This window comes from Exiguobacterium sp. BMC-KP, from assembly GCF_001275385.1.
GTDB lineage: Bacteria > Bacillota > Bacilli > Exiguobacteriales > Exiguobacteriaceae > Exiguobacterium_A.
Genome location: NZ_LGIW01000011.1, coordinates 173,015 through 229,620 on the forward strand (window position 1 = coordinate 173,015; position 56,606 = coordinate 229,620).

The 56,606-nt window shown below is 41.0% G+C and carries 61 protein-coding genes and 1 riboswitch (1 of these 62 cut by a window edge); of the genes, 25 read left to right on the top strand and 36 right to left on the bottom strand.

Going from position 1 to position 56,606, the window contains the following annotated elements:
* Positions 1 to 298: the 5' portion of a PCYCGC motif-containing (lipo)protein gene (locus ADM98_RS01255; protein WP_050678841.1), read on the bottom strand. It extends 206 nt beyond the left edge of the window; 298 of the gene's 504 nt are visible here — the first part of the coding sequence; its start codon is at positions 296 to 298; the stop codon falls past the left edge of the window.
* Between the two features lie 432 nt (positions 299 to 730).
* Here ADM98_RS01255 and ADM98_RS01260 point away from each other — a divergent pair, with 432 nt between their 5' ends.
* Positions 731 to 2,737 (top strand): heavy metal translocating P-type ATPase, encoded by a 2,007-nt coding sequence (locus tag ADM98_RS01260; protein ID WP_050678840.1) that lies wholly within the window; start codon positions 731 to 733, stop codon positions 2,735 to 2,737.
* Positions 2,738 to 3,159: 422 nt separating this feature from the next.
* A complete protein-coding gene (locus tag ADM98_RS01270; RefSeq protein WP_082318459.1) occupies positions 3,160 to 3,612 on the top strand; it encodes a JAB domain-containing protein in 453 nt (150 codons plus the stop codon).
* 662 nt (positions 3,613 to 4,274) lie between these two features.
* On the opposite strand, the gene ADM98_RS01280 is transcribed toward ADM98_RS01270, so the two are convergent.
* Both ADM98_RS01280 and ADM98_RS01285 read right to left on the bottom strand, forming a co-directional pair.
* Positions 4,275 to 5,282 carry an LLM class flavin-dependent oxidoreductase gene (locus ADM98_RS01280; protein ID WP_053451896.1) on the bottom strand — a complete coding sequence of 336 codons (1,008 nt, stop codon included), beginning with the start codon at positions 5,280 to 5,282 and terminating at the stop codon, positions 4,275 to 4,277.
* A gap of 102 nt (positions 5,283 to 5,384) precedes the next feature.
* Positions 5,385 to 6,149, bottom strand: coding sequence for an MBL fold metallo-hydrolase (locus ADM98_RS01285; RefSeq protein WP_053451955.1), 765 nt, complete (start codon positions 6,147 to 6,149; stop codon positions 5,385 to 5,387).
* A gap of 330 nt (positions 6,150 to 6,479) precedes the next feature.
* On the opposite strand from ADM98_RS01285, the gene ADM98_RS01290 reads away from it, so the two are divergent.
* The 3 genes from ADM98_RS01290 to ADM98_RS01300 all read left to right on the top strand — a co-directional run bounded on the left by ADM98_RS01290 (position 6,480) and on the right by ADM98_RS01300 (position 8,837).
* Positions 6,480 to 6,824, top strand: coding sequence for a winged helix-turn-helix transcriptional regulator (locus tag ADM98_RS01290; protein ID WP_053451897.1), 345 nt, complete (start codon positions 6,480 to 6,482; stop codon positions 6,822 to 6,824).
* A 338-nt stretch (positions 6,825 to 7,162) separates the two neighbouring features.
* Positions 7,163 to 7,615 carry a MarR family winged helix-turn-helix transcriptional regulator gene (locus ADM98_RS01295; RefSeq protein WP_053451898.1) on the top strand — a complete coding sequence of 151 codons (453 nt, stop codon included), beginning with the start codon at positions 7,163 to 7,165 and terminating at the stop codon, positions 7,613 to 7,615.
* Positions 7,616 to 7,655: 40 nt separating this feature from the next.
* Positions 7,656 to 8,837: an MFS transporter gene (locus ADM98_RS01300; RefSeq protein ID WP_053451899.1), complete on the top strand. Its 1,182-nt coding sequence runs from the start codon at positions 7,656 to 7,658 to the stop codon at positions 8,835 to 8,837.
* Between the two features lie 364 nt (positions 8,838 to 9,201).
* Here ADM98_RS01300 and ADM98_RS01305 read toward each other — a convergent pair whose 3' ends face one another.
* Positions 9,202 to 9,645, bottom strand: a complete 444-nt coding sequence (locus ADM98_RS01305; protein WP_053451900.1) for an Lrp/AsnC family transcriptional regulator — start codon at positions 9,643 to 9,645, stop codon at positions 9,202 to 9,204.
* A gap of 118 nt (positions 9,646 to 9,763) precedes the next feature.
* Between ADM98_RS01305 and ADM98_RS01310 the strand changes: the two genes are divergently transcribed.
* Complete coding sequence (locus tag ADM98_RS01310) at positions 9,764 to 10,318, top strand: cysteine hydrolase family protein (protein WP_053451901.1); 555 nt, start codon at positions 9,764 to 9,766, stop codon at positions 10,316 to 10,318.
* Positions 10,319 to 11,634: 1,316 nt separating this feature from the next.
* On the opposite strand, the gene ADM98_RS01315 is transcribed toward ADM98_RS01310, so the two are convergent.
* Positions 11,635 to 12,072, bottom strand: coding sequence for a hypothetical protein (locus ADM98_RS01315; protein WP_053451902.1), 438 nt, complete (start codon positions 12,070 to 12,072; stop codon positions 11,635 to 11,637).
* Between the two features lie 76 nt (positions 12,073 to 12,148).
* Complete coding sequence (locus tag ADM98_RS01320) at positions 12,149 to 12,355, bottom strand: hypothetical protein (RefSeq protein WP_053451903.1); 207 nt, start codon at positions 12,353 to 12,355, stop codon at positions 12,149 to 12,151.
* A 515-nt stretch (positions 12,356 to 12,870) separates the two neighbouring features.
* Between ADM98_RS01320 and ADM98_RS01325 the strand changes: the two genes are divergently transcribed.
* The 6 genes from ADM98_RS01325 (at position 12,871) to ADM98_RS01350 (ending at position 15,533) form a co-directional block, all read left to right on the top strand.
* Positions 12,871 to 13,074, top strand: coding sequence for a hypothetical protein (locus tag ADM98_RS01325; protein WP_053451904.1), 204 nt, complete (start codon positions 12,871 to 12,873; stop codon positions 13,072 to 13,074).
* Positions 13,075 to 13,286: 212 nt separating this feature from the next.
* Complete coding sequence (locus tag ADM98_RS01330) at positions 13,287 to 13,481, top strand: hypothetical protein (RefSeq protein ID WP_053451905.1); 195 nt, start codon at positions 13,287 to 13,289, stop codon at positions 13,479 to 13,481.
* Between the two features lie 152 nt (positions 13,482 to 13,633).
* On the top strand, positions 13,634 to 14,464 hold the full coding sequence (locus ADM98_RS01335) for a ComEC/Rec2 family competence protein (protein WP_371742171.1): 831 nt from the start codon (positions 13,634 to 13,636) through the stop codon (positions 14,462 to 14,464).
* On the top strand, positions 14,461 to 14,685 hold the full coding sequence (locus ADM98_RS01340) for a DUF3006 domain-containing protein (protein ID WP_053451907.1): 225 nt from the start codon (positions 14,461 to 14,463) through the stop codon (positions 14,683 to 14,685). Before ADM98_RS01335 ends, ADM98_RS01340 begins: the two co-directional genes overlap by 4 nt.
* Positions 14,686 to 14,706: 21 nt before the next feature.
* Positions 14,707 to 15,267 carry a DUF5067 domain-containing protein gene (locus tag ADM98_RS01345; protein WP_053451908.1) on the top strand — a complete coding sequence of 187 codons (561 nt, stop codon included), beginning with the start codon at positions 14,707 to 14,709 and terminating at the stop codon, positions 15,265 to 15,267.
* Positions 15,268 to 15,314: 47 nt separating this feature from the next.
* Positions 15,315 to 15,533: a hypothetical protein gene (locus ADM98_RS01350; protein WP_053451909.1), complete on the top strand. Its 219-nt coding sequence runs from the start codon at positions 15,315 to 15,317 to the stop codon at positions 15,531 to 15,533.
* An 89-nt stretch (positions 15,534 to 15,622) separates the two neighbouring features.
* On the opposite strand, the gene ADM98_RS17290 is transcribed toward ADM98_RS01350, so the two are convergent.
* The 6 genes from ADM98_RS17290 to ADM98_RS01375 form a co-directional block, all read right to left on the bottom strand.
* Positions 15,623 to 15,784, bottom strand: coding sequence for a hypothetical protein (locus tag ADM98_RS17290; protein ID WP_160315907.1), 162 nt, complete (start codon positions 15,782 to 15,784; stop codon positions 15,623 to 15,625).
* A gap of 84 nt (positions 15,785 to 15,868) precedes the next feature.
* On the bottom strand, positions 15,869 to 17,332 hold the full coding sequence (locus ADM98_RS01355; protein WP_053451910.1) for an ArdC-like ssDNA-binding domain-containing protein: 1,464 nt from the start codon (positions 17,330 to 17,332) through the stop codon (positions 15,869 to 15,871).
* A 5-nt stretch (positions 17,333 to 17,337) separates the two neighbouring features.
* Positions 17,338 to 17,616, bottom strand: a complete 279-nt coding sequence (locus ADM98_RS01360; protein ID WP_053451911.1) for a hypothetical protein — start codon at positions 17,614 to 17,616, stop codon at positions 17,338 to 17,340.
* Entirely contained in the window at positions 17,613 to 18,068 is a 456-nt protein-coding gene (locus ADM98_RS01365) for a hypothetical protein (protein WP_053451912.1), read from the bottom strand. Before ADM98_RS01365 ends, ADM98_RS01360 begins: the two co-directional genes overlap by 4 nt.
* Before the next feature lie 11 nt (positions 18,069 to 18,079).
* A complete protein-coding gene (gene mobP2, locus ADM98_RS01370; RefSeq protein WP_053451913.1) occupies positions 18,080 to 19,240 on the bottom strand; it encodes a MobP2 family relaxase in 1,161 nt (386 codons plus the stop codon).
* The gene (locus ADM98_RS01375) at positions 19,233 to 19,484 is read right to left on the bottom strand and encodes a hypothetical protein (RefSeq protein ID WP_053451914.1); all 252 of its coding nucleotides are present in this window, start codon (positions 19,482 to 19,484) and stop codon (positions 19,233 to 19,235) included. Before ADM98_RS01375 ends, mobP2 begins: the two co-directional genes overlap by 8 nt.
* 136 nt (positions 19,485 to 19,620) lie before the next feature.
* Between ADM98_RS01375 and ADM98_RS17295 the strand changes: the two genes are divergently transcribed.
* On the top strand, positions 19,621 to 19,767 hold the full coding sequence (locus ADM98_RS17295) for a hypothetical protein (RefSeq protein ID WP_160315908.1): 147 nt from the start codon (positions 19,621 to 19,623) through the stop codon (positions 19,765 to 19,767).
* Positions 19,768 to 19,988: 221 nt separating this feature from the next.
* Here the strand turns inward: ADM98_RS17295 and ADM98_RS01380 are convergent, their stop codons facing one another.
* From ADM98_RS01380 to ADM98_RS17075, 15 genes are all read right to left on the bottom strand, one after another.
* Complete coding sequence (locus ADM98_RS01380; RefSeq protein ID WP_053451915.1) at positions 19,989 to 20,828, bottom strand: hypothetical protein; 840 nt, start codon at positions 20,826 to 20,828, stop codon at positions 19,989 to 19,991.
* The gene (locus ADM98_RS01385; protein ID WP_053451916.1) at positions 20,829 to 21,386 is read right to left on the bottom strand and encodes a hypothetical protein; all 558 of its coding nucleotides are present in this window, start codon (positions 21,384 to 21,386) and stop codon (positions 20,829 to 20,831) included.
* Between the two features lie 13 nt (positions 21,387 to 21,399).
* A complete protein-coding gene (locus ADM98_RS01390; protein ID WP_053451917.1) occupies positions 21,400 to 22,506 on the bottom strand; it encodes a lysozyme family protein in 1,107 nt (368 codons plus the stop codon).
* A complete protein-coding gene (locus tag ADM98_RS01395; RefSeq protein WP_053451918.1) occupies positions 22,506 to 24,449 on the bottom strand; it encodes a VirB4 family type IV secretion system protein in 1,944 nt (647 codons plus the stop codon). Before ADM98_RS01395 ends, ADM98_RS01390 begins: the two co-directional genes overlap by 1 nt.
* 7 nt (positions 24,450 to 24,456) lie before the next feature.
* A complete protein-coding gene (locus ADM98_RS01400; protein WP_053451919.1) occupies positions 24,457 to 25,092 on the bottom strand; it encodes a hypothetical protein in 636 nt (211 codons plus the stop codon).
* Between the two features lie 4 nt (positions 25,093 to 25,096).
* Positions 25,097 to 25,408: a DUF5592 family protein gene (locus tag ADM98_RS01405; RefSeq protein ID WP_029343412.1), complete on the bottom strand. Its 312-nt coding sequence runs from the start codon at positions 25,406 to 25,408 to the stop codon at positions 25,097 to 25,099.
* A 4-nt stretch (positions 25,409 to 25,412) separates the two neighbouring features.
* Entirely contained in the window at positions 25,413 to 27,317 is a 1,905-nt protein-coding gene (locus ADM98_RS01410) for a pLS20_p028 family conjugation system transmembrane protein (RefSeq protein WP_053451920.1), read from the bottom strand.
* Positions 27,318 to 27,343: 26 nt separating this feature from the next.
* Positions 27,344 to 27,760: a hypothetical protein gene (locus tag ADM98_RS01415; protein ID WP_053451921.1), complete on the bottom strand. Its 417-nt coding sequence runs from the start codon at positions 27,758 to 27,760 to the stop codon at positions 27,344 to 27,346.
* A gap of 175 nt (positions 27,761 to 27,935) precedes the next feature.
* Positions 27,936 to 28,364: a hypothetical protein gene (locus ADM98_RS01420; protein ID WP_053451922.1), complete on the bottom strand. Its 429-nt coding sequence runs from the start codon at positions 28,362 to 28,364 to the stop codon at positions 27,936 to 27,938.
* Between the two features lie 88 nt (positions 28,365 to 28,452).
* Positions 28,453 to 28,695 carry a hypothetical protein gene (locus ADM98_RS01425; RefSeq protein ID WP_053451923.1) on the bottom strand — a complete coding sequence of 81 codons (243 nt, stop codon included), beginning with the start codon at positions 28,693 to 28,695 and terminating at the stop codon, positions 28,453 to 28,455.
* Between the two features lie 12 nt (positions 28,696 to 28,707).
* On the bottom strand, positions 28,708 to 30,921 hold the full coding sequence (locus tag ADM98_RS01430) for a VirD4-like conjugal transfer protein, CD1115 family (protein WP_053451924.1): 2,214 nt from the start codon (positions 30,919 to 30,921) through the stop codon (positions 28,708 to 28,710).
* Positions 30,922 to 31,102: 181 nt separating this feature from the next.
* Positions 31,103 to 32,194 (bottom strand): hypothetical protein, encoded by a 1,092-nt coding sequence (locus tag ADM98_RS01435; RefSeq protein ID WP_053451925.1) that lies wholly within the window; start codon positions 32,192 to 32,194, stop codon positions 31,103 to 31,105.
* Positions 32,195 to 32,287: 93 nt separating this feature from the next.
* Positions 32,288 to 32,512, bottom strand: coding sequence for a hypothetical protein (locus ADM98_RS01440; RefSeq protein WP_050678812.1), 225 nt, complete (start codon positions 32,510 to 32,512; stop codon positions 32,288 to 32,290).
* 14 nt (positions 32,513 to 32,526) lie between these two features.
* Positions 32,527 to 32,715: a hypothetical protein gene (locus tag ADM98_RS01445; protein ID WP_053451926.1), complete on the bottom strand. Its 189-nt coding sequence runs from the start codon at positions 32,713 to 32,715 to the stop codon at positions 32,527 to 32,529.
* A gap of 350 nt (positions 32,716 to 33,065) precedes the next feature.
* Complete coding sequence (locus ADM98_RS17075; protein ID WP_158583708.1) at positions 33,066 to 33,554, bottom strand: helix-turn-helix domain-containing protein; 489 nt, start codon at positions 33,552 to 33,554, stop codon at positions 33,066 to 33,068.
* A 453-nt stretch (positions 33,555 to 34,007) separates the two neighbouring features.
* Here ADM98_RS17075 and ADM98_RS01455 point away from each other — a divergent pair, with 453 nt between their 5' ends.
* From ADM98_RS01455 to ADM98_RS01470, 4 genes are all read left to right on the top strand, one after another.
* The gene (locus ADM98_RS01455) at positions 34,008 to 37,037 is read left to right on the top strand and encodes a DEAD/DEAH box helicase (RefSeq protein ID WP_053451927.1); all 3,030 of its coding nucleotides are present in this window, start codon (positions 34,008 to 34,010) and stop codon (positions 37,035 to 37,037) included.
* Between the two features lie 471 nt (positions 37,038 to 37,508).
* A complete protein-coding gene (locus ADM98_RS01460; RefSeq protein ID WP_053451928.1) occupies positions 37,509 to 38,135 on the top strand; it encodes a DUF4145 domain-containing protein in 627 nt (208 codons plus the stop codon).
* A gap of 63 nt (positions 38,136 to 38,198) precedes the next feature.
* The gene (locus tag ADM98_RS01465; RefSeq protein ID WP_053451929.1) at positions 38,199 to 39,086 is read left to right on the top strand and encodes a hypothetical protein; all 888 of its coding nucleotides are present in this window, start codon (positions 38,199 to 38,201) and stop codon (positions 39,084 to 39,086) included.
* Between the two features lie 1,362 nt (positions 39,087 to 40,448).
* A complete protein-coding gene (locus ADM98_RS01470; RefSeq protein WP_053451930.1) occupies positions 40,449 to 41,468 on the top strand; it encodes a tyrosine-type recombinase/integrase in 1,020 nt (339 codons plus the stop codon).
* 220 nt (positions 41,469 to 41,688) lie between these two features.
* Here the strand turns inward: ADM98_RS01470 and ADM98_RS01475 are convergent, their stop codons facing one another.
* On the bottom strand, positions 41,689 to 42,255 hold the full coding sequence (locus tag ADM98_RS01475; protein WP_053451931.1) for a cysteine hydrolase family protein: 567 nt from the start codon (positions 42,253 to 42,255) through the stop codon (positions 41,689 to 41,691).
* A 118-nt stretch (positions 42,256 to 42,373) separates the two neighbouring features.
* Here ADM98_RS01475 and ADM98_RS01480 point away from each other — a divergent pair, with 118 nt between their 5' ends.
* Positions 42,374 to 42,817, top strand: coding sequence for an Lrp/AsnC family transcriptional regulator (locus ADM98_RS01480; RefSeq protein WP_053451932.1), 444 nt, complete (start codon positions 42,374 to 42,376; stop codon positions 42,815 to 42,817).
* Between the two features lie 167 nt (positions 42,818 to 42,984).
* Here the strand turns inward: ADM98_RS01480 and ADM98_RS01485 are convergent, their stop codons facing one another.
* Positions 42,985 to 43,320, bottom strand: a complete 336-nt coding sequence (locus ADM98_RS01485; protein ID WP_053451933.1) for a winged helix-turn-helix transcriptional regulator — start codon at positions 43,318 to 43,320, stop codon at positions 42,985 to 42,987.
* Between the two features lie 322 nt (positions 43,321 to 43,642).
* Here ADM98_RS01485 and ADM98_RS01490 point away from each other — a divergent pair, with 322 nt between their 5' ends.
* The 3 genes from ADM98_RS01490 (at position 43,643) to ADM98_RS17080 (ending at position 46,259) form a co-directional block, all read left to right on the top strand.
* Positions 43,643 to 44,407 (top strand): MBL fold metallo-hydrolase, encoded by a 765-nt coding sequence (locus ADM98_RS01490; protein ID WP_053451957.1) that lies wholly within the window; start codon positions 43,643 to 43,645, stop codon positions 44,405 to 44,407.
* Positions 44,408 to 44,509: 102 nt separating this feature from the next.
* Positions 44,510 to 45,520 (top strand): LLM class flavin-dependent oxidoreductase, encoded by a 1,011-nt coding sequence (locus ADM98_RS01495; protein WP_053451934.1) that lies wholly within the window; start codon positions 44,510 to 44,512, stop codon positions 45,518 to 45,520.
* Positions 45,521 to 46,067: 547 nt separating this feature from the next.
* Complete coding sequence (locus ADM98_RS17080; protein WP_235504809.1) at positions 46,068 to 46,259, top strand: TIR domain-containing protein; 192 nt, start codon at positions 46,068 to 46,070, stop codon at positions 46,257 to 46,259.
* Positions 46,260 to 46,500: 241 nt separating this feature from the next.
* On the opposite strand, the gene ADM98_RS01505 is transcribed toward ADM98_RS17080, so the two are convergent.
* From ADM98_RS01505 to ADM98_RS01535, 7 genes are all read right to left on the bottom strand, one after another.
* Positions 46,501 to 47,811, bottom strand: coding sequence for an LLM class flavin-dependent oxidoreductase (locus ADM98_RS01505; RefSeq protein ID WP_053451936.1), 1,311 nt, complete (start codon positions 47,809 to 47,811; stop codon positions 46,501 to 46,503).
* Positions 47,812 to 47,866: 55 nt separating this feature from the next.
* Positions 47,867 to 48,619, bottom strand: a complete 753-nt coding sequence (locus ADM98_RS01510) for a 3-oxoacyl-ACP reductase (protein WP_053451937.1) — start codon at positions 48,617 to 48,619, stop codon at positions 47,867 to 47,869.
* Between the two features lie 135 nt (positions 48,620 to 48,754).
* Positions 48,755 to 48,855, bottom strand: a riboswitch (TPP riboswitch).
* A gap of 117 nt (positions 48,856 to 48,972) precedes the next feature.
* Complete coding sequence (locus ADM98_RS01515; protein ID WP_053451938.1) at positions 48,973 to 50,055, bottom strand: hypothetical protein; 1,083 nt, start codon at positions 50,053 to 50,055, stop codon at positions 48,973 to 48,975.
* A gap of 19 nt (positions 50,056 to 50,074) precedes the next feature.
* Complete coding sequence (locus tag ADM98_RS01520; protein ID WP_053451939.1) at positions 50,075 to 50,893, bottom strand: hypothetical protein; 819 nt, start codon at positions 50,891 to 50,893, stop codon at positions 50,075 to 50,077.
* On the bottom strand, positions 50,890 to 51,570 hold the full coding sequence (locus ADM98_RS01525; protein ID WP_053451940.1) for an ATP-binding cassette domain-containing protein: 681 nt from the start codon (positions 51,568 to 51,570) through the stop codon (positions 50,890 to 50,892). Before ADM98_RS01525 ends, ADM98_RS01520 begins: the two co-directional genes overlap by 4 nt.
* A complete protein-coding gene (locus ADM98_RS01530) occupies positions 51,563 to 51,949 on the bottom strand; it encodes a GntR family transcriptional regulator (RefSeq protein WP_053451941.1) in 387 nt (128 codons plus the stop codon). Before ADM98_RS01530 ends, ADM98_RS01525 begins: the two co-directional genes overlap by 8 nt.
* Before the next feature lie 501 nt (positions 51,950 to 52,450).
* Entirely contained in the window at positions 52,451 to 52,696 is a 246-nt protein-coding gene (locus ADM98_RS01535) for a hypothetical protein (protein WP_053451942.1), read from the bottom strand.
* Between the two features lie 286 nt (positions 52,697 to 52,982).
* On the opposite strand from ADM98_RS01535, the gene ADM98_RS01540 reads away from it, so the two are divergent.
* The 4 genes from ADM98_RS01540 to ADM98_RS01555 all read left to right on the top strand — a co-directional run bounded on the left by ADM98_RS01540 (position 52,983) and on the right by ADM98_RS01555 (position 56,254).
* Positions 52,983 to 53,324, top strand: a complete 342-nt coding sequence (locus ADM98_RS01540) for a DUF3139 domain-containing protein (RefSeq protein ID WP_053451943.1) — start codon at positions 52,983 to 52,985, stop codon at positions 53,322 to 53,324.
* 1,265 nt (positions 53,325 to 54,589) lie between these two features.
* A complete protein-coding gene (locus ADM98_RS01545; RefSeq protein ID WP_053451944.1) occupies positions 54,590 to 55,369 on the top strand; it encodes a hypothetical protein in 780 nt (259 codons plus the stop codon).
* A 110-nt stretch (positions 55,370 to 55,479) separates the two neighbouring features.
* Positions 55,480 to 55,893 carry an SRPBCC family protein gene (locus tag ADM98_RS01550; RefSeq protein WP_053451945.1) on the top strand — a complete coding sequence of 138 codons (414 nt, stop codon included), beginning with the start codon at positions 55,480 to 55,482 and terminating at the stop codon, positions 55,891 to 55,893.
* Positions 55,894 to 56,008: 115 nt separating this feature from the next.
* Positions 56,009 to 56,254 carry a DUF2164 family protein gene (locus ADM98_RS01555; protein ID WP_053451946.1) on the top strand — a complete coding sequence of 82 codons (246 nt, stop codon included), beginning with the start codon at positions 56,009 to 56,011 and terminating at the stop codon, positions 56,252 to 56,254.
* The last annotated feature ends 352 nt before the right edge of the window (positions 56,255 to 56,606 follow it).

The following is a 56,606-nucleotide window of genomic DNA, read 5'->3' on the forward strand; positions in this document are numbered from 1 at the left end:
TTTTATGATTGACTGTTTCACCGCAACCGCAATAGCAAGGTATTTTCTCTAGTAGTTTACGATTTTTCCCTACAGCTTGATAAACATTTCGTACATCTTCAGGTTGAGTTTTTAAAAACGTGGGAAGTATCAACGATGATGATGTTTCTTCAATCTTGTCACCGCCCATATGTTTCGCATGATCTACCTCCTTTGAATGATTGGGAGTAGAAGACTTCATCGGGGATTGAGCACAGCCGACCGCAATCAGGGATAGGCTAATAAGACTTACGCTTTTTAAGAGTATGTTAAGTTTCACGATTGGATTCTCCTTAGAGATAATTTTGTAGGTGCATAAAACAAAGCTTTTTAATTGCGTTTTTTGTATTAGCTCATTTGTCTGTTCACGATAGTACCTATTCGTTCATTTGACCATAGTCTTCATCAGTTCAGTTAATTCATGAATTGTCATCAATCATTTGATGTCTACCTCGAACTTGTCCTTTAATTCTTTTTAAAGTTTCAGTACTTGTGATTTTGGCGCTAAATAGTCCTATTCAAACAAATGGTCTCATTTTTTAAAATATATCCTATACTTGTATGATAATTTTTATTTTTTAGTGTGTCAAAATACATTTTATATTTATATATATAAGTTTAACTGGAAGTAAAAACGAGATGTAGCTCTATATAGTCATGATCTCTCTATATACACCATACAGGTATATAGTACGTAAAAGGAGGTTTTCTTATGAATCACCATATCCATCACGAACATACTCATCATGAAGACCAACAAATGAGTGCTTCACATCATGAACATGAAGGAATGATCGGAGACTTCAAGAAAAGATTTCTCGTATCGTTAATGTTGACCATTCCAATCCTGCTACTTTCCAAAATGATTCAAGAATGGTCGGGTATCAACATTAGCTTTCCATATGACGACGTTGTTTTGCTTTTGCTATCCACAATTGTCTACTTCTACGGTGGATGGCCCTTCCTAAAAGGTAGTATTAATGAAATACGCCAAAAAAATCCTGGAATGATGATGTTGATTGCATTAGCGATTAGTGTAGCCTATTTCTATAGTGTCGCTATCATATTCGGTTTCGGACAAGGACATGATTTCTTTTGGGAGTTAGCGACCTTGATCGACATCATGTTATTAGGGCATTGGATTGAAATGAAATCAATCATGGGTGCCTCAAATGCGTTGCAGGAATTAGTAAAGTTACTTCCGAGTGTGGCGCATCGAGTGAAGGATGGGAAGGTTGAAGAGGTGCCGGTCAATGAATTAGAGGCAGGAGATCTCATTCGGATCAAGCCGGGAGAACAGGTACCGGTAGACGGAAAAATCGTCGAAGGAACAACAACGATTGACGAATCAATGCTTACCGGTGAATCACTTCCGGTAGATAAACAGGAGAATGACACCGTGATTGCTGGCTCTATCAATCAAGAAGGTGGTCTGACAGTCGAGACGACAGGTACTGGTGAAGGCACCTACCTTTCAAAAGTCATCGGCTTAGTAAGTGAAGCGCAATCTTCCAAATCACGGACTCAAAACTTAGCTGATCGAGCAGCAAAAATTCTTTTTTATCTCGCGGTGGGAGCAGGTGTTCTGACTTTCGTGATTTGGATTGTACTTGGATATTCGGTTAGTACAGCAATCGAGCGCATGGTAACGGTTATGGTTATCTCTTGTCCACACGCTCTTGGTTTAGCAGCCCCTCTTGTCGTATCCGTTTCTACAGCACTTTCCGCTAAAAGAGGTCTTTTGATTCGAAATCGAACACAATTCGAAGAGGCACGAAAACTAGATGCGGTTATCTTTGATAAGACTGGTACTTTAACGCAAGGTAATTTTGGAGTAACGGATGTGATGGCAAGTACAGGTATAAGTGAGGAAGAAGTATTACGACTCGCAGGAGCCATCGAACAGTCGTCGCAACATCCACTTGCTCGCGGGATCTTGACTGAAGTTCAAAGACGAAAGCTTGATTTACCATCGGTCGCAGGATTTGGATCGATGACAGGCATAGGATTGGAAGGAACAGTCGAAGGAAAGCAAGTCCGCGTCGTTAGTCCGCGATACGTACGGGACAAACAACTCGAAATCGACGAAGTGACATTCGAAGATTTGTCTGAAGAAGGGAAAACGGTCGTCTTTGTCTTAAAGGACACAGAATTAATCGGTATGATCGCCCTTGCCGACCTCGTTCGCGAGGAAGCTAAGAAGACTGTACAGGAATTAAAGGAGAAAGGGATTCAATCCATCATGCTGACTGGGGATAATCAAAAAGTCGCTTCGTGGGTCGCTTCCCAACTTGAGATCGATCAAGTGTACGCAGAAGTATTACCGGATGATAAGTCACGTCAAGTGAGACAGGTGCAAGCAGAAGGAAAAAAAGTAGGGATGGTAGGGGATGGAATTAACGATGCACCAGCTCTCGCACAAGCGGATGTAGGGATTGCGATTGGTAGTGGAACAGATGTAGCTGTAGAAACGGCTGATATTGTCCTTGTCAAAAGTAATCCAAAGGACGTCTTATCTGTCATCGAACTATCGCAAAAAACATATAATAAAATGATTCAGAATCTATGGTGGGCAGCTGGTTACAATATCATCACGATTCCTTTAGCTGCAGGTATTTTAGCACCATACGGCATTATTCTTTCACCAGCGATTGGAGCGGTTTTGATGAGTTTGAGTACGGTCATCGTCGCTATCAATGCGAAAACATTAAGAATTTAATAGAAGTTTGGTGTATTTTACCTTTTTTGTGTATGAACACACCCTATCTCACTTCATGAGTTAGGGTGTGTTCTTTTTTTCAATCAGATAGGATCCCATAGATAAAAGCATGGAACAGAGCGGCCCCGCTCTGTCTGATGGAAAGAGACCGCAAGCCGTCCTGTTTCCGTACTCTAGCTCGCTCCTCGTCGGCGCAAGGGTCATCAAAAAAAGCCGCTGCCGTTCCTTGTCTTCCTCCGCGTTTTGGCTCAAAGCAAAGCTTTTCGCTCGCGGGCTTCGGAAGCCTTCGTCCCGGTGCGCTGTCCGCTTTTTTTGATCTTTCCCTGCGGTCACCCTTGCGCCGTCTCGCGACGCTCGCTGCGTTCCCGTCAACAGGACGGCACCGTGTCGGACTGCATCCCACTCGCGAAAGGAACTTTCCCATGAAACTGACTACACTCGTTGAAATCACTCGTATCCGCCAAGAAGTTCGTGAGCCGGACGTCGCGCTCGAGACGACGCACATCACGTCACCCGAGGACGCGTTCTGTGTCGCCAAACGCTTCATCCAGGACGATGACCGTGAGGTGTTCCTTGTCATCCTACTCAATACGAAGAACCGCGTCATTGCTGTCCATCGGGCACACGTCGGAAGTATCAACTCGAGCGTCGTCCATCCAAGAGAAATCTTTAAGTCCGCCATCCTCAACAATGCGACGTCGCTCATCGTCAGCCATCAGCATCCGAGTGGTGACCCACATCCATCACGGGAGGACATTGAGGTGACCGAACGGCTCGTCGAGGTCGGACGCATCGTCGGTATTCAGTTGCTCGACCATATCATCGTCGGTGCCGGAGAAGAATACGTCAGTTTGAAAGCACAAGGTGTTCTGTAAAGAGGATGATAAGCGTAGACGGACGGGACAACCCCGTCCTGTCCGCGCGCGAGGGCATGGACGAAAAACGACGTCGTTTTTCTTTTGAGAGAGTGCAAGCGAGTAAGGAATGGATTCGTCCCGAATCCAAGTGCATTGAAAGACCCGCAGTGGACGGATCCGCTGCGGGTGAGAAAGTACAGTTGGTCTCTTCTATGTAGAAGGGTGTTATGGAGGATGCAGTAGTGAGACAAGTAGTGGAGTGGATGAAGGTTCGAGGAGAGATAGTTGATTGAAGTGAATCAATCCTCCTGTAGATAGGTAGTGATCTTCTTTCTACTTGATGTACAACATGAGAAGATTTTTCGGGCTCATGCGTGAGGCTGTAGGCTGCACGCAGCAACATCCTCATCGCACCGCTGCCCTCCTGCCGGATCGATAACGAGAGCTGCGACTCGCCTGCGCGAGGCATCTCTACGTTCCTGTTCCTTACGACGGAAGGCACGGAGCGATAAAGAGAATAGAAAACTAGATTTATATTAGTGTATAAAAGTGTACGATACGCCTATTGATTAATGTCTACGGAAACGTGACATGGAATTTTGCAAACAAAGCATGTGTTTTTGATAACGATTTATTTTTTGTATACAGTCTACAAACTACTCAGCTTTTAATCAATATCATTAAATTTCATTGTTTAAAGAGTCGCTTACTTGTTTAAAAATCTTATACGATTGAATCTCTTTTTTACTGTCATGTATATTGGATAAAGCGATGATTTCATCTACTTTATACTTTTCTTGAAACTCGATTACTTCCCGACGAACGGTCTTTGAATCGCCCATAATCGTGTACCCCAATTTATAATGCAAGATTTCTAATTCATACGGAGATAAGGATTCAAGGAAATCTTTCTGTGGCGGAATGAGCTGACTGAGATTATTGGTATAAATATCGATACATACCTGCAGATGGCTAGAGGCAATGAAAGAAGCTTCTTCCATCGAATCAGCGGCAATGATATTGATAGCAGCTAGTACATACGGCTCTTGCAGATATTTCGAAGGTCTGAAATTTTGACGATAGATGTGTAGTGCTTCTTCCATCGTTTCCGGAGAAAATTGCGCACCGAAAGCATATGGTAACCCGAGTCGCGCTGCAATTTTAGCAGATCCAGTAGAGGATCCTAGAATGAACACGGGCACGTGTGTATCAAGTCCTGGATATGCCCGAACCTCACCTTGTTCCTCTTCTGTTCCAACATATCGCAATATCTCTTGAACTTCTTTTTCAAAGAAAAAGACGCCTTTATGATTTGAACGTCGAATCACATCTGCCGTTTGTTGATCAGTTCCTGGAGCACGTCCTAGTGATAAATCAACGCGGTCAGGAAAAAGTGTCTCAAGTGTTCCGAATTGTTCTGCTACGACTAACGGGGAGTGGTTCGGCAACATGACACCTCCGGAACCGACACGAATGCGTTCTGTATGCGTCAATAAATGCTGCACAATCGATACGGTTGCAGCACTGGCATAGGCATCATGATTGTGGTGTTCTGCGATCCAAATACGTTTATATCCCATTGCATCGACAGCTTTTGCTAATGTGACTACAGCATCTATTCCTTCTTTCATGGTTTCTCCTTGTCTTAACGGAGCAATTGATAAAACGGATAGTTCGAATTTTTTCATCATCTCACCTCTATGATTCATCGAGCTCACTGGTGGGCAAGCACGATGAACCCTTTTCTATTATTCAGGGCAGTATTAAAACTGTTAGATATGGTCATAAAGTCAGTATGAGATTGTTTCCCCATCATCAGGAACAAGGACGTTGGATGTGATGCCTTTATCTTTAATGAACGTCTTCAATTCTTTTCTTGAGAGTCCCCAATGGTTGACGGCTTCCATATGACTGACTAAAATTTTAGCTTTTGGAGCGGCTTTGTACACTTGATAGACATCTTCTTTTCCCATGATCAATGGACCACCTTCGAGAAATTGATTTCGACCTCCATTCAAAATGAGTACTTCTGGTTTATACGTATCGATATTTTTTTTCACTTGTGAATACCAAACAGTATCACCCGCTATATATAACGTTTTTTCTTTTGGGTGTTGGAAGACGACTCCCATGACGTTCCCCATAGCCTCTGCCATTTTCCCGTAGCCATGACGACCATTTACTTCGGTCAGTTTGACACCTTTAAAAGTCGTCGCTTTGTCTTCTTTCATGACTTCAATATTAGTAAAACCTGCTTTGCGCGCTAAGTTTGCATCTTTTTCGTCTTGCATGAATAACTTAATATTTTTTGGAAGCTGTTCTTTTGCTGCCTGATCAAAGTGATCCTCATGCGTATGGGTAACGATGACAGCGTCTACGTCATCCATGATCTTATCGACAGAGAACGGTAGATCGACTATTGGATTCCGATCGTCTCTTGCAGCAGGACCGAACGAATCAAATTCACCTTTTTTAGAAAACATAGGATCCACTAAGAATTTTTGTCCTTTATATTCTACTGTTACGGTCGCATTGCGGATTTGTTGGACCACCAGGTCTTCTTTTTTCGGTTGTGTTGCACTCGTCTCATGATTAGACTGTGCATCTTGAGAAGTTCCACAAGCAGTCAAAATACCGCTCAATGTGAGTGTCGTTAATAGTGCTACTTTTTTTAGTTTTGTCATCGTTAAAGATCTCCTTTTCAGATAGCTTGCTTTTGATAGAGAATGTTATATCCTTGCATGAATGTATTTTTATCCTGCTCGTGACGGGATAAAAAAGTTCTTCCCTATTTACTCGCCCTGAGATGTAGTATATGGTCAATATGAAAAATCAAACAAGTATGCACTTTTTTCACACATACTATCAAGGAGGATAGTGTTAATATGAAAATATCCAAAATTAAAGTAGCTGATAATGAGGAAACTTCTTTTGGCTATACACTTTCCATCATCAATGGGAAATGGAAACTGCTGATTATTTACTATTTATCGAACAACAATGCAGTTCGTTATAACGAACTCCAGCGTATGATTGGCAAAATAACTTACAGAACACTTAGTTCGACATTGAAGGAAATGGAAAGTGACGGATTGATTCATCGCAAGGAATATCCGCAAATTCCACCAAAGGTTGAATACAGTCTTACGGAAAAAGGAAAAACTCTCTGGCCAATCATTCAAGAAATGTGTCAATGGGGAGAGCATAATAAAAATACTAAACTGAGATAGTCCGATTTTTAACATAAGTCGGTCGTTAGAATATCACTAACCAAAAATAAAAATGGTTCCAATCATCTTTATTAAATGATTGGAACCATTTTTTCTTGATGTCTTGTTCATTGTCAATTTCTAATTGAGCATTCTTTGAATAGCACTTTTCGGTAATACTTGATAGTAGTCTTTTAAATTTGGTTCATAAGAAGCTCTTCTTATATTTTCAACAGGTCAAATAATCATTTAGACGTTTTGTCGAAAAAGAAAAATAGTTGACAAAGGATTATTTAACGTATAAAGTATAACACGTCAGTTAAGTTCAGTTTACTTAACCAAAAGAAAGGGATGATATTATGCTCGAAGATCAACAAAAAATGCTTAAAGAACTTGCGGTTGTTTTTAGTGAATATTACTTGAATTATCTTATATATAATAAAAACGCAGAAAAGTTTACTGCATTTAATTTAACGACGCAGCAAGACACAATTTTATTTTTTGTAAAAGATAATCCACACATCACAGCAAATGAAATTGCGAAGAAATTCTCGATTTCTAAAAGTGCAGTAAGCCAAGTATTGTCGAAGCTCGAAGCACTAAAATTCATTAAGCGTGAACCTAATCCAACTAACCATCGCGAGTTTTTTATCGCATTAGCAGAAGAAGGTCTCGCTTATCAGGCATTAAGTGAAGAAGCAGATAATGATTTTATGATGAAACACTTCGCTGACATCGATTTAGTACAATTACAAAATGTTTTACAAACTATGAAGAAAGTGAATGCATCCATTTTATCATCCGACGAGTAGGATCATGAATTGTTTGACAATCAAATAGAGGACATTAATTATGAATCGAAAAGAGAAAGTATCTATTGCACTTGCATTATCTAGTTTATTTATTGCGTTTGTCGGGATGGGACTTGCCGCCCCAGTTATGCCCTCCATTGCGAAGGATCTGAGTTTAAGTGGTGCCGTTGTCGGTTATTTGTTTGCTGCTATGGCTCTTACGCAATTTATGGCTTCCCCTTTTACAGGAGTTTGGGTCGATTCAATCGGTCGTAAAAAAATGATAATTATCGGTCTTTTGTTATTTTCATTCTCAGAATTGTTGTTTGGTCTCTCAAATGAAATATGGCTATTATTCGTAAGCCGTTTGCTTGGAGGAGTAGGCGCCGCTTTTATTATGCCAGCTGTTATTACGTATATTGCTGATAAAACAACTCTAGAAGATCGTGCAAAAGTGTTAGGCTATCAATCGGCTGCGATCAGCTTAGGATTTATAATCGGACCAGGAATTGGTGGATTTATTGCAGAGTTTGGGATACGCGCGCCGTTCTTCTTTGCTGCTTTCATATCATTGCTGACTGCGATTGTTATTTTCATCGTATTAGAAGATTCGATTTCAAAAGAGCAGCTACAAAAAAATCGTGTATCATTGGAACAACCAGCGTTTATACAAGAGTTCAAGAAATCCTTGCAACCACAGTACTTCACACCACTGCTAGTCGTTTTCGTGCTAGAGTTTGGACTAGCAGTTTATGAAATGATGTTTAGCTTATTTGTAGACGAAAAGCTTGGCTTCACTGTCCGTGATATTTCTGTCATTATTACAGTCGGCTCAATCGCTGGTGTTGCCGCTCAAATCTTATTCTTTGATAGATTGGTCAATCTACTTGGTGAACGAATGCTGGTTAACCTTACCTTATTATCTTCCGCTATTTTCATCTTTATTTCGATTTTAATAGACGGTTACTGGATGATGATTGTCATTACAAGTATTGTATTCTTTTCGGGTGATATTTTGCGACCTGCTGTGACAACCTTATTATCAAAAATTGCGGGAGAAAATCAGGGATATGTTGCGGGGATGAACTCGGCATATACTAGCTTAGGTATCATAATAGGACCGATTATTGGTGGTATTTTGTTTGATATCAACATCAATATGCCATATGTGTTTGCCGCCTTTGTACTGTTTATCGCATTTGTGATTGCGAGTACAAAATTAAAGCAACCTCACTTCATTTGAAACTTCTTAAAATTCGCGATCTTATTAGATGGCGAATTTTTTATTTTGTATTCAAATTACTGAACGCAATCTTTCATCATGTAGCAGTCCTCAAATTCCTTTTAAAGTGGAATAGGTTCTTATCGAGAGAAGAACACTTTGATCCATCAAAAGATATAGGTATACAGGTAAAAAGTAATCAATCGAAATCGTTAAATGCCATGTCATCATATTTAGGCCTCTATACCAATGGCGTATGAATAGGAAAGAGTGACAAAAGGCTAAGATTCTTAAATAATCAAGAATCTTAGCCTTTTTGTGGAATGAAATGATTTTTCCGAGATTTTTAACGGTTTCTAGGACTCTATACAGACAATTATGGAGTTTATACGTCTTTCATTGGGGAGAGGCGCCGCTTGATTTCATTTATTGAGAGGTACAGGGTGTAATTTCCATGTTCAAGAATTGAATTTAAAAGGAGATTTAATTGTTCTTGAGAAGTAACTTTTATTTTCAAGTGATAACATCCTTCTCCAGATACACGATGTACTTCCATGACTTCGTGGCACTCATTCAGAAAGTGAATAAAAGCTTCATGATTAGACGTTTTCATATAAATGATGACGAAAGCTGTATAAGAGAACCCTAATTTTAGTTCATCAATAATCAACGAATACGACTGTATGATTCCTTGATCCTCCAGTTTTTTTATACGGTTTCCTACCGCTTGACCAGTCATATGAATTTGTTTTCCGAGATCTTTCCATTGGATACGTGAATTTTTAGATAATATATTGAGGATTTGATAATCAATATTACTTAGTTCCATGTTGAATTCCTTTCATGATGAAATGATATGACGCAGAAATGATTCATCAACCTATCGATAATTACCTAGCTTCCATTTATCATTAACGTGTAAGGAAAATTATAAATGAGGTGAAAAGATGAACACAGCTTTAATTATTGTAGATATTCAAAAAGATTATTTTCCTAATGGAAAAATGGAACTGAGTAACCCAGAAGCAGCAGCAACTAATGCAGCAAAAGTTTTGGAGTGGTTCAGAAAAAATAATAAAGAAAACATTTTTCATGTACAGCATATAGCAAGCAACCCTGCTATGGGCTTCTTCCTTCCGGAGACGGAAGGTGTTGAGATACATGAAACAGTCGAGCCTTTGAAAGATGAAACGATTGTAATCAAGCAGTTCGCAAATAGCTTCCTACAAACAGACTTAGAAAAGCATTTAGCGAAAAATGAAATCACTAAGTTGGTAGTCGTCGGAATGATGACACACATGTGTATCGATGCAACTGTTCGCGCTGCTGTAGACTTAGGTTTTGAAACCACATTGATTGAAGACGCTTGTGCAACTAGAGACTTATCATATGACGGAAAAGTTGTTCCAGCCGAACAGGTTCACTATTCATTCGTTAGTGCATTACAAGGAATGTATGCTGAAGTCACTTCAACTGAAAGCTTTTTACAAAATAGAGCTTGAATCTTATGAAGGTTTAACTAAAAAGATAGAAACTTGCTTGCTACAAGTTTCTATCTTTTTTTATTACTAATTTATGCTTTCAACGTTACAGGTTAGAATTATGGAAAATAGCTACTCAGTTTTGTATGAACTACAATATGTCCAAAAAATTTAAAGTTAAAATGTCGCGATAATAAGTATTAACAATCAACGCTCATCATACGTATTTCGTTTCATGATTGATGTCTTCTTCAAGGAGTAAAAAAGATATAGAATGAAACCATAACTTTACTCGATTGTGAGACACTTTTCTGTACCGTTACTTTTAGCTGTTGTATATATCCTTAGAAATTATTTATAAATTCACAGTTTGGATTTTTATAATTCTTGTAAAGAAGTGTTCTTTAAGATTCAGTCTAGCATGCTAAGGTAGATATTCATAGTACAAAGTTATTAATGAAAATATAGAACATATAAGTGCTATCAAAAAATCATTTGATGTTTAAAAATTCGTATGGACATGGAACAGAGCGTTACGGCTCTGTCTGATTAAATGAACCGCAAGCCTTCCTGTTTCCACACTCTAACTCGCTCCTCAGTGGCGCAAGGGCCATCAAAAAAAGCCGATACCGCCTCGTCTTCCTCCGTGTTTTGAATCAAAGCAAACTTTTCGCTTTTTGATCTTTCCCTGTGGTCATCCTTGCGGCGTATTGCTACGTTCCCATCAATAGGACGGTACTGTGTCGGACTGCATCCCATTTACCACTTACGAATGGACGAAAAACGACGCCGTTTTTCTTTTGAGAGAGCGCACGCGAGAAAGGAATGGATTTGTCCCAAATCCAAGGGTAATGAGAGACCCGCAGTGGACGGACCCACTGCGGGTAAGAAAGTATACATGATACATAGTCTTTTCTATGTAGAAAGGTGCTATAGAGGATGTAATAGTAAGACAAGTAGTGGAGTGCATGAAGGTTCGAGGAGAGATAGCTGATTGAAGTGAATCGATCCTCCTGTAGATAGGTAGTGATGCACTTCCTACTTGATATACAGCACAAGAAGATTTTTCGGGCTCATGCGTGAGGCTGTAGGCTGCACGCAGCAACATCCTCATCGCACCGCTGCCCTCCTGCCGGACCGATAACGAGAGCTGCGACTCGCCTGCGCGAGGCATCTCTATGTTCCTGTTCCTTGCGACGGAAGGCACGGAGCGTTTTAAAAATAGAAATAATTAATTTAAAATATAGGTCTTATCACAAATACTTGGTTATTAATAAAAAAAACCAACAGCCAATTGACTGTTGGTAGAAGAGGAAGTATGGGGAAAGGGGAGGGGGTTAGTCTACTTTAACCAAAAAAGCGAATTGTCCGTCACCATTGGACCACTTTGCTTTGATTTCATAGGCATACGTTCCTGTTTCTTTCGGGACAGTAACGGCATCGCCAGTTAAAGTAACTTTTTCAGCATCTTGCTTATCTTTCCAACGAACGATCTCAATAGATTCCGGTTCGTCTTCAAACGAAATATCGATTTTTTTATTTGAGGATACTACAGTTGGTTTGCTTTTTTTCGTCATATCGAGTCCGTCGACATATACTTTATCGACACATTGGTTGCGCAATAGACCATCCCAACAAAATGATCCTTGAACCGTTGGAATATCTTTTCCTTGTGCTTCTACTTTGGGGTTTGGTGGTTCCCCACGAAAAGGGTCAAACACAAAAAATAGAACAACCAATACTACTAAAACACCCATCCATTTAAATTTACCCATAAAACGCTCTCCTTTGATAAAGATTATTTTTAAAAAAGTTTAAGTGTTCTTATTGAGTGGCTTGTTCCTCAACAAATCATTCTTTTAACTCGAGTTCATCGTGTCTCCCCATGATAGGTGAGATCGTTTGATTCTCAAATGCAGTTTCATACGTATCAACTACAGTTTGAATATATTCGCCATCTTCAATAAGAACTTCTCCATAAGCAGGAACTGGGTTGTGCCAATCCATTTTCTCATCATGGATTGTTGCAAATAAATATACTTTTCCAGATACAAGCATTTCTACTCTTCATACGTTCACAATACTTTATTACCTTTTATAATATAACGATTTTATGTAATTTACAATTGTATACAAAGTTATATTTTGGAAAAATTATTTTGTGGCAGAATTGAAGAAGTTTTGCAATGCATGGATGAGCGAAGAAGTGAGTGAATGGACGGAGTTCTATGGATAGAGGATTGATGTTTCCATAGTAATGCGGACGACATAAAGACTTTCGAGCTCATGCGTGAGGTTGTAGGCTGCACACAGCAACATCCTCATCGCACTGCTTCGAACCGATAACGAGAGCTGCGACTCGCCTGCGCGAGGGATTTCTACGTTCCTGTTCCTTGCGACGGAGGGCACGGAGCGTTACATAGAATTATAAAAAGAAAAATAAAAGGTTAGGGTTTAGTGGAAGGAATGGCATACTAAAGGAAAGATTCTTGTCCACGTATGAGATCGTCGTTAGTGCTTCGGTCGTGAATGATGTGTCGTATGCGAGGATATCTAAAAAGGAGAAACTACATATGAAATTTGACGGATCGACTGATGTATTAGGTGCAGCACTTACAAATGCCCCTCTACTCTACCTCGTACCGATTGCATTTGGACTTTTCTTATTGATCGACTTCTTGTTTACAAAAGAAAAGAAGAGCTTTTTGAGCCGGACCGGTAAGATATTATTGGTTCCGTTCATTTTGATCGTAGGTGTACTTATTTATCTCTATTGATTCGATGTGCGTAGGAAACACTAATCATTTTTATGACAGTAACGATCTTCAAAAGGTCGTTTCTTTTTTTATGTGTGAAAAATTAATCGTACATTGTTTCGTAATGACCCAGTTATCTTACATATCATTTCGCTTATCTTATCTAAGGTAATTCGTACAGACTCTAAAATCATTCTATGCTGTGCTTAACAAAACGATTAGGGGTGGAGTACATGAGTATAATTGAGATGTTTGAGGTCATGGATCAAGCAAAGGAGAAACAGGTACCAGATAAGGTGACATTGATCGATGCCCAGCTTCGATTCGTGCGAGAAGTAGAAGGATCGATTGAGCATGTGACATGGTTCATCGATGTCGATCGATTGACAGACTTCATGCAGACACACTTTAACAAGCAGACCCGTTAAGGTCTGTTTTTTTGTATGGACTTACATATAAACTAACCTATCAATAATAATAGAAGGATGGGAAATATAACCAACTTTCTCCTGGTATTCACTGTATACTGAAGATAACTTACAAATCAGGAATGGAGCGATGAAAGATGAAACGAAAATGGATGGGTGCCAGCTTAGCGCTCGCAAGTGTTGGGTTACTCGTTGGACCACAACAAGGTGCAGAGGCAGCGACACCGAAAATCAAGGTCCACTATATCGATGTCGGTCAAGGTGACGCGATTTACATCAAGATGCCAAGTGGTGAGGATATCGTCATCGATGGTGGCAACAAGGGGAAAGGTGATGCACTCGTCGCCTATCTAAAGAAACAGAAGGTCGGTGATATTGAGGTACTGATCTCGACGCATCCGGATGCCGATCATATTGGTGGGCTTGATGAGGTCCTCGACTCGTTCAAGGTCAAGAGCGTCTATGCACCGAAGGTCAAGCACACGACGCAAGCCTATAAGGACTTCTTGTTGGCGGTCAAACGCGAGAAGCTGACAATCAAGACGGCGAAGGCGGGTGTCTCACTCCCGGTCAAAGGCGTGAAGGCGCAGTTCGTCGGACCGGTCAAAGACTATGCGAAGAGTGATCTGAACAACTGGAGTGCGGTCTTACACGTCGCTTACAAGAAGAACACGTTCTTGTTCACGGGAGACGCGGAATTGAAGTCGGAGCAAGACATGATCGCGAAGAAGAAGACGCTGCGTGCGGACGTCCTCAAGGTCGGGCATCATGGGGCGAAGACATCAACAAGTGCGACGTTCCTCAAGTACGTTAAACCGAAGTACGCCGTCATCAGTGTCGGGAAGAACGCGTATGGACACCCGACGAAGGAAGTCGTGACGAACTTGAAGCGTGCGAAGGCGACGATGCTGCGGACCGATAAGAGTGGCACAATTGTCTTCGAAGGGAATGGATCGTCCTACACGATCAAGAAGTCGAAATGAAAAAGCGAAAAGGGATTATCGACCGAATTGAAGAGAAGTGGGTCGTCGTCGAGTTCGATGATGGGATGCGCGACATTCTGATTTCCCGCTTTCCGATGACGGTGGAGTCCGGTGATGTCATCTGGATGGATGAGTACGGTCATATCGAGAAGGACGACCGTGAACGGCAGCGACTCTCGAATGAAATCGATGAGCTGATGGAAGAACTATGGGAAGACTAAAAAAGAAATGAGCTGAAGCAGATGAATAAGTTAGGACAAGCGGTCGTCATCGTTGGGTTAGGGTTATCACTCGTTGGATGCGGCACACAAGAGACAATAGAAGATCCACCAAAAAAAGCAGCGAATCCGACTGAAAAGGTCGAGGTGGCAGAACCGAAAAAAGAAGATGTCTATTTCAAAGACGACACGTTAAAGATCGACATGGCGACCGTCAAGATTCTTTCGACAGAAGTACTTGAGCCGAGTAAAGAGTATTTCCGCGAAAAACCACAACTCGTTTTCACATATGAGACGACGAACGACAGCAAGAAGCCACTCAATGGGATGAATGTTTGGATTGCTTGCTTTGAAGCGACACAGGAAGGAACCGATACAATTAACAAGTTAGAGGTAGGGATGACGCCACAGGAAGAGAAGTATGCCTCTTATTTAGAGCATCAGTTGGATGATATTAAACCGGGTGGTACTGCAAAAGGGATTATGGCTTATGACATCGAGGACCCGAAGGCAGTCGTCACCTTGAAAGCAACCCAAGGATTATCAGGAAAAGAGTTGGGTGAGAAGAAGATTGAACTGAAATAAGAAGATGAATTGATAGAATCATATCTGGTGAAGAAAGGGAGATGACTATGAATCAAACATTTACAGAAGCGCAAGCACTCATTTTAGAAATGGGAGAAAAGTTTAAACCATATATTGTCGTAGGTCTTAAACAACGTTTAGAGATGGAAGAAATCATATCTACATTTGAAACGTATCTTCAAACACGAAAATTCGATCGTTCGGGACATCGGATCATTTCAAAATTTAGCTTTGAACAATTTATTTTGCAAATGAAATATTCTTAATTAAAAGAAGGCAATATGACTTCGCTTCAGGAAGCCATATTGCCTTCTTTTTTTGAAGTTCAAGCGCAAGAATATAATCATTTTTACGTTCAGCTATTTAAGATGGCACTGGCTTTCTTTTCAGCTGTTTTTTCATCTGTCCAGTCCATTTCAGACAGCATACTCGCTTGAACCTTTTCAATCTGTTCACGTGTGTAGCCGAGCTGCTCCATCGCGATGGCAGCATAAGCAATTGCTTGATTATTAGTCATGGTCAATCCTCCGTCTTGTCTGTATTGTCAGTTTTATCCTACTTTTTTATAGTACTTGATTTTAAAAGAAGAGAGGACATCTTTTTAACGGCTCCTGAAGTCCTGCTCCGGTACATTGAAGTGACGCGTCACGATTTGTCGGACCTTTTCTAGATCACGGTCTTCCGTCGAAATCATCTCGTCGTACCATGCTTTTTCGAGTACTTGTTCGGTCTCCTTACTGACGACTTCTGTATTCAGGATGTGATGGTACGGTCCCATCGCATCATCGAGGATGCGGAAGTGTTGGCTGATTGGTTCTTCGCCTGGGATGACGAGCGTATAGGCGACGGTCTCATGTTCGTCGAAGTCACGGTCGTTGGCTTTCGCGAACGGTTCGAAGAAGTCTGTCGCTCCATGAATCAGCATCATTGGTTCTTCAAAAGACGATAGATCTTGCTGCGTGTCTTGCTTGGCGATGCTCGTCAGGTAAGCACCGACGTCCTCCGGTGAATGTTGCATGATTCGTTCTAGCCGTTCAGCTAACGGTAATCCGTGTTCTGTGATCTGTGCATTCTGTTCGATGTACTCAATCATTTTAATCGGTGATGCTTCGCGTTCCAAGATTTGCTCCTGCTCGAGTGAAGCATGAATCTCACGGATGAAGTGACCGGATGTCTGATGGACTTCGTGCAACAGGTCTTCCTTATCGCGTAAGTCTCTTCCTTGCGTCCAGTTAGCGAGATACGATAAGGAAAACTCGTCCGTCGAAAAACCAAAGTGTGCCGCGACCGTATAAGCGACCATCTCCGCTTGGAATTCCTTCTCATGTGGATTCAACTCAATTCCACGCTCTTCATTTCGTTCCACGTTGTGCAGATTGGCATGCGCGAGTTCATGAATCAGGATGGTCACGTTTTCAATATCCGAGTTCCGCGGATTGAGGGCAATCGCGTTCAGTTCCGGATAGAAGCATCCTTTCGCGGTACCAAGCTCGCTTAAAGGCTGATCGAGTATTTTCACGTCTTGTGTCTCAGCAATCCCGTTCAACGCGCGGCGAAACGATTCCGCCTCACGAAGCGATCCATTTCGATGATAGGAAGCGAAGAGTTCAGAGACTTCGAGTCCCTTCTCCCGAGCATCGGTCTGTGTGTACTCGAAGACATGACCAATCTTGTAGTACATCGCTTTCCGCGTCGGAAGTGCGCCTTCCTTTGCACGCATTTGCTCCGTCTTCGTCGCGTCCTTCCATGCCACCCAATCCGTCTCTCGTTTGATGAACGTAACAGGGGAGGGGACGAAAATCTTGATCCCTTTCTCTCCTTTTTGAACCTGTACGCCTTGTTTCTCCCAGTACGCATAGGAACCGACGGCACGGGCGCCTTGGAACTGCTCTTCGATGAGTAACATATTCCGCGTCGAGTAGCGATGGAATCGGCTCATGAAGTCGAGGTGTTCCTTGATGCTCTCCTGACTGACGAAGTGGGAGGCGAGCTGCGTCTCCATCTTATCGGTCAACGCTTGGACTTCCTTCTGGTAATCCTCACGCGTCTTTTTCTGATATGCCATATCACTCACGCTCCTTCCGACGAAACGGACGAATCAGCAGCACCTTCAAAATCGTTCAACTCTTCTAATACCATCGGGTCGGTAGCCAGTCGATCGAATAATAACTGACGGCGATCACGTGATACCGGGAGTAATACCAAGGGTTCTTCCTGCAAGAGCTGAAGGAACGCTCGTTCATCCTGAGAAACCGGAATATCATAATGTGCTTGATGAATCATGACGGTGACGTGGGACGGATGCAATTCGAGAAATGTCGCGAGTGTGAAGGCTTCGAGTCGTCTCATTTGTGAGTCATCCTTTCTTCATCCGAATGCTTATGTTGCTTGCGCTGATCGATTCGCTGTTTGACAGCCGTCTCTGCCGTCTCAAGAAAAGAGGGACGGTATTCGGTCGTCGGAATGATGTCCTCGATGCTTTCCGTCTGCATCAAAGCTTGTACCAGTTCGATCAATACCTGTGTTTGAAGGTCTGTTTGTTGGACGCTTTTTCGTAACGGAGCAAGACTTTTCGAAATCTGTTCATCCCAAAAAGACGTCAATTCTTGCTCGATCTGTTTCGAGACGGAACGACTGACATAGTTCAAGTCCCATTGCTTTTTGATCATCTCTTGATAGTCGCGGATGATGTGATCGATGGCTGGACCGACCCCAGACAATCGTTCTCTCTCTCGGTATTCCTCTAAAAAATCAGTGGTCACGGCACTCATCTTGATCCGGACTTGTTTTGTTTCCTCCATTGCCCGTCACCTTACCTTTCGTGTTGGACTTCCTGTTCGAGTTGTTCAAACGCACGCTGATTCTTGATATGATCCCACTCATCATTCATGTGTCGTCCGATCCGATAGAGTGTCTCTTGCATGATCCGTTCACATCGAAACGCTGATCGGATTTTTTGTTTAGGTGAGGATGTCTCCACCTTCGCAAGCTCCTGAGGTGACTTAGACGATTCACGCATCTCGGACAGGATAGCGTTTCCCATCCGCGTGTAGAGGTCCTGTTCTTTCGTCTTCCGATAAGCCGATGCTTGCGATGCCGATCCGTAACTTCGTTCGTAGAATGCGACTTCGGTATCAAGTCGTTGCTTGAACGCGGCGTGTTCTTTCTCGAAGTGTGTTGCAAGGTACGTGTCAGTCAATTGATTAAGCGAAGGACGTACTTCTTTCATGCCGTTCATGTTGTAGTACCATTGCCGTTTATCGTCCGGTAGTCGTTTCTGAATCGCTTTATACTGTCGTACGAGTTCAGGATGCAAGATTCGATTTGAAAGAGATTCTGTTGAATGATTTAGTTTGTGCGCTAGGACTTCATCACGGATGAAGGCATTCAGTTTCTCTTGTTCACGTGTCCGGTCAACAAGCGTGTGGACGACTTGTGCCTTCATCTTCTCAATCGTTTTTGGTTTCCGTTTGCCCCGTTCGCGTGGATGAAATGTCTCGACCGTCGCGACATGGATATGGATGTTATCCGTGTTGTAATGGATGGCAGCGGTCCATGTCGCATGCAGCATCTGTTCCTTTTCAATCATCAACGAGGTCGCGTTCCGTGTCGCTTGCATCAATCGTTGTTCATCGATATAACGATTTTCTTTGACGCCGACTTCCTGTAACCACGCTTCGTCGAATGAGATGACATCTTGCCAGAGGATACTGCCGTTCTCTTGTGCCCGTCGGAAGATATCGCGTAATTGCTCTCGTTCAGTCGCACTCAATCGGTCTTGTGTCGCCGTGAAGAGACCGCTTGATTTGAGTTCATCTTCCATATAGTCGTGATAGTTTTCAAATTGATGCGACCGCGCTTTCGTCTCCGGACGATCGATGTAACTGAGGTAGGTCGTATAACGACGCGCGCGTCGGGTTGCTTGCGGCAACTTGAACTTCGACTTGATGATGACGCCGGGAATGTTACTCATCCTGCATCACCTCACGGAAGAGTGTAGTCAAGAGTTCGAGTTCGGTTGCGCTCCGCTTCAGATGCAAAGTGTTCGCTTCGAGCTGTCGTTCGAGGCGTGCTACTTGCGTCGACTGGACGCCGTCCGCGCACCAGGTCGTCAACAATCCTTTCAATAATTCTTGTCGGGAACACATTTGTTTCTCCGCCTGTTCGTCGAGTTGTTTGACGAATCGGGGGTCGATGTCACGAATCAAGAGATCCATTCGTCTTCCTCCTTCCATACGAAAGTCAGTCTTAATGATTTAAAAAATGAAAAGTTTTCCGAACAATTCACTCGCTCCTCCTGTCATTAGAAGTGAGAAAGGTGTTACCCACTCAGATTAAGAACGGAGGGGACATATGCAATCGATCATCGAACAGAGTTACGCTCTTGGAGAAGCCGTAAGCGTCTCCTTGATCGTCGAACTTCTGAAATATATCTGGTCGAAGATACAGCATCATGAGATGAAAAGAGTCGAAAAAAGTGACGTAACAGAATCGATCTAAGCGTTGATGAAGGTCGATAGAATGACTAAATGTACGTCGATTATTTTAGAGGAGAAAAACCAAAAATGGTTAAACAACGTGAAAAAGAGCATAAGGGGAAACTGCTATCACTCAGCGTGCTAGCCTAGGCGGAGCCTAGTGTTTCCCTGATATCATCAAAATCGCCAAAAGGTCACACCGCGTGCCACTAAAAACGGCATTTTGGCACGGTGTTTGCCACCTTACCATTTCAGTTCACGAGCTTTAACAAGTAGCTGATCCTGCTTTTTTTCTTCTTGCGTGAGTTGTTTTTTCAATTCCGTTTGTCGTAAGAGTGCGTCTTCTTTGTCCTGCTTCAGATTGAAAATTTCATCCTCACGTTCGACTTGTTCATCGAGTGTCAGGTCGGGTAAGGTGGCTTGTTTTGCCTCGATGTCCTGTTCGATTTGTTGGATGAGGGAAGCGTGTTCTGTCTGTTCACGCTTCATGTTCTTGATCCGTTTTTGACTTTGCAGGTGCTCGTCAGCTAGAAAAAGTTGTGCATAATCGTCCGCTTGTTGAATAGAAAGTGACGTCTTTAGTACACGTCGTTGATCCATATAGAGTGATTCGACGAGCGCGTCCTCTCGCTTCGTAGCACTCAGCTTATCGAGTGACTGTTCAGGTTCAATGACATACAAGCGTAGTGCTAGTTGGTCAAAGTTACGCGGTACATCTTCGATTTCGAAGACGTAGTGCTCGCCCTGCTGATAGACGACGCGGACGCGCTGCTCATCTGTCGGTCGTTCCTTGTACGCGACGCGCGAGACAAGTCTCGTCGCGTAATCCTGAGGTTGATTGAACTGAAGGCGGACGCGCATCTGTTTCCGCTCCTCATCATGAGACCAGTCGAGAAGTGTGACGGTCTGTCCGTTCGTCAACCGTTCTTCTTCTCCGATGGGTGTCGCATTGATCGGTTGTTCCTCAGCAAAGAAGAGGGAAGAGAGGCCGAAAAACAGAAAGCCGATCAGGAAGAACAGACCTGTTCCGAGGTACAGTCGTGACCAATCACGGGTCAGCGTCTTTCGCTTTCCTGGATACATTTAGACACCTCCTGACGTTTGAAGACTCTTCATCTGATCGACGATGTAATGTCCGTCTTGGTGTGTAAAGGTCAGTTCAACTAATTCATCGGACGTCTCTTCATAACCGTTGGCATCGATCGTCAACGTCCGTTGGAAGCGGACGAGACAATGCTCTGGGTCGTCCTGACTTGAAAAGACTTCGATGCCCGAGACGGAAGCGGTGAACTTACTATCGCTTCCGTTACTCTCAAACAACGTCCGTTTGAGGGACTCTGACATATACTGATTGGCTTGTCGTTTGCGTGTCGGATAGGTCCCATCTTCCCATGTGAAGGCGAACGTGATGAAGCGTTCCGCGCTCTTAGAGATAATCGATTTCTGTTCTTGTCCTCGTTTGTCAGTCGGGATGGGCGAATCCGATACCGTCGTTTTTGGTAACACATGTTTCTCGTCTTTCTCGACGATTCGATGCGATTCATCTGCTGCCATGGAGCGATATTGATAGATATTGGCACTGATCGACAGCAGCAGACAGAACAACACGAGCCATAGGAGATGACGACTCGTTAATGTCATAGTTCATCCCTCCCTATAGCGAAAACAGTGGTGCCGGATCAATGTGACCGGACCAATCACTCGTCTTAAATTCGATGTGCAGATGATTCCCGGTCGAACGTCCGGTCGACCCACACATCCCGATCGCTTGTCCAGCTTCGATCTTTTGCCCCGTCTTAACCTGGCGTGCAGAAAGGTGGGCGTAAGCGGTGATCCAGTCGCCTTGTTTGATCTGAATCAGTTGCCCATACGGTCCGCGTAAACCGCTATAGGTGACGGTACCGGAGCGGACGGCGTGGATGGTATCCGTATCGTGGCAACTGAAATCGATGCCCGTATGGATATCCGTCTTTCCGAAAACGATCCGTGACCCGAAACCCGATGTCATCTGCAGTGGGATGTCGAGCGGAGCATGAAGTTTCCCTTTAATCGGTCCTGTCTTGCCTTCCGCTAGTACGGTCGGTGTCAGATAACGGAGGACAGCATCGACATATTCGATGTCACCATAACAGGCTTGATGCTCAATCGCGCTCGGACGATGGCATTGATAGATGCCGCTCTTCTTGACGCGTTGGTACATCATCTGGGAAAAGGAAATCGCGAGTTGTTTCGTATAGCGTCCCCCGTTTTCTTGGACGTAATCAATGAAGCCACCCCCGAAGTTGTAACTCTGGAGCGTCAACTTGACGTCCTTATTCGCTTGCCGGAAGACGGAAACGAAGTGCTTCACGCCGTAACGAATGCTCTCGTCGGGCGAGGTGATACAACCAATCCGTCCGCACTTCGATTCACTCGCTTGCATCGGATCGTTCCCGCGTCCACCACTTTCCTGCATCATCAATGCAAGGACGACGTTCGTCTGTCCCTCGAGCTGTTCTTTCTTCAGTTCGCGCGTGATCGCTTCGCGGTATTGCAGGACATCATCACTGACTTGTAGACTCGCGTCCGAGTAAGCGATTGGTGTCTCCGTCGCCTGTTCATTCTCGATCCCGGTCAATGTATCGAGAATGCCTGCGACGAGGATGATCAGTAGGAGAAGCAGGAGCGCGATTCCGAGAGAAATCAGACGATATTTTAAGGTCAGGAGTCGCCATTTCATCCGGACGGCGACACGTGCCGACTGCCGGACCGTACTCCACATCAGGCACCACCTCCGAACAGGGTCAGCTCCTCAGGTGAGACATCGACATCGAAAATCAGCGTCTTCACACCGGAGATACTGAGGACGATCCGTCCTGTCTCGAGTGACGGGATCAACCGTGTCTCACTCTCCGTCAACTGCCCGTCGAAGACGGTCTGGATCGTCGGGATGCTCTCGGCATCCTGTTCGCCGATGAACTTATACTGCGTTAGCTGGAACAACGTCTTGACGTTCTCTGCGTTCTCCGACTTCGAGCCAGTCGGGACGAAGTCCGTGATCAAGTGGGAAGCGAAGAAGATGCCACCGAAGTATTTCCGTGCTTCCCGCATGAACTGTTGTAGATAAAGGATCGCGGGTTGGGCGATATCACGCGTATTGATTAGGTGATGTGCCTCATCGATGACAATCAGATATTTGAAAGCATCCTCAATCAATAGCTCACCCTGGTTGTAGCTGCGCAGTTGTCCGGCACCGTTGAGGATCATCCCGTCCCACAGCATGTTCATCAGGTTGAAGACCTGTGCCTGAAAGATTTCGTCTTTCAGATTGGTCAGGTTGCGTAGCGGGAATGAGACGATCGCTTCCTCGTCAAATCGCTCGATCGAGGAATGTCCGTCGAAGATGTTGCCGTAGTTGTGGACGAGGTTCGTAATCGCGAGCTCGATGTTCTCAAGACGGCGGACACGGTTCGTACTGATCGTCTCGCGGATCGTCGTCAGCGAATCGTCCGCATACAATTCAGAGCGGACGAGCGCTAAGAAGTCAGAGAAGACCGGATAGGTGTTTGCTGGGTGCGTCGTGATCGGCGCGTCACCGTCCTCGTTCCACAGTCCCTTCTCAAGATAGAGCTGTCGGAGTAGGATCTCGAACTCGTTCGCTTCTTCTTGCGTAGCTGCTGGATTGATGTAGTGATAGAAGACCGCAATCTTCGATAAATGTTGCATGAACGAGAGCGCCTCATCCGCCGAACCGTCGGCGTGCGTCACTGTCTTATAGACATGGAGCGGATTGATCCGTCCCGCGGAACCGTCGAGTGCGATTTCCTTCCCACCCAGTTGTCGGACGAGGTCAGAGAACTCACCTGTCACGTCCAAGATGCGGACGTGATTCCCTTTGATCGCTTGATCGAGGACCGTCTTCTTGAGCAACGTCGACTTCCCGGAGCCCATCTTACCGATCATCAAGGCGTTGTAGAACTTCCGCTGCTTGTCCTTGTGGAACAAGTCGAAGATGACGCTTCCGTTCGTATCGGTCGTCCCGTAATAGGTCCCAGTCGGATCCTGTAGCGACGTGAAATGAAACGGATAACCTCCTGCGATCGAGAGCGACGGAATCTCTTTGCCGCGACGACGATTCGGTAGTTTTTGCTGTTGCTCGTAGCTGAGGAACAGGCTCTGCCATTCCCATTCCTGTTCGTTCAGGAAGACAGTTGCGCGGAAGTTCCGTGCCTCCAGTTCCTCCATCACGTCCTGGACTTGGCGTTCGAGTACGTCGAGTGTCTTCGCTTTAACGTAGAGACGGAGATGCAGATACTTCATCGTTTCACCTTGCGTGATCTGTTCGTAGAGTTCGTTCAATTCCTTATACGTCTCCCGCGCATCAATCCGGTCGACATTATCTTTCGCATTTTCGAAGCGCGTATTCTGCTCGGCCATCGATTTGTTGATGGTCCGGATCATCTCCCGTTTGTCCGCCGTCCCGAGGTCGAGCGTCGTCAGGACGCCGGGGAGGTTGAGGATCGGTTCGAGCCAGAAATCGTAGACGGTCGATTGATACTTATAGACATGGAGGCAGGCAAGATAACCGTCGCCGGTCCGTACATAGTTCGGCTCGAAGCGGAGTCCGCCTTGCGGTTGAATCGCTTGGACGAATGTCGGATTGTAGCCGTCTTGTTGTTTGATTGTTTCCGGGTCTTGCTTTCGTAAAAAACGTGTACGCCACATGACACCATCACTCCTTTCCGTCCTGGGTCGGTTTTGTATTCGGGTTGTGTAGCTGGAACAACACATTGATTTTCTGCTCGAGCGTCAGTTCGACCATCGGGTTGCTGCGTCGAAGCAGTTTCGTCAATTGATGCTTCCGTTCCCGCAACATTGCCTCATCCGGGGCATAAAAAAAGAGGAGATAATCGCGATTGGTGCGATGCTCCTCGAGGTAGATCAATTCTTGCTTCTTCTTTTGCAAAAACGGATGATAGGCGGCTTTTTGATTTTGCCGAAGCTGTCGTTCGATCCGCTGTTTCTGTTTCTCCAAATTAAGCGGTGTATTGAGCGGAATCACCTTCAACGGATGAATATATGCCTGCAACAGATAGGCGAGGGAGAAGATATCATGGTCCTTCTCTGTCTCGGACAACCCGTAGATATCCTTTGAAGTCAGCTGCATGATGTCGCAGAATGTCCCGTCCTGCATCTCGAACCCATCGAGCGCCGTGGCATCAATGATTGGTAGCAGAGAGACGACAGAAGGCGGGATCCGGACGCGTTTTTCCTTCCGTGTTGGAGGTGTCGTCAGTTGCATCTCATCGAGCCAAGTAATGTCTGTCGTCGGAATTGTTTTAGATCGTTTCTCTTCCGATAAACTCATGCCATCACGCTCCTTTCGATCCGTCCTTACCGTCTGTCAATGCGATGTACGTGTCTTTCTTCTTCATCAGCGCGTAATAGAGCACGTGAATCATCCGTTTCTCTGGATTCGTCGTTGGGCGGATGACGAGGAAGAGTCCGAACGCGACCAGGAAGAATGTGAATGGAAGATGTAAGGCGTCCGGGATGAACGGCAGGGCAATCAACCGGACGATGATCAAAGCGACGAGAAACAGTAAATCATAGAGATAGAGCATCTTATTGATCTTCAGCTCGGTCGTGACTTCGTTCGGAATCCGGTACTGGCGCTGTTGCATGGTCTCACTCCTTTTTCGGGTCTAGACGCGGGACATCGGTCGAGTACATCCGGGACGATTCTGACGTCACACGTGTCTGCGTTTGTTCGATGTGCTTGAGTTCTTTTTGTGTCGTCGTCTCCAGTGTCTGATAAATCGACTTTCGTTGCCGCTGTGTTCCGGATGATGTCTCTTGCGACTCAGTGATAGAAGGTGAAGAATTGCTCGCGCCTGAAGAGGGTAGAGTACGTGCTGTCTCTTTAGGTGTCGTGTTAGATGTTGATCCTGAGTGAATAGAAGATGGATTAGGTGCACGTGTTCCAATAGGTTGTTCCGACGGTGAAATAGGTTGCGATGCGACAGCTGTTTCAGAGGTATTGAACGCATCAGGTAAAATAGTTGGTTGTTCCTTCATCGATCCATCGGGCATCTTCGGTTGTGAAACAGGTGTTTGCGATGATGACGGAGTAGTCGCAGGTGATTGTGGTGAGACGGAGTTCGAACGGCGTGGCATGGACTCTTTTGATGTTGTTACAGTCGGACTCTCCGAATTCGTGTCGTGCGTCGATAGATCAGTGGATTCAATGCGCTGGTTCTCTTGTCTTGTTGGTCGTGAAGTGCGCTCTTGTGCTTGCCAACGAACTGGCACACTATCGGACGAACGATCCGGACGACCCGTCGGTGTACCACCACCTGATGGCGGATTCGGTGGTAACTTTGTACTAGCAGCTTCTGAGGCGGATGGAGTAGTAGGGCGTGATGTCCTCTTCATCGTCTGTCCAGCGATGCGAGCCCCGACTTTTGCCGTACCTTTCCCGACAGCATACGCACCAAGTGCGACACCCCACCCACGTTTCAGACCTGCATCCATGCCGAAGAGGCGTTCGACCATGTTCGGTCCATCAATCAAGGCAGCGGAGAAAGCAATCAACGCGATCAAATAGGCAAGACCGTCGAGTGTATCAGCAAGATAAGCCGTCCCAATCGTGTAGAGCTTAATCGAGACGAAAATCAAGATAATGACGAGGAATGTATTCAGGATGCTTTGAATGACTTTCTTCGTCTTTTGTCCGCTATGCAGGTCGGCGGGGGCGACTAAAATCGCTAAAACATAATTAAAAGCCAACTCGAACGAAAGGCGAGCCAGCTTGTAGGCAATCGAGAAAAGGGTGAAGCCCATCACACCAAGGGTGACAAGAATCGTCAGCCAGTTCGGATGGTAGCGATAGTAGTACTGGTTGTTCCATTCAACGCCGCTCTGGTCTAACTCGGTTTCGGTCATTTCTTTCCCATTCCAAGCAAGTTTGTTCTGAGAAATATCTTCACCTTCTTTACTCAATCGATACTCATCGCTATCAAATACATCATTGATGTCTATATTCTTGATTTGGCTTGCTGGAACAGAGTTTGGAATTTTAATTTTTGTATCTTTGAAAGCAGTTTTATCGTATTCGACTAAATCATGTACATTTTTTTGGAGCACTGACTGTGATAGAGTATGATCCCGATTTTCATATACTCCATCTTGATTGATGTTTGTAATGGCTTTGTCTGTGAACTCACTTGTCTTTATCATTGTCGGAGATAACAACCCTAAAACTAACAAAGTGATAAACAGATTGATGAGAAATCCTTCTCGATCAAATTTTTTCTGGAAAATCATCAAGTAACCGGTAAATAAAAAGCTCCCAGCTAAAATGACATATAAAAAAGGTTGAATCGTCTGAACGAATTCAACCACTTGAGGATTATTAAAGAATGATTTTATGAGGAGGATATCATTTGTAATTTGTTCAAGACCATCGATGATGAAGGAGAGACCTCTAACGAGAAGCCAACCAATAGAACGAAGCGCATCTCTCACTAAATCACTGATGCTCAATAAGTCTTGAAATTCCTCCAGTTTGGGTGCTAGATCTCCATTAGCCATGATGGTCCTCCCTTCTCTGTCTGCGTTTAATTAATAAAAGAGGTTACTTCATCTTCGATTGCCTTTTCATCTAACGCAGTAAGGTCGAGAGAACGAACTAATTTACCATTCTCTAGTTTGTACAGACGACCACCCTTTAATTCTCCATGTTCATCTGTAGCACGATTTTCTAAATCTTTTCCATTAGGTTGAAAAGGATTAAACAAGTTTATTTGTACATCTTCTTTCTCAGCGATGTCCTTCACTTTATCTACATAAGGCTCAAATTCTGCTTTACTGTCGCTATCAACAAGTAAGAAATTGCTTTGATCACTATCTTTTAGTTGATCAATTTCTTTTACAGAGACTTGTTTAAGAGACTTTGCTTCACTATTTTCACTACAACCGACCAAAAGTAACGCAGAGAAAATCAATAGTACGAAGAGTACTCGTTTCGCTTGCATGAATTTACCCCCTTTTTTCAGTTGGCGATACCTGTTTTGGAGTAATCTAGTCATTACAGATTGTTAAATTCAAAGTATTCGACATTATGGTTATTCAACTGATAGAGTCTTGATTCTTTCTTAATAAAATTTAAAGTATCTTTTATATACAAATGTCTCATATATAAATTAAAATTTATTGATTTTCTTTAAACTCATTTTTTAATTCATTTAGCTTCAGTTTTATCATGTTTAAATCTTTTTCAGGAAATTCGCCGTCCGGACACTCCTCGAAATATAAAATATATTCGTAAAGATCAATGTCATTAGGATCCAATGCTATAGCTCTCATTGCATGATACAAGCCTATTTCATAAGCTCCTTCTATGTGACATAGAGGAAATGCCATTAGAATTGAGGAAACATAATGAAAGTTACTTGTTTCTTTACGTTGTAGAAGATAGGACATGAAAGCGTAAACTACCATACTTTCTGTATTACTAGCAATATCCAATATAATTTCCTCTAGTTCTTCTACTGTGAGTCCGAGAATAAGTGTTTCCGCTTTCTCAAATTCTGTGCTAAGAATTAATTTTTGTAGTTTTTCTCTTGGTTCTACTGTCATCCTTCAACCACCTATATCACTATGTTATTTAAGGTTGTAATCCTTAACTTCACCTTTATCCTAAAACTTAATTTTTAACTAATTAATTTTATTCTTTTGATGTTAGATCGCAATTACTAACATGAACACGGAAATCGAATGTGTCTATAAGTGTAACAGTTTTTCGGTCGCCTGAGTCTGGGTCTTCTTCCTCAAATACGACGAGGAATCCGTCCCGGGTCTGGATGTTCAAGACTTCACCACGACGGAGACGCTTCTTATTCTCCTTGATGATGGTCGCAATGACGCGGAGTTCGCGCTGGACGCGTTCCGTGCGTGTCAGTTCTGTCATATGATGCCCTCCTTAGACGCCATGCCGAAGTTTCTCGAGTCGTTTGCTGATGATCGTCTTCAAGAAATGGCGCTGGTTGTCGGTCACAGGAATTGTCTTATCTAAAATGCCTTGTTTGAACAGATCAATCGGTAACGTATCGTATTCGGTCGTCTCGAAGATCGAGCGTAGGATTTTCGGTTGCAGGACATCGCAGACGCGCCATTCTGTTGCGTCAAGTGTCTCCTCCTCCGTCTCAACCGTTTTCGATGCAACTGAGGCGCCGAGATGAAACGGGACACGAAGCGTATTCAGGTCGAGGTGGGCATGTGCACAGGGAATGACGAGATCGTTGATGGAACGGTCCGTATTAAAGTCATCCGCCAAGTAATCATAGCGGTATTTCATCGCCGTCCGTCCTGTCAAAAAGAGAGGATAGGATTGGATTCGTTTCTGTTGCTTGTCTTGCCGCTTAATGACGCGGATAATCAGCATCTCGCCTTCCTTCAGTCCCATCACTTCGGTTGCCGTCAGCAAGCGGCGACCATCGACACTTTCCGTCTTCGACTTTGAGAGCGAGAATGTTTGTCCGGAACGTGATTTCGTAACGATTGTTTGCTCTCCGAGTTTCTTCGAGATCAATTCTGCCGTCGACTCATCTGCTGTCAGTAGGTAGTGCGTGTTTCCGCAGTTCCCGTCGATCGTCTTCCAATCTTCTCCGTAAAGGTTCTCGAGCTGTGCGTAGGACTGGATAACGAGGTTGAAGCGGATGTTCCGACCGAGACAGACGGTGATGATGTTCGCCATCCCTTCAATCGCCGGCATGTTCCCGAATTCGTCGAGCAGGAAGATAACTTGGCGTTCACAACGTCCGCTCGTCGCTTGCGAGGCGACGCGAGCGAGGGAGGTATAGACTTGTTTGACGTACAGTGAGGCGATGACATTCAGTGTTGGATCATAGTCCGGAACGATCAGAAACACGGCGACAGGGCGCGGATGCTGACGAATCTCTCGGATGTCGATTGGTGCATCCGTCGTCCAGTCGAAGACACCGTTCGTCTCGTCTCTGCAACCTGAGAGTGACACGGTGTACTGCTGTCCTTCACTTTCTACGGTGATCTCGGTATCCACCTCAAGGTTTTCTTCGTGATGGAGTACAAAACTCCCATCGTCGTCCGTCGTCAAAGCAAGTTGTTTCCCACCTGGGAAGGAGAACGTCAACCGTGACAAGGGAAGGGCACGTCCGCGAATCCAATGGTTAAAACCAATCAGTTTCATATCAAGTGAGTTTTGTGCCGTTAAACGTGCTGTCGCATCAAGCGTGAAAATCCCGAGCTTAGCATTCGTATTGGCGAGGATACTCGCGCGTGTCTGACCACCGGAGAAGTGAAGCGTCGCGTATTGCATACGTGCCGGATGATTCTCCGGAAAGGCTGCGAAGAAGACATCGAGTGCCGATTGTTCCTGTCCCATTCCATCGATGACCGAGCGTGAGCCGAGATCGGACAACATCAAAGCGACGTTATACATCGTGATCTTCTCCGGTTCATGTTTCGCTTGTTCGCATAACCCGAGAATCAGAGCGGTGCAGAGGTCCGTCGAGGAGTTGCTCCAGAATGGATCTTTTGCTTTCGGGTCATGATAGAGCATGTAGGCGACCGAGCGGGCATACTGTTGGGCGAGAGAGTAGTTCTCGTCCAAATAGGCGTTGATTGTCAGCTGTAACAGGTTATAAGACATCGATTGCGATGGATTCATCAGGTTCAGGACCTCGACCTGATAGCCGCGTGCTTCGAGTGTCTCTTTGGAAGAGGCGAATAGTTCACCCTTCGGATCATTGATGATCAGGCTAGCCTGACGTTCGGCACGACTGTAGAGGTCGATTGTCGAGAAGACGAACGTCTCGCCTTTCCCGGAACGGGTCGTCCCGATGACGAGATTATTGACGGCACTATCATCAATGTAGAGACGATCGCGGTAACGGCCGACCGGGACACCACCAGATCCACTATAAGTCTTCTTACGGTCCGGAACATCGCGATACTGCTGTTTCAGCTCTTGGAACGTCGTGAAGCGGGCACTGCCCTTTTGAGCTGCCTTGAGATCGCGGAAGTTGAGCCAATACTTCAATAAGAGAAAACCTCCGAGTAGAAAGCAGACACCGAACAAAGCGAGAGCGAAGGAGGTCGACCAAGCAAGCGTAGTCCACCAATTCGATTCGTACTGAAGCGGGGAGCCGGTCGTCATTTTCCCGTCCTGGAAGAGATTTTGAAATGTCGCTTGTAGGAATTGAGATGCCACATTGAGTATTAGGAACAAGAGAATAGGTAAAGCAATCAAGAAGATAAAACAGCGCCAAAACCAGGTAGATGAAAGAATAGATTGTGATGACTGTGATTTATTCATTATTTCAATCACCATACTTTCATTAAATAATCTTATTGATTTGTCTTAGCTTCGCTTCGAGCGACTCATTTAGCTTCTTTAACTCTTTTTTATCTTTCTTCTCCGATAACTGTCGCTTTTGACCCTCGAGCGCTTGAATTTCATCATCGAGCTGGATGAGTCTTGCCACTTGCTCCTTCAATTTCTCGTCTTGAACCGTCTTGATGCTCTCTTGTGCCTTCTTCACATCTCTCAATACGATGTAGGCCCGTGTTTTAGCTTCCTGACGGGCAGTCGTCATCTCGACATCCGGAAGTGAGACGGCACGCTTATAGTCTTTCTGCAAGATAGCAAGATCGAACGTTCCTTCGTCCGTCGGATAAACGGCTTGGAAGGCTTGTAACATCTCTTGACGGTTCGTCGCGAATTGCTTCGACTGCATGATGATCGTCTCAACGTCGATCGGATCGTTCGTCACAGCAACCGCTTGGTCGTAGTCCTGTTCTTCGACATACTGTGTAATCAGGAATTGCTGTTGTTCATCGTTCAGCGACTTTCGTTTTTCGAGTCGTTCGACGAGTAGATCCGTCTCTCCCGTCAACGCTGCTTCATAAAGTGGTTGCCAATCTGATGTTTCCGCTTGGACGCCGCTTGGTGGATCCGGCTGAACGAGTTGGACAACGGACAACGCACCAAGGAGCAAGAGGCTGACACCACTTACGCCGTAGACGAGACGACGTTGACCGCGACGTAAGCGGGAGACGTGTGTCGCATTCGGCTGTTGCTGAACCACTGACATCGTCATCGCCTTGTAGGATTCCGGCGTCAAACGTTCTAGGTTCTCGAGTAATAGGATCTTCTTCGTCGCATCCTCCTTTCGGATCCGAATACGCGGGATCCGGTCTTTCAGTTGTAAATAAAGATTCGGATAGGTCGGATCACCAAACTGGAAAATTCCTTTGTAGACGAGTTGGTTAGCATCATCAAAAATCCGGAACTCACTCGAGAAGCGTTCGTTCGCTTGCTGGGCTTCCTGATGAACTTGTGTCGATAATAAAAGCGCCTCCTCGTATGGTAGACGCTCATAATTCGGAAAGGTATCTTTCGGTATATCCGTGAAACGGATGAAGAGCATAGATTCTCCTCCTTTGAAGCGAGACATCGTAACGAAGACAATAAAAAAAAGCCATCCAATTTGGAATGACGGTCTGTTTGGTCACTTATTCAATTAGAATTTGATATTATCGTTGACCATCTCAGCCAGCGTGAAAGCACCCATGACGATGATCAGGCCGACGGCACCACCGACGAGCCAACCGACTGCTTTCGAGCGTCCACGATCCCCCCCGAAAATGAAGTAGAAGCCACCAACTGCGAAGGCGATGGCTGCGGCGATGACGGCGAGTCCTTGAAAGAACTGGAGCAAGCTGAGTCCTGTCTCATTTAAGCCCATCTGTTTTCCTCCTCTCAATCCCGTGACGTAACTACAGGCGATGTGAAGTTCAGTTTTGAATCGAGCGCTTCTAAGATTAGTTCCTGGTTCTCTTGGATGACGAGCTGATGTTGGGCGTCGAGCCACTCCTCATAGTCTTTCCCTTGAATCCGGAGCAACTTCTCGGCAAAGGTCTTGTTTTGCTTCTGTTCACGTGTCGGCATAACGTACACTCCTTCCTTGAGGTCGATGCGCAGCAGCACATCCTTAAGGACAGTCGGAGTCGATCAGGGCGGTGGGTTTGGAGCACGTTCCCCCACGAACTCTGACATCCGATATTGGACGTCTGTTTAGGGTTTCTCGATGACCCTCAACGAATGCGTGACCTGTGGGCGAGTTTTAGGCGACTCTCGCCAAACCATTTCTGCGTATATCCCGCTCACCCGGTCACTCGTGAGGGACACGCCAATATGTGTTTGGAAGGACTGTCCTTAGCGATATGCTGCTACGGTCATTAATTCCTCTTATCATTGCTTCATGTTATTTCATAAGTAAATACGTAATCATAGATGGTTTACTGATGAACGAGTTTACGGCGTGAGACATGAATTAATTCGTCATCCGGATGCTTCCGTTTTGCGATGACTTGATTCTCTCCGACGACTGTCCGAATACGGTAATAGATCTGCGAGATTTCTTGTGTCTCCTTACTCTCTCGTTCGATCGCAATACGACCATGTAGCTGGTATGTCTTGCCGTCGAACGTGCGCACAGAATCCGCTAGCGGGAGGTCTGCCAAATCGAAGCGTTCTTGCTTCAGGTTCGACCAATTCCGTTTCTTCTCCGTCCTTAAGTCGAATTCATCCCAAGGGATGGATCCTAGCGTCTGCTCACAGGCTGTCGCAAGAATTTGAACATCGAGGATAGAAGGAATCGAACGATTCCTCTCATAGGCGCTGATTGCCGCCTGCGAGATTTCTCCGTACGTTTTCTCTGCTAACTCTACCTGACTCCATCCATGTTCCAGACGCTCTCGTCGTAACCACTCTCCGAATCGGTACATGTACATGCTCCTTTCCTTTGAGAACTACTTTATGACAATGTCTTCCTGATGATAGTTAGAATATAGCAGATTATTCTGTTAATTCAACTTATATTTTAATATGTCAACTTTATTACATATGTCGAATAATGACGATACTAGTTGCATCAAGTCTAATTTTATAAAATTAGACTTGATGCGGTGAATATGTATTCAAATTGTAAAATATTTAAATAAGTAAAATGATTATTATAACTCAAAATTTAGCTAAGTCATTTCAGGAAAATTGATTGCGAAAATCGTATCAAATTAAGTAACCACTTTTATGTTATTTCGCATTTATTGCTAACTCTCATAGAAAAGAGATAATATGGTTTTAAATCCATATTATTAAAACGAATAAAAATTAATTGTATTTTTTAACTTTTTCATTTTATTTTTCCTTCATATTAAATTGTGAAAGTAGTGATTATTTTGTCTAAATTTAAAAGTTATGAGAAAAAATTAGGATCAAATCGATTGAGTATTACTACTAATGATAAAGAGATATTTATAAGTCCAGAAGAAATTTCAGATAGCTGGAAAGATAACTATATAGAAAAAGTATCTAGAGAGAAAGAAGAAATTGGATTAAGAGTACCTCAATTTGGTGCATTATCTGCTATTCGAGCTCATTGGACTACTTCATCCACTCCAGCCACTATTGTTTTACCTACTGGTACTGGCAAATCTGAAACTATTTTTTCTACAATAGTCTCTGAAAGAATTACTTCATCTCTTATTGTTGTTCCCTCAAATTATTTAAGAGAACAGCTTTACGAGGGTGCTAAAAAATTTGGGATTTTACCTGAATTAGAAATGATATCAAAAAAAGCATTACTCCCCACAACTTTAATGTATAAATCAAAACCTAAAAAAGAAGATGAAGATTTGTTACTTGAATATATTTTAATGTCTAATATCATTGTTACGACTCCTAGAATGCTAAGTTCTATGTCGCCAAAAATAATGAAACAATTAGTTCAAAAAGTAGATGTAGTGTTCTTTGATGAAGCTCATCATTTAGCAGCTAAAGAGTGGTCATTAGTCAGAGAGATGTTTACAGAAAATAAAATACTGCAGTTTACAGCTACTCCATTTAGAAATGATGGAAAAAAGATCGATGGAAAAATCATTTTTAATTACGATCTTTCACTAGCTCAAAATGCCGGATATTTTATGCCTATCGACTTTTATCCTATTAAAGAATTCGACGAGCAAAAATCTGATTTAGAAATTGCAAAAATTTCAATTAAACTTTTGGAAAAAGATATAGATGAAGGGTTCAATCATATTTTATTAGCTAGAGCAAACACTCAAAAGAGAGCGGATGAACTGTTTAAAGAGATTTATTCGACGTTTACTCATCTTAATCCGGTTGTAATCCATTCAAATATTCCTGCAGCTGAACGAAAAGAAAAGATGCAATCTATCAAGAACGGTAAATCTAAAATCGTGGTATGCGTTGACATGTTTGGAGAAGGGATAGATATCCCGACGTTAAAAATTGCAGCTATTCATGACAAATACAAATCTTTACCTATAACTCTACAGTTCATTGGTAGATTCGCTAGATCTGGAAAAAAGAAGCTAGGAAACGCTAAATTAGTAACTAATATTGCAATAGACGATTTGAAAGAATCCGTTGAAGAACTCTATCACCAAAACTCTGATTGGAATCAACTTTTAAATATTCATTCAAGCAATGCTATTTCTAAAGAAATTGAAACAGATGAATTTTACAGTAGTTTTAAAAAAGGTCATGTGAAAGATATTGATTTGTCACAAATAAAACTTAAAATAAGTACTCGCATTTTTAGAAATTTTTCTGCAGAAATTGATATAAATCGTTGGGAAGATGTATTAGATAAAACTAGAACAACAAACTTGATAAATGAACAAGATAATGTTTTTATTTTCATCGAAGAAATTGAATCTAGAGTACATTGGTCAGATCAAAAAAATATCTTTCAATATGGTTATGATTTCTTTGTTGTTTTTTATGATAAAGAGAAAAAATTGATTCATATACATGAAACCGATGTCAGTAAAGGAAACAAACTCATCGAAAAAATCTTTAAAGAAACATCTGCTATTAAAGGGGATGTAATTTATCGAAGTTTAAGCGATATCAATCGTTTAATGATTGGAACACTAGGTTTAAAGCAACAACCAAGCGGACGAATAAGTTTTAGAATGTTTACTGGATCTGATATTAAATCTGGAATTAATGAATCAATATCTGCAGGTTCAATTAAATCAAATTTGTTTGGCTATGGATATCAGAATGGAAATAGAATCAGCATTGGTTGTTCTTATAAAGGAAAAGTATGGATGAGATGGGTTGAAAGCATTGGTTTTTGGAAGGAATGGTGCAAATTAATTGGCTCAAAAATATTAGATGATAGTATTAGTACCACTGAAATTTTTGAAAATTCGTTAGTCTCAGAACCAATTAATAAATTTCCTGAGGGTACGCCATATAAAATTTTATTACCTGAATCCATCGAAACATCCAATTCACTGAGTAAGCAATTTTATATTGAAAAAGAAAATAAACATTATCCATTTTTTAATGCTGAATTAAAAAATCCAAAAATTATAAAAGAAAAACTTCATTTTGAACTATGGATAAATGAACGCAAATATGTTTTTGCACAAAGTATCGAAAAAAACTCATTTTCTTTCTCACAAATCGAAGGTGATGAATTATTTATACTTATTAGTCGAACTAAGAAGATAAGCGCAACAGAATATTTGTTTAATAATGCTCCTGAAATATCATTTATTCAAAATAATGGTTTAGTCGTTGTTGTACAAGAAAATTTAAGCATTACTGTCAATCCTAAAAAAAATATTGAATTAAATCCAAATAAATTAATACCAATCAATTGGATTCAACTTGGTGTCGATATTAAATCTGAATCTCAAGGCATTAACAAAAAAACTGACTCTATTCAGTATGCTACGATTCATAACATTGTAGATCAATCATCAGATGTTATCTTTGATGATGATGGTTCTGGAGAAATCGCAGATGTTGTCTCGATCCAAATTAATCAAAAGATGAAAGATATAACATTTAATTTATACCACTGCAAATATTCAGATGGAGTTAAACCCGGTGCTAGAGTTAAAGACTTATATGAAGTATGTGGTCAAGCAGAAAAATCGATTATTTGGAACGATAACATCATTGAACTGATTGATCGTATGATTTATCGTGAAAATGCTAGAAGAAAGAGTCATTTAAGTTCTAGATTCGAAAAAGGGGACTTAAATATATTGAATACCTTAAAAAAAATGATTCGATCAGGCTATGTAACTCGATTAAATATTTCAATCGTTCAGCCCGGAGTTTCCAGAAGTAAATTAACTGATTCAATGAAACAAGTCATTATTTCAACAGATTCACACTTAATCGATACCTATGGAATTCAATTTAATTGTTACTTTAGTAATTAATCGACTTTTCCGAGTAGAATAGACAATGAAATTAATTGAAAACAACCTTAATGATTGTGTCGATGTCATGTATACCTTCGCTAGAATTAAGGGCTTTTGTGTAGCAGGAATTTTTAAGATAGGAATGATCGTAATGTATTAATCGATGTTTATCTATTATTTATAAATACAAGAGATTTCACAATTGAGATTATTTTAATTCAGATTTATAAAAATATCTTGGGTGATAATGCACATGGTGATTTATATTACGGAAAGTACTCAAAGTAAACGGGGTGTAGTTTAATTCATTCTATGTATTACCAGACAAATTCAATGGATATTCACATCACTATAATGGCATGGAAAAACGGATACGATTGAGAATTCAAAGCGGCTGCTAGAAAAAGACTATGCAAGTGAACTTTAGTTAATTTCCTTCAAAGGAAACGGTATTTTCCATTAATATATTATAAAATAAGGAGAATTATTATGGAACAAGAACAAACTACTAAGAAAATTTTTGGTTCAGATTTTCATTGGTCAGATCCAGAAAGAGTTGCATCAATGAGTTATTTATGTGGATTCTGTAATGATAAAGTATCGAGTGATAAAGGGTATAAAATTAATAATTTTTCTGACGGAAGTGGTAATACATTTCACTACAAAGGGATTTATATATGCCCTTCATGCAAAGGTCCTACTTTTTTTGATTTTAATGAGAGACAATTCCCCGGTAAAATGATTGGTCATTTTGTAGAAGAGCTTCCTCCACAAATCGCATCTCTTTATACTGAAGCACGAAATTCTTTTTCTGGAGGTGCTTACACAGGCACTGTTTTACTTGCTAGAAAGATGTTGATGAATATAGCAGTACACTTCGGTGCTGAAGAGAATAAAAATTTTATTTTTTACGTTAATTATTTATCAGATGAAGGCTATATAAATAAATCGAATAAAGGTTGGATCGACTATATTCGATTACAGGGAAACGAGGCAACTCATAAAATAGAATTAAAAAGCGAAAAAGAAGCAGAGAATATATTAAAGTTTATAGAAATGCTATTGAAAACTAATTATGAATATCCTTCATACGTTATATCATCTGAAGAAAATTAAGCTATCTATTATTTTAAAGAAGTCTAAATTTTATATAATTTAAAAATAAAGGAGAAATAATTAATGTACGATATTGATCAACTATACGAGAAAGTAGAATATGAAAGGTGGATTTTGGACAAAATTAGTAATTTATTTTCTCAACAAATTGATGATGGTCCACAATTAGTAAAGTTCAATACTATTGATGAAGGGACATTTAATCATTTCCTTAGAGTTAGTGATTCATTATTAACTCATTACAAAATTGATACTTATATAGAATTGAGCCCATTATTATTTGTAAATTCTTTTAAAACCATAGATATGATCGTTGAATGGATATTGGAAAGTAATAATGTCGTCATTAACTCTCAATCGACTTATTTATATAAAATTAAAGAATTCAAAAAAATTTTAAATAAAAAAAATTCTGCTTTACCTCTTGAGGTACAAAATAAATCAGTTTATTTAATCCTAATTACACTTTATGAAAATTTGAGGATATACAGAAATAAAGTTATTCATGCTTCGTGGGGAAAAAATGTACAAGGAAATCTTAACTTTGAAAAAACGAAAGGGTGTTTGAAGAATCAAATTTTGCAATTCAATACAATTATTAATCTTGCTAAATTATTAACCACTTTACTTTCAATTTTTGTAGAAAAAGAAAACAAAGGATTCATGATCAATAATTTAAAGTATTTATCAGACAAAGTTTTTGAATTACACAAAATCCAAAAATTTCATATTACTACTCCTCCTGTTTATTATAAAGTTGAGTGTACTTTAAATAGTAAAGATGATGTTATAGATTTAGTTAAAATATTTGACCATTTGAGCGTAAGTACGCTTAATCGTCCATTTTCATTTTCATTAATTCTTTTATATAAAGATCAAGAAAAATTTTTTTCCTCGGATACAATTAACAAATTAATTAATGAAAAAGTCGAGTTCTTAACATTAAACTGACCCTTATTTAATGCTAAAGTACTCGATGCTTTCCGACCTACACCCTCATTAACTGGTATAGATCATGTTGTAATATAGAATTACTTTAGGGGTGATTAAGGAATATCAATATCATCGCCGCTTCTAATGTTAACGGTACTTTAACTCCCCCTCGAAGCCTTCCCTGAACCTAGAAAATAGTAGTTTAAAGGCTTGAAGGTAGATATGTTACCTGATTTATAAATTCAGCTAAAGAAGAGAACATAATTTCTTTATGCTAAGGTGCAGTATAAATTATATATCTCATTAAAACAGTCTAATCATCTCCAGTTGAAGTTATCGTTTCGTAAGCACTAAAACTAGACAAATGGTCTACTGATTTGATTCTGACTACATGTGTTTATCCTATAAAACCTTTAGCTCCTATTACTTCATCATGCAAATAAGCATATCCATGCAACCTCAAATATTTTTCATAATTGATAGTTGATTTGTAAAGAAGTAAATACAGTTTGATCGGACTCAAACCAATCATCTCTCGCTCAAAGTTGACTTGTATCAATAGAACAAAATGATACCTTTCTTACTGTTGCTCCGCTGGCTTAACCTCGACTGGTTGCGTCAAGAAGGCAACGCAACACCACCAATAAGACGGGCAAGGCGAGCGGGGCGTAGCGATGTTTCATAGCAGCATGACTTCCTTCTCCAAATCATAAAAAAAGACTTCGTCTCTCTTTGTCTGATGCACGTCATAGCCTTACGTGTTAAGGCGAGGGAGCTTAATCTTTCTTGAGAGAGGGCAACTGAAAAGAAGATACTTGCTATATATCGGCACTCAATGTCCTTCCTCATGATAACCCCTCCCCGCTCGATGTGACTTCGTAACTACAGTACCCTTGCAGAGACATTTACGTGTTAAAATCCGCACATCCTCATAGCACGATTTAACAGATTCATCAAACTTTAAAGAGTCATAATATTTCTCTCCATCATTCGTCTCACTAACATAAGAATACTTCTCTTTATGAGACGATAAATCGTTCGACCTCTTGGAGATAACCTGGAGAGAAACATCCAATTGACTGATGACTGATTCTCATGAATTCTCCCCCCGCTAAATTCACCCCAAAAGATATTATGTCAACTATATTATCCATTTAAAATCACTTGTGATAATTACCTGTTATCACAAGTAGTTATTTGTTATACTGAATATGGATAAATGATGTAATACAATTATTAATTAATTGATTACACTTTAAATACGTATGTATATCAGTCATAATTGAATGTAATACGTAAATAATCGGTGTTTTACTTAGCAGATGAATAAAAAAGGTATCAAAAGAGGAAGCGTTGAACAGATAGACGGGAGAATGGACCATGAACGAAGAGGAATTGAATGAAATTGTAATTAGAGAAGAAGCAGCACTGGCATTTGCCGATAGCCGGGAGAAATTGCTCGCGGTACTGGAGAATGATCATTTGAACATGGAAGCACTGAGCGATCTCGAAATCTTCGAACTATTCTGGGCGACAGAGTTATTTCCGATTTATAGTCAAAAAAGCCCGCATACGAAGCGGGCGTACAAACAAGATCTCGATTATATTTTACGATTTTTTGTGACCAAAACGCAGGGCGTTAAACAACTGACGATCCTCAACTTACACGAGTACTTAAAAGATGTCCATGATCAGTACGCGCCACGGACCGTCAAGCGGCGCAATACCATGTTGCGGCGTTTCCTGCGCTTTCTACACGTTAATGATTATCACTCGCGTGATCTGTCAGTACAGGTGAAGGACCAGATGAAGCCGGAGCCGCTCCGCCGCGAGATCGACTTCGACGAGATGGAGGCGATTGCACTTGCCTTTCGCCACACGGTAAAGCAAAAAAAGAACCGCGAGCTGTTGCAGCTGCGGAATGAGACGATGGGCTATTTGTTGTTGACGACAGGAATGCGGGCTAGTGAATTACTAGCACTGCAGTTCAGCCAGGTTCAAGAGCATTCTTCTAGTAACTATATTGAATTTAAAGGAAAGCGTGAAAAGTGGCGACGCATTCCGTTATCCCAAAAATCAATCCATCTTATCGATCGATTAAAGCAATTAATGCAAATTGAAGGGTTAACGAATCCTTATATTTGTTTCAATATTAGGACTAATAATAATTCTATTTCTTATGAAGCATTGAGACTTATCGCTCAAGCTGCTTCCGCACAATTAACATTACAAAAAAATTCACCCCATTGGTTTCGCCGCTCTTTTATTACAAAGCTATTAGCGAATGGTATTCCTTTATATGAAGTCATGAATCTTTCGGGGCATGAGTCAATAACGACTACGAATACGTATCTTCAACAATTAAAAAAATCTAATTTAAATGTGCTACCTTATGATTAAGGGACTTTTTATATAAAACGTCAAATCTCCTTAATAATTAGACATTGATTAATATACGAGAAAATATAACATTTATCGGTCATTCTACTAAGTTTACTTGTATATTAGATTTTTATATAAAACGACCGTTTTATATAAAAAAGCAATGAAAATTCTTAGGAGAATTTCATTGCTTTCATATTATGGACTTAGAGAAGACAAGTCGCTATCTTTCCGTTCATCATCCATTAATTTTCAGTTGGGTTTGTAAAAAGTGTTCAGTTGACATCACATCCGCATACATGCCATGTAAAGCGCCGACGAACGAATAGTGAACCTGTTCAGCTGAAACGACCTTGCCATCATATGATAGATCTTTAGTCGCGCAAGCATCCTCAATCAATGTTGTTTCATAGCCTAAATCAACTGCCGCACGAACAGTCGCATCAATACACATATGTGTCATCATACCGACCACGACTAACTTAGTGATTTGCTTCTTCGCTAACTGCTCTCCTAATTCTGTTTGAAGGAAACTATTCGCGAACTGCTTGATAACGAGCGTTTCATTTTCTAACGGTTGGACGAGCTCGTGGATTTCAACGCCTTCCGTATCTGGAAGAAAGAATCCCATGTCCGGACTACTGGCTACATGTTGAACGTGGAAAATGTTTTCCTTATTATTTTTTCTAAACCAATCCAGGATTTTAGCGGCATTCTTTGCTGCTCGATCGGGATTAACAAGCTCCATTTTTCCATTTGCAAAGTAATCTTTTTGAATATCTACAATAATTAAAGCTGTATCCATATCTTCACCTCATTTATAATTTTCCTTACACATTAATCATAAAGAGAGACTCAATATTAATCGATAAGCTGATGAATCGTTTCTGCTTCATATCATTTCACCATGAAAGGAATTTAACATGGAACTCAATAATATCGACTATCAAATCCTTCAGATTCTATCAGAAAATTCAAGGATTCAATGGAAGGACATTGGAAAACAAATTCATATGACGGGTCAGGCGGTTGGCAACCGGATTAAAAAGCTGGAGGATCAAGGTATTATTCAATCCTATTCTTTGATCATTGATGAACTTAAGTTAGGCTTTTCTTACACAGCTTTCGTCATCATTTATATGAAAACATCTAATCATGGACAGTTCATTCGTTTTTTGAACGGATGTCCAGAAGTGGTGGAAGCGCATCGTGTATCCGGTGAGGGTTGCTATCACTTAAAAATAAAAGTTACTTCGCAAGAACAATTGAATGTATTGTTAAATTCCATTCTTGAGCATGGCAATTACACGCTTTACCTCTCGATAAATGAAATTAAGCGACGTTTCTCCCCGCTTGATCATGTCTAATGTGCTTCGTTCTGCGCCATATAAAAAACTCGAGTCGAATTGACTCCTCAAAAAGAATGACATGAAAGATATCAAAAAGGCTAAGGTTCTTAGATACTAAAGAACCTTAGCCTTTTTTTGTCTTATTTCTTTTCGCTGACACAATAACCCATTTAGTCAGGAGTCCGTTAACTGTTCTGATTCAATTCGCCCCACCTGCACATTTCTTGGATGATTGGCCAAAGTGTTCGGCCTCTCTCTGTCAGACTGTACTCCACCTTTGGAGGAATTTGTGGGTACTCTTGACGATGAATCAATCCATCTCGCTCCATCTCTTTTAAAGCAGAGCTTAATGTACGATACGTGATGGTACCAATCATACGTTGTAGTTCGTTGTAACGAACTGGCTCGTTATTTGACAGGTAATAGATAATCAACAATTTCCATTTCCCGTTGATGAGAGAAAGCGTATACCCGAAAAATGTTTCTTGATTATCAGCTACATTCCCTTTTGAAGTTTTCATAGTAACACTATCCTTTCTGATAGTATATGCAAAAAAAGTGCATACTTGTCTGATTTCTTATACTGACCATATACTAAATTTCATAGCGAGTAAACAGGATCAAGCTTTTTTCTATCCGACAACACGAAGGGGGATCAAACGACTCATAGGATAGATATTACCTACTCAATAAAAAATCAGCTATTAACAAAGGAGTGCTTTAACAATGACGAAATTAAAAAAAGCTGCAATTCTAACCACACTCACATTGAGCGGTGTATTAGCAGCTTGCGGACCTTCACAAACTGAAAAAACTAATCCATCACAACCGAAAAAACAGGACGTGGTGGTCCAACAAATTCGAAATGCGACCGTGACAGTAGAGTACAAAGGACAAAAATTCTTGGTAGATCCCATGTTTTCTAAAAAGGGCGAATTTGATTCGTTCGGTCCCGCTACAAGGGATGATCGGAATCCAATAGTCGACCTTCCATTCTCTGTCGATAAGATTATGGATGACGTAGACGCTGTCATCGTTACCCACACGCATGAGGATCACTTTGATCAGGCAGCAAAAGAACAACTTCCAAAAGACATCAAAATGTTCATGCAAGATAAAAAAGATGCAGATATGGCACGAAAAGCAGGCTTTACAAATATCGAAGTCATGAAAGAAGGCAAAGCGACGACCTTTAAAGGCGTCAAACTGACGGAAGTAGATGGTCGTCATGGCTACGGAGAGATGGCAAAGAAAATGGGAAATGTCATGGGCGTTATCTTTCAGCATCCAAAAGAAAAAACTTTATATGTAGCAGGTGATACCGTTTGGTATTCGGAAGTGAAAAAAAATATCGATACGTATAAACCAGAGATTTTTATTTTGAACGGAGGACAGAATCAATTCCTAGAAGGTGGTCCATTGATCATGGGAAAAGAAGATGTCTATAAGGTGTACAAAGCCGCTCCAAAAGCCAAAATCCTAGTCAGTCATATGGAAGCCGTAAACCACTGGGGACTCTCGAGAAAAGAATTGAAGACATTCATTAAAGGTAAAGACATCACATCCAATGTCCTTGTTCCGGATGATGGGGAAACAACTTCATTTTGATTTTATGACCGTATAACACAGTTTTCAATACTATCTTGAATAACAGAAAGGATTCATCCTGCATATCAAACAACTAGAACGATGAATCATAGAGGTGAAATCATGAAAAAATTCGATCTATCCGTTTTATCGATTGCTCCGTTAAGACAAGGAGAAACAATGAAAAAAGGAATAGATACTGTAGTTGCACTGGCTAAAGCTGTTGATACGATGGGATACAAACGTATTTGGATTGCAGAACATCACAATCATGATGCCTATGCCAGTGCTGCAACTGTATCGATCGTACAGCATTTGTTAGCGAATACAAAACGTATTCGTGTAGGTTCCGGTGGCGTCATGTTACCGAACCATTCTCCTTTAGTCGTCGCAGAGCAATTCGGAACACTGGAAACACTATTTCCTGAACGTGTCGATTTAGCATTGGGACGTGCTCCAGGAACTGATCAACAAACGGCAGATGTGATTCGACGTTCTAATCATAAAGGAGTCTTTTTCTTTGAGAAAGAAGTTCAAGAGATTTTACGGTATGTAGGAACAGAAGAGGAACAAGGCGATGTCCGGGCATACCCTGGGCTTGGTACACATGTGCCAGTCTTCATTCTAGGATCGTCTACTGGATCCGCTGAAATTGCAGCCCGACTAGGATTGCCTTATGCTTTCGGTGCACAATTTTCTCCAGAAACGATGGAAGAAGCGCTTAACATCTATCGTCAAAGTTTCAGACCTTCGAAACATCTAAAAGAGCCTTATGTATTGGCTGCCATCAATATCATTGCTGCTGATTCAATGGAAGAAGCCTCTTTGATTGCCTCCAGCCACTTGCAGGTGTATATCGATATTTATACCAATAATCTCAGCCAACTCATCCCACCAAAGAAGGATTTCCTTGAATCCTTATCTCAGTATGAGCTAGAAATCCTGCATTATAAGTTAGGGTATACGATCATGGGAGATGCAGAGACGGTTCGTCGAGAAGTTATCGAGTTTCAAGAGAAGTATGAGGTAGACGAAATCATTGCCTTATCAAACATCTATGACAGTAAAAAAGAAATACAATCATACAACATCTTTAAACAAGTAAGCGATTCCTTAAACAACGAAATAAAATAATACTGAAAAGAAGTCAGCGAAAACTAAGTTGAGCAGAGATTGTCCATTCGTAAACGTTGTAAAAAACTGATGGTTCTTTTAACAAATCTAAAGAACAAAAATAGTTGGAATAAAGGAGAAGACTGTATCGATTATTTATGATATTTCTGAATAAAATCCTTTATCATTCCTTTTATGTTGGAGGAGTAAACGACTAGAGAAACTTTCGAAATCATCAAAAAAACAATATAATAACTGACGCTTTTTTTTGCCCGCAATGGATCCAACCATTGCGGGCTTCTTTTCTTCCTTGGATTTGTATACACCCATCCTCTATTCCCTTGGGTTTTACTAAGAGAAAAACGAATTCGTTTTTCGTCCATAATATCGAAAGAAGATTTTTCTGATTTATCTTCTGATGAAAAATAAATATTGATACTCTCATAAATTTAGCTACTAATAAATCTGAGGTCTTTTTGACTATATCTTGCTTAAGCTTGGTTGAAGTTGATAAAAAATACATACATGGGATACACATCCTAAACTTCAATATAGAGCAAGAAAAAATGTGATATTTGAACTTGGATTTTTTTATGGAAAATTAGGTCGGTCAAATGTATGTTGCTTATTAAAACAGTCCGTTGAAAAATCAAGTGATCTTGATGGAATTGCATATATTCCTTTTACAGAGTCTATTGATGAAATAGAGTATGACACCCTTAAAGAACTAAGAGAATCTAATCTAAAAGTAAAAATTTGAACTGAATGTATGGCACAACATTTTTTAATCATTGCGTAAAAGAGTAGGAGCTTGACCTCTTATTTTAGAGATCACACTCCTGTTCTTATAATCTATACTTGCAAACATCATTTATCTTCAATAAGGTTTATCGTCTTATATTTATCGACCGTTTAATATGAACTGAAGAAAATTCATAGAATAAAAGAAGAAATGAGGCTTGATACTCCGTACTTTATCACAAGATGCTAGTTAGTATGGGTTACTCTACTTTCGTTACACCTAGATGTTCTCGAAGTGTATTTCCTGTATAGGTGTCTTTAAACAATCCTCTTTTTTGTAATTCAGGAATGATCATGTCTACAAAATCTTCTAAACTTGACGGTAGTGACGGCGGCATCAAGTTGAAGCCATCTGCTACTCCCTCGTTAAACCAAAATTCCAACTGATCCACAATTTCTTCCGGAGTACCAATCAATGTCAGGTGTCCTCCTCCTGCTGCTAAATAGCCTAATAGTTCTTTGAGCGTCGGATTTGTATCATCGATAATCTCTAGAATCGTTCGGTAGCGTCCGATGGGTCCGGAAAATTCCTCGATCGATGGTAAGGTCGGAATCTTTGCTTCGAGATCCCATGTGGAGCAATCTTGCTGCAAAAAGAAACTCAATTGTTTCAAAGCATTTTCAACCGGTAATTTTTCATCTAGTTCGGCTTTTTTGGCTAGTGCCTCTTCTCTTGTTTTACCAACATACGTTACTAAGCCTGGGTATATCTTAATCTTTCGATCTGGTGATTCAGTTTGTGTAATTTTCTTATGGAGTTTTTCACGAAAAGCATGGGCTTGTCTAAAATTCCATGACACAGAATATACGGCATCCGCATGTTTGGCTGCAAGGGCAATCCCTTCTTCAGAAGCCCCCGCTTGCATCGCTACTGGCTTTCCTTGGGGACTACGCGGCGTAGACAAAGGACCTTTTACGCTGAAATAGGCTTCAGAATGATCGATAACTTGTATACGTTCAGGATCAATCAATTGGTTATCTGATCGATTCGCAAGAAAAGCCGCTTGATCCCAAGATAAAAATAGCTTCTCCATCAATGCTGCGAATTCGTTCGCCTTATTATACCGTTCCTCCCTCGGTGGAAGTGCATCCATCCCGTGGTTTAACGCTTCCCAATCCGTCATCGAGGTCACTAAGTTCCAGCCTACCCTCCCCTTCGTCACGTGATCTAGGCTTAGAAGTTGCCTTGCTGCTGTATACGGATTGGAGAACGTGCTCGATATCGTAGAAACTAATCCGATATGATCCGTCACTTGAGAAATAGCCGTTAGATTAATTAAAGGATCCAACCAAAAGGCAGGTAAATCAGTTGCATTATTAGCCGGAAAGGATTGATTGTCCGCAAAAAATACTGCATCCAAACGTCCAGCTTCCGCTATTTGAGCCAAACGCTGATAATAGCGACTCTCTCCGATCTCTTTAATCGCGGAATCAGGTATTAACCATGCGGCTTGGTGATGACCACATCCATATAACAAAACACCAATATTTAACTGATTTCTATTCGTCATCTTCTGTTCACGAATCCCTTCTCTTACAAGCTAAGAATCTTTTAAAACGATCGCTTCAATTCATTGTTAACCCACCATCGACCGTTACGTTTTGACCGGTAATCCCAGATGCTGCTTCTGATGCCAAAAAGGCAACCAGTTGAGCCACTTCTTCTGGGCTCGTCACTTTTTTCAACGGGGTCGATTGGGCAATTAAGTCAAATACTTCAGGGGTTGTCACAGCACTCGCATCTGTGACTTTCAATAACCCACCGGAGACGACATTCACGTTTATGCCATATTGACCTAACTCCGCGGCTAGGTTTCGAGTAAAGCCAATCAGACCTGCTTTTGCTGTTGTGTATTCATGATAAGGAACGACTGGGTTTTGATAGAGGTTTGTTCCAATGCTGATGATACTACCGCTATGTCGTTCTATAAATTGTGGCAAAACACTTTGAATGATGTGAAACGCTGCTTTAAGTGTTCCATCCAGTTGATTTTGATAATCTTCCCACTCTAAATCGATAAACGATTTTTGCGCAACCGGATCAAATTTGAAGTCTACTAATGCATTATTCACGACAACATCGATTTGACCATAATGTGCTGTTGCGAATTGCATCATGCTCTCGACATCTTCCCGCTTCGTGACATCTGCATACAAGGCAATTGCATTCTCTACTCCCAGTTCGCTCACAAGTTGTTCTGCCGCATCCTTGCTTTTAAAGTAATTGATCACCACTTTAAATCCGTTGTGCACTAACACCCTTGCAATCGTCGCCCCAAGTCCTCGACTACTTCCTGTCACTAATACTGTTCTGCTCATTCTTGTCCACTCCCTCATCCATTTTTGCAACTTAAATAGCGAAGTTAGTAAACAAAAAACGCAACTCTCCAAAAGGAAAGTTGCGCACGTCTAAATAATCACATAGCAAAGAACGATATCATCGTCTCCGCTTGTTCATCAGAGTTTACACTTCCCTACGCTAGTACGACCTAGTTCAGGTTCAAAGGGTTTGAGTAGCTACTCATCTCAGTTTAATAACACCCCTAGTGATTCTATTTAAGTTATCTTCACTGTAGTGGTCTTGAAAACCCCTGTCAATGATTCTGACAGATAAATTCATTTCTAGTATTCTAAGAAGCGAGTAAACGAAGTGAATCATGAGTCCATCACGATTACTCCGATACAGTGACATCCTGTACCAAACGATTCTTTTTAGCATTTTTATCTTTGATGATTCCTTGATACGAAATCGATTCATTTTTCGTATCGACTACCGTGACTTGGAAATCCGAATCATTGATATTAGCGATATGGTATAGCTTTCCCTGCGCAATCATCGTATAGGAGCCATTGAAGCGGTAAGCATGCTGCCCTTCCACTTTATGTCGCTTGACTTGATTCGTCTTAAAGTCATAGGTGCTCCATTTGATACTTTTACTTTTTTCTGAATCAAACGTGCCGTAAGCGATCAGTGATTGGCTATTTTCAGCAGCATTAAAGTTCCCTTCCGCTGCATACGCATCAAGTGCTTTGATTCGTTTGATGCCTTTGCCGTTATCTAGATAATAAGCGCTATCTTTTTCTACCCCTTCCGCATCATATGCGATTTCACGATAGACAATTCCATAGTCGTTCACTGCCACATAATGACGCTCTTGATTAGTCTTGAGTTGCTTGGATTGAAGCGTCTCCACTTTTCCTTTTGCAAGGTTGAGTAATAACACCGTCGATTTTTCCTTTGCTCCATGATCATCCCGTTGGACGTATACGTTCATGCCGTCTTGATGGAAGACACGGATGTCAGCCATTTCACGATCCGGTACCGTTAAACGATGAGAAAGCGTCTTTTTAAATTGTTTCTGTGTACTTCTGTCATAAGAATGATAGTTCAACTGAGATGCCTTTACTTCAATTCCGTATGTCCGCGAGCCCATTTCACTAGTAAATACGTCTTCCTTAGAAAGAAAGCGATAGAAATCAGCAGGGAAGTCTGCAGCGTAGCTATTGAACAACCCTGTGATATAGTTCTGCGACTCACTATGGATTTGACCGTCCAATTGGATATTGTATTGAGTAGGCTTGATGTCTCCATTTTCAATCTCGATGTTTACTTTTTTAAGAGCTTCTGCATTTTCTTTTCGTATACTCTCGACTTCATAATCCGATCCTTTAATGCTTACGGCGTAACCAAAATAACTGAGTAAGGTGACGCCAGCAATGCTTCCTACGATGATCATTTCCTTATATCGTCTCATGACTTCCTCCTTCTAATGATTAAATAGATACTTTGTGGTTCAGTAGTCGAACACATTTCCAACTTATATATACAAAATAGATGAGGATAAAGGAAAGATAGACGAATACCTGTTGATTCGGGATGAGAATGCTAGTCAAATCAAATAAGTAACGTAATGCAATGAATGGTACGATCAAGAGCGCTACATCCTTTGTGATCGTCAGCAAAGCTTTCCCTTTTTGATAGGACCGCTCCGTCAAGACGAACAAGAAGACCATCGTGATGACGAAGAGTGCGAGCGCTAGAATGACGAATGTATCGATCACATTGAAGGTATAGAGCATGTTCAACGCAGCTGATTCCCCGATGATTTTTGATGCTGCTTGTAAATGTTCCGGGAGTAACCATTCGTAGAGTCGACGACTTAGAAGAATCGTGATCCACTGGATGCCCATGAAACCACATACAAATACCAATACTGTTGTCAGTTTGGATAAGAGGATTGTGATGCGTTTACCCGGTAGCATCAATAAACGGTAGATGTACTTGGACTCGCCATACCAATCGCGGTACCAAATTTGAAAGGCATATAGAATCGTGAACATGATACCGATGGCAATCATGTACTTGAAGTAGTTGGTCGCATCGCCAAACGTCAAAGGTCCATTCAGTTGATCAACAGCTTCCATTTCCGTAAGTCGCTCTTTTTTCATCAAATCCTCCAGCTTGGATTGATAATGAAGAACCTGATATACGACCGATGTGAGTTCAACAATCACTAACATCGTCAATATCGAAAGGTATAGTTTGAAGCTTCGCTTGATTTCCTCGTTTGATAGCATAAAGAATTTCTTCATGTCTGATAGACCTCCCTCATTCGATCCTGTACTGATTTCCCGTAAAGCTCACGCATCTCTTCCGAGTCATCTTCCTGTATGATGATCCCGTTCTGAAGAAAAATAACGCGGTCGATGAGATGTTCCACTTCTGCAATCTCATGAGTCGTCATCAAGATGCCCTTCCCTTCCATATAGTGACTAGAGAAGATCCACGCAATTTGTTCTTTCGTAAATAAATCAATCCCAGCCAACGGTTCATCGAGCAGTAAGTAAGGTCGATTCATCGCAAATCCAATCAATAGATTAACCTTTGCTTTATTCCCTTTCGATAAATTGGCGATGCGGTCTGTCGCCATCAGTTTAAAGAACCCCATCAGTTCCTCTGCTACTTGTTGATCCCAATCCGGATAGTAGTCGCGCATATAGGCGACGGCTTCTCCGACGCTCATATAACCAGGCATCGTAGAAAGATCAGGTACGAAAGCGATGCTATCGTGGGTCGTTTTCCCATCCACTTTGATTGTTCCAGTATCTACTGGGACTAAGCCCATGATGGCTTTCAAGATGGTGGACTTCCCTTCCCCATTCAATCCGATGAGACAGGTCAGTTGATTTAACGGGACAGTGAACGATACATCGTTCAACACATTCTTTTTTCGACCATATGACTTTCGTAATCCACGGACTTCAAGCATCTAGCTCACTCCTTTTTCGAATGTTGTATTCTTTCTCAAAATTAATGATGACCTCTTCTAATGGAATTTGGATCGCATATATCGAATCCACAAATTGCTTCACTGCATTTTCGAGAAGTTCTGTTCGCACTCGATCGATGATGGATTGGTCCAGCGTCACCTTACTCGGCACGTTACGGTCAGTTGTAATCAACAGTTGATCTTCCAGTTCCTTATACACTTTTTGCGCGGTATTCGGATGAATTTTAAGCTCATTTGCCAGTGCGCGACGCGAAGGGATACTTTCCCCTCTTTTGAATTCGCCCATAACAATACGTTTTTTAAACCAATAAAGTACTTGTAGATAAATCGGGGTACGTTGATCAAAATGCAATAACATCACCTCTCTTAATGAATGTTGTATTAAAACACTAATACACTTTATAACTGTATGATATGGTCAGTACAGTGAGAAGTCAATGTTTTTTTATTACTCTTTTTTTATTGTTAGAAGATTGGCTATGATTCACTTTCTGTTATTCATAGTGATTTAGATTCTTCATGAATGGAGTGTCAGCATCATAAATAAAAAAATCCTTGAATGGCGTCATTCAAGGATTTGAGAAAAATAGAGATACCGCGGAATATTCGAATCACTTTACTGCAAACAATTTTTTGATAAGTTATGTTTCAGTAATAGAAAAACAAATAGGTTTAAGAAATAACACTAAATAAAAAGATACAAAATGACGTTCTATAAAAAAATCCATGGTTTATACAACCATCCTTCTATCTACTTTATCTCAAGTTGAAATGTATAAAGTTTTTATTAGAAAAATCGTCATTTTGCGTGTAATTGCAGAAAAAGTCATCAAATCCATAAGGACTTGATGACTTTTTATTAAATATCTGCCGTCTTTTTTCTCTCTATAGTAAACAATTTTTCCCCTGAAATAATCAACAATATCCCAATCACGAACTCTAACCCAATGATCCACAAAACAAGATTTGGAACTGCTGAAAATCCATTTTCTCCAATACTACCATATACATCTAACTTCTTGAGCATATAAAAATCAGTTAGGTATATAGATAACCAAAGCTTTGAAGAGCTAGCTAATAGAAAAAGAAAGCCGATTTTTCGCAAAGAAATACCCCCGATCAATATATATAACAATAATTAATGTAACACTTTTCTCTTAAAATTTCCTCGAATTCAAAAAGGATATTACCAACTTACAATTGAACGATAGATTTCGCTTTATAGAATACTTTCCCTGATTTCTTACACCTTGTAATGATAATTGAATATGGTTTTACCTCCATTGAAACGTACTAATAAATAATCTCTATAATGTAACTGATGAATCAAACTGGATATTAATGTTAGCATTAATACCTAGAATCTTATATTGATTCGAGGGGGCATCATTATGAAAAAGGCATATTTGTTCGTTTCTATTCTTATGATTGTAGGGATTGTTATCATAGGGGCATCAGCCTATAAGAGCTTTTATTACGATAAAAAACAAGAGACTACAAAGAACATCAACTTCTATCTCAAAGAACATAACTATGAAAGACAAGTTCAGAAAAAAGAAATTCGACGAGACTCTAAAACAGCTGAATACTTTGCCAAAGTTACGTTTAAAGATGAACCTAATAATGAGTATGAAATTCATCAAACTGGATCAAATCCTTTTGAAGTTGTCGGTTACAAAGATGGAGTACAAATAGCTGATAAAAAAGTAGGAAAATACATTACATCTGATTGAATTTTCTCAAAGAGAGAATAAGGTCAATTATATAGATCATTAAAAATGATACTTTCACTAAATCAAAGTTTACTATTAAATAAAGATATTTAATGAAACTTCAAGTCACTTGCTAAGCTAAAAACATCATTCGCTACACCAATCTTAGAATTTACTTTTATTCCTACTCTCTATTAGTCATGAGAGATCTACTTGATATTTTTACAATTAAAGTTAGGATTACTTCGGTTAGGGAGGCGCTTAATGGACAAACAATTTTCGAATAGATAAAACATGGTTAGGTTTTTCCTTTTATCAATAGTTCTGATTGTTTTTTCATCATTCTTAGAGCTATCAAGTCAGGTGACAAATACGATAATCATATTGACGAACATTAGTTTGGTTTACATGGAAATTAAAATTAAGGTCCTGAGAAAAAACTCTACTTTTTAAGGATAAGTAAATAGAGGGTTTCAATCGTTTCCGATTGTTAGAGTTCTCACTTGCTCTTTTAGAGCAAGAATCCAAGTCGTAATTCAATATTTAAATTCAGCTTTTCCATCACATTTTCTTTTCTGGTGTACTAAAATATAACGCTCAATCCCTTCTACTGTGTTCGATCAGGAACTCTAGTCGTTTTTAGAATAGATAGTGATTCTTATTTTTTTATTTAGTACTCAAAATAAAAAATCTATATTAAACCACTGGAGATGACTAACTTAATATGAAAAATGCTAAAACCATTTTAATTTCTAACCTGATTATTTTAGGAGTCATTATATTAATTCAATTGCTTTCTCCATCCCTTGGAACCTATTTGCTCGATTCAAAAATAGAATTTTCGAATGAGGATTCAGCGTATTGGATCGCTAAACTAATTGAAATAAATACTGTTCAAAGATTTTGTTTATTAGTAGGATTACTAAACGTCAGCTTAATAGCTGTCTCAACTAACTACCTTTTAAAACATAATTAAAAATTAATGATATGCAATAGAGCTATTCTTCTCGTTAAGAAAAGAATAGCTCTATTCTATTTACATCACTTTAGTCATTTCCCTAAATAAGTATTATGTTTTTAAAAATTAAATCTTGACCGTTTTCATAAAAAGATTTTGAGCAACCTTATTCACTATTAAATAAAAATCCCTCCTAGCTTTTCTACAAAAATATCTTTATTTCAAGGAACAAATTAATATGGAAATCATTCTTATTGGAGTAGTTTTTTTCTTACTAAGCTGTAAAATAAATGTAACGTATACATTTCATTAAAAAGGAGACGAACTTATGCAGGTTAGAAAAGGAATCTTACTTGTCGTGATTGCGATTGTATACCTTTTATTGTTTACCATCACCTTTTGGAGTATCATTGGTCTATTTATCACTATTTTAGGTCTATACTTCTACTTCAAACCGAGACTTCGCAGTCCTGTCAAATATCCCATGGTTGTTGTTTGGCTAGGTGTTTTCATCGCTTTTGCGATTTCTATCTATATGGTGAAAGGAACAGAGACGCAAAAGGCAGAAATCAAGTCTTCTTCACAAGACTCGAAAACGATAATTGCATTTAAAAAAGAAGCGACGGAATTGAAAGCATCTTTGCAAAATACAGAACGTAAGCTTAAAGAACAGCAACAAGAAATAAAAAAGTTGAAAGAGGAGTTAACACGCAAGGAAGAACTACGCCTACAAGCGGTTGAAAGTTATCAAGAGGAAGCAGACAAACGTTCTGCCCTTGAAAGTGAATTGAAAGAAGAGGAGACAACACGAATCGCGGCCGAAGAGAAAGTGGATGAACTCCAGTCATCCTTAGCAAGTATTGAAACTTTGATGGAAGAATCGGAAAACCTTGCTGACGAGGAGTACGAGGAAATCCCTGAAGAAGAATATGTAGAAGAAGAAGTCGCAACAGAGTTAGAATACGATCCGAATGGCGCAGATCGAGATTGTGGTGATTTTTCAAGCGCACAGGCTGCTCAAGATTTTTATCTGGCTGCCGGAGGTCCTGCCAACGATCCTCATGACTTAGACCGTGATAACGACGGGAATGCTTGTGATTGGAACTGATTTCTTTGTCAGATCTTTTTCGCATGGGGTATTTTTCATACATGTACCTTTTTTTCTTATCCAACTTTATTTTATGAAATCAATAAAAAATGATTAGGTGGTAATATATCATGAATCAAGCTGTAGAAGACATCAATCATTCGGTCTCCATTGAAGCTCCTATTGAAGAGGTCTGGGATCGAATCTCGACCGCTCGTTCTCTATCACAATGGTTTATGCCGAACGATCTCATTGCACGTCCAGGGTATCAATTTCATCTTCAATCTCCTTTTGGTCCCTCTCCCTGCACAGTACTCAGCGTACTGCCAGAAAAAGAATTATCATTTCGTTGGGATGAGGACGGATGGATTGTGACTTTCTCTTTGAGTACAATGAATGACGAGACACTCTTTGCCGTGAATCATGGTGGCTGGAAAAATGCTGATGATTTAGTCCTAAAGGCAAATCAACCACAAGATCAGGTCCGTAATTTCATGTCTCAGGGTTGGTATGGGATGTTGCAAAAATTGAAAAAAACGTTTTAATCAAAGCGTGTACATTTTTTTCAGATAAAGTATAGTCTGTGATTTTAAGACAAGCTCTCTTATAGTTTCCTTAGGCCATTAAGACAGCAATAAAACTAAAGGGAGTGTCGTCGTTATGTTCGATCGGTTTAATACTGAACAGCAACAACAAATAATTCAATCCATTCAAGATTTTTTCTTAGAAGAGCGTGATGAAGAATTATCTGAGTTCGCTGCTGAACGTGTTTTCGATTTCATCAAAGAGTCCATCGCAGTCCATTTTTACAATGTGGGCATTCAGGATGCTCATGCAGCGGTGTTAAACCAATTCTCTTCATTAGATGATGAATTGTTAACGCTTGAACGTCCACTATCTAAATAATGATGATAGAGACATCATTTCATTCTGCTTTAATCAAAAAGCGTGCGCCGGCGCACGCTTTTTGATTTTTGTTATTCACTATTACACAAAACATATCATATAGAGTATTTTTTCTGTAAATCATTACATCTTACTCATTTAATCTAAGCTATATGTAATGGAGAGTCATTTCAGTCGAATGTATTGAATCATTTTGTAGATAAAATAGAGAACGATGATGATAAAAAAGATATTACCTAAAACCCCTAAGAACGAGACCTGATTCATTTCTTCCACTCTCCTTTTACCATAGATAGAATGTATAGCTGAATTGACCTGAAGTTTAACATACTTTGTTTATCGTACGAAACCC

What these genes read in the sequence shown, in the direction of transcription:
- ADM98_RS01260 (WP_050678840.1), top strand. Translation starts at nt 731, where the DNA reads ATGAATCACCATATCCATCACGAACATACTCATCATGAAGACCAACAA.
- ADM98_RS01270 (WP_082318459.1), top strand. Translation starts at nt 3,160, where the DNA reads ATGAAACTGACTACACTCGTTGAAATCACTCGTATCCGCCAAGAAGTT.
- ADM98_RS01280 (WP_053451896.1), bottom strand. Translation starts at nt 5,282, where the DNA reads ATGAAAAAATTCGAACTATCCGTTTTATCAATTGCTCCGTTAAGACAA.
- ADM98_RS01290 (WP_053451897.1), top strand. Translation starts at nt 6,480, where the DNA reads ATGAAAATATCCAAAATTAAAGTAGCTGATAATGAGGAAACTTCTTTT.
- ADM98_RS01295 (WP_053451898.1), top strand. Translation starts at nt 7,163, where the DNA reads ATGCTCGAAGATCAACAAAAAATGCTTAAAGAACTTGCGGTTGTTTTT.
- ADM98_RS01300 (WP_053451899.1), top strand. Translation starts at nt 7,656, where the DNA reads ATGAATCGAAAAGAGAAAGTATCTATTGCACTTGCATTATCTAGTTTA.
- ADM98_RS01305 (WP_053451900.1), bottom strand. Translation starts at nt 9,645, where the DNA reads ATGGAACTAAGTAATATTGATTATCAAATCCTCAATATATTATCTAAA.
- ADM98_RS01310 (WP_053451901.1), top strand. Translation starts at nt 9,764, where the DNA reads ATGAACACAGCTTTAATTATTGTAGATATTCAAAAAGATTATTTTCCT.
- ADM98_RS01315 (WP_053451902.1), bottom strand. Translation starts at nt 12,072, where the DNA reads ATGGGTAAATTTAAATGGATGGGTGTTTTAGTAGTATTGGTTGTTCTA.
- ADM98_RS01320 (WP_053451903.1), bottom strand. Translation starts at nt 12,355, where the DNA reads ATGCTTGTATCTGGAAAAGTATATTTATTTGCAACAATCCATGATGAG.
- ADM98_RS01325 (WP_053451904.1), top strand. Translation starts at nt 12,871, where the DNA reads ATGAAATTTGACGGATCGACTGATGTATTAGGTGCAGCACTTACAAAT.
- ADM98_RS01330 (WP_053451905.1), top strand. Translation starts at nt 13,287, where the DNA reads ATGAGTATAATTGAGATGTTTGAGGTCATGGATCAAGCAAAGGAGAAA.
- ADM98_RS01335 (WP_371742171.1), top strand. Translation starts at nt 13,634, where the DNA reads ATGGGTGCCAGCTTAGCGCTCGCAAGTGTTGGGTTACTCGTTGGACCA.
- ADM98_RS01340 (WP_053451907.1), top strand. Translation starts at nt 14,461, where the DNA reads ATGAAAAAGCGAAAAGGGATTATCGACCGAATTGAAGAGAAGTGGGTC.
- ADM98_RS01345 (WP_053451908.1), top strand. Translation starts at nt 14,707, where the DNA reads ATGAATAAGTTAGGACAAGCGGTCGTCATCGTTGGGTTAGGGTTATCA.
- ADM98_RS01350 (WP_053451909.1), top strand. Translation starts at nt 15,315, where the DNA reads ATGAATCAAACATTTACAGAAGCGCAAGCACTCATTTTAGAAATGGGA.
- ADM98_RS17290 (WP_160315907.1), bottom strand. Translation starts at nt 15,784, where the DNA reads ATGACTAATAATCAAGCAATTGCTTATGCTGCCATCGCGATGGAGCAG.
- ADM98_RS01355 (WP_053451910.1), bottom strand. Translation starts at nt 17,332, where the DNA reads ATGGCATATCAGAAAAAGACGCGTGAGGATTACCAGAAGGAAGTCCAA.
- ADM98_RS01360 (WP_053451911.1), bottom strand. Translation starts at nt 17,616, where the DNA reads ATGAGACGACTCGAAGCCTTCACACTCGCGACATTTCTCGAATTGCAT.
- ADM98_RS01365 (WP_053451912.1), bottom strand. Translation starts at nt 18,068, where the DNA reads ATGGAGGAAACAAAACAAGTCCGGATCAAGATGAGTGCCGTGACCACT.
- mobP2 (WP_053451913.1), bottom strand. Translation starts at nt 19,240, where the DNA reads ATGAGTAACATTCCCGGCGTCATCATCAAGTCGAAGTTCAAGTTGCCG.
- ADM98_RS01375 (WP_053451914.1), bottom strand. Translation starts at nt 19,484, where the DNA reads ATGGATCTCTTGATTCGTGACATCGACCCCCGATTCGTCAAACAACTC.
- ADM98_RS17295 (WP_160315908.1), top strand. Translation starts at nt 19,621, where the DNA reads ATGCAATCGATCATCGAACAGAGTTACGCTCTTGGAGAAGCCGTAAGC.
- ADM98_RS01380 (WP_053451915.1), bottom strand. Translation starts at nt 20,828, where the DNA reads ATGTATCCAGGAAAGCGAAAGACGCTGACCCGTGATTGGTCACGACTG.
- ADM98_RS01385 (WP_053451916.1), bottom strand. Translation starts at nt 21,386, where the DNA reads ATGACATTAACGAGTCGTCATCTCCTATGGCTCGTGTTGTTCTGTCTG.
- ADM98_RS01390 (WP_053451917.1), bottom strand. Translation starts at nt 22,506, where the DNA reads ATGTGGAGTACGGTCCGGCAGTCGGCACGTGTCGCCGTCCGGATGAAA.
- ADM98_RS01395 (WP_053451918.1), bottom strand. Translation starts at nt 24,449, where the DNA reads ATGTGGCGTACACGTTTTTTACGAAAGCAAGACCCGGAAACAATCAAA.
- ADM98_RS01400 (WP_053451919.1), bottom strand. Translation starts at nt 25,092, where the DNA reads ATGAGTTTATCGGAAGAGAAACGATCTAAAACAATTCCGACGACAGAC.
- ADM98_RS01405 (WP_029343412.1), bottom strand. Translation starts at nt 25,408, where the DNA reads ATGCAACAGCGCCAGTACCGGATTCCGAACGAAGTCACGACCGAGCTG.
- ADM98_RS01410 (WP_053451920.1), bottom strand. Translation starts at nt 27,317, where the DNA reads ATGGCTAATGGAGATCTAGCACCCAAACTGGAGGAATTTCAAGACTTA.
- ADM98_RS01415 (WP_053451921.1), bottom strand. Translation starts at nt 27,760, where the DNA reads ATGCAAGCGAAACGAGTACTCTTCGTACTATTGATTTTCTCTGCGTTA.
- ADM98_RS01420 (WP_053451922.1), bottom strand. Translation starts at nt 28,364, where the DNA reads ATGACAGTAGAACCAAGAGAAAAACTACAAAAATTAATTCTTAGCACA.
- ADM98_RS01425 (WP_053451923.1), bottom strand. Translation starts at nt 28,695, where the DNA reads ATGACAGAACTGACACGCACGGAACGCGTCCAGCGCGAACTCCGCGTC.
- ADM98_RS01430 (WP_053451924.1), bottom strand. Translation starts at nt 30,921, where the DNA reads ATGACGACCGGCTCCCCGCTTCAGTACGAATCGAATTGGTGGACTACG.
- ADM98_RS01435 (WP_053451925.1), bottom strand. Translation starts at nt 32,194, where the DNA reads ATGCTCTTCATCCGTTTCACGGATATACCGAAAGATACCTTTCCGAAT.
- ADM98_RS01440 (WP_050678812.1), bottom strand. Translation starts at nt 32,512, where the DNA reads ATGGGCTTAAATGAGACAGGACTCAGCTTGCTCCAGTTCTTTCAAGGA.
- ADM98_RS01445 (WP_053451926.1), bottom strand. Translation starts at nt 32,715, where the DNA reads ATGCCGACACGTGAACAGAAGCAAAACAAGACCTTTGCCGAGAAGTTG.
- ADM98_RS17075 (WP_158583708.1), bottom strand. Translation starts at nt 33,554, where the DNA reads ATGTACCGATTCGGAGAGTGGTTACGACGAGAGCGTCTGGAACATGGA.
- ADM98_RS01460 (WP_053451928.1), top strand. Translation starts at nt 37,509, where the DNA reads ATGGAACAAGAACAAACTACTAAGAAAATTTTTGGTTCAGATTTTCAT.
- ADM98_RS01465 (WP_053451929.1), top strand. Translation starts at nt 38,199, where the DNA reads ATGTACGATATTGATCAACTATACGAGAAAGTAGAATATGAAAGGTGG.
- ADM98_RS01470 (WP_053451930.1), top strand. Translation starts at nt 40,449, where the DNA reads ATGAACGAAGAGGAATTGAATGAAATTGTAATTAGAGAAGAAGCAGCA.
- ADM98_RS01475 (WP_053451931.1), bottom strand. Translation starts at nt 42,255, where the DNA reads ATGGATACAGCTTTAATTATTGTAGATATTCAAAAAGATTACTTTGCA.
- ADM98_RS01480 (WP_053451932.1), top strand. Translation starts at nt 42,374, where the DNA reads ATGGAACTCAATAATATCGACTATCAAATCCTTCAGATTCTATCAGAA.
- ADM98_RS01485 (WP_053451933.1), bottom strand. Translation starts at nt 43,320, where the DNA reads ATGAAAACTTCAAAAGGGAATGTAGCTGATAATCAAGAAACATTTTTC.
- ADM98_RS01495 (WP_053451934.1), top strand. Translation starts at nt 44,510, where the DNA reads ATGAAAAAATTCGATCTATCCGTTTTATCGATTGCTCCGTTAAGACAA.
- ADM98_RS01505 (WP_053451936.1), bottom strand. Translation starts at nt 47,811, where the DNA reads ATGACGAATAGAAATCAGTTAAATATTGGTGTTTTGTTATATGGATGT.
- ADM98_RS01510 (WP_053451937.1), bottom strand. Translation starts at nt 48,619, where the DNA reads ATGAGCAGAACAGTATTAGTGACAGGAAGTAGTCGAGGACTTGGGGCG.
- ADM98_RS01515 (WP_053451938.1), bottom strand. Translation starts at nt 50,055, where the DNA reads ATGAGACGATATAAGGAAATGATCATCGTAGGAAGCATTGCTGGCGTC.
- ADM98_RS01520 (WP_053451939.1), bottom strand. Translation starts at nt 50,893, where the DNA reads ATGAAGAAATTCTTTATGCTATCAAACGAGGAAATCAAGCGAAGCTTC.
- ADM98_RS01525 (WP_053451940.1), bottom strand. Translation starts at nt 51,570, where the DNA reads ATGCTTGAAGTCCGTGGATTACGAAAGTCATATGGTCGAAAAAAGAAT.
- ADM98_RS01530 (WP_053451941.1), bottom strand. Translation starts at nt 51,949, where the DNA reads ATGTTATTGCATTTTGATCAACGTACCCCGATTTATCTACAAGTACTT.
- ADM98_RS01540 (WP_053451943.1), top strand. Translation starts at nt 52,983, where the DNA reads ATGAAAAAGGCATATTTGTTCGTTTCTATTCTTATGATTGTAGGGATT.
- ADM98_RS01545 (WP_053451944.1), top strand. Translation starts at nt 54,590, where the DNA reads ATGCAGGTTAGAAAAGGAATCTTACTTGTCGTGATTGCGATTGTATAC.
- ADM98_RS01550 (WP_053451945.1), top strand. Translation starts at nt 55,480, where the DNA reads ATGAATCAAGCTGTAGAAGACATCAATCATTCGGTCTCCATTGAAGCT.
- ADM98_RS01555 (WP_053451946.1), top strand. Translation starts at nt 56,009, where the DNA reads ATGTTCGATCGGTTTAATACTGAACAGCAACAACAAATAATTCAATCC.